Genomic DNA, 57,223 nt, shown 5'->3' on the forward strand with positions numbered 1-57,223 from the left:
GCGACCAGAACAGCAGCGCCGTCCCCGCGCCGCGCCCCGTCGTCGGCGATGAACGACACGTCGGGGTCGTCGTTGACGAACGCGGCGTCGGCCAAGGCCCAGCGCCGATCGGGCCACCCCGCCGCGACGGCGATCACCGGCTCGTACTCCACCCACTCGCTCGCATCAGGTGCGAGCCGCGCGGCTTGCGGATCGGGCATGGCCAGGACCACCGCGTCGTGGGTCAGTTCGTCGAGGGACTCGACTGCCGACTCCAGGCGCACCTCCGCGGGCAGCAGGTCGCGCACCAGCGAGCGCAGCCCGTCAGGGGTCGCGAAGCGCACCGGCCCGGTGGTGGCGTCGCCGCCATCCGGGGAGAGCACGTCGAAGGTGTCCGTCCACGGGCGCGTCAGCCCGCGGGCGGTCCACCCGTCGACGACGGCGGCGAAGTCCGGGTCTTTCACCGTGAAGTACGCGGCGCCCAGGTCCACGCGACGGCCGTGCAGCGTCGGTGACGCCATCCGTCCCCCGGGAGCCCGGCCCCGCTCGAAGATCTCGGCGGCGACGCCCCGCTCCGCAAGGGCCTGGGCGCAGGCCACCCCGGACAGACCCGCTCCGATGACTGCGACCCGTGGTGATGCCATGCCCGCGACAGTAGCCGGGCGCACCGGCGGGTCCGACCGGACGACGGTCGTGGTTGCCGGCGCTGCTCGAAAAACGACCGACGAGGCGGTGCCCGGCTAGTAAATTCCCGCCTCAGGAGGATTGTGATGGTGGGCTCCGGTACCGGCGTGTCGTTCGATCGGTGGAGTCGCGCTCTCGTCGGGGCGGCGCTGGGGGTCGGCATCGGGGACGGGTTCCTGCGGGTGGCCGGTGTCGGGCCCTCACTGCAGGACCGGCTGATCTGGGCCGCACCGTCACTGTGGACCGCACTGCTGCTACTCGGCTCCGGCGCCGCACTGGTCCTGCAGTCCACCCGCACACCGTCCGGGCGCTCGCGGATCGGGCGGGCCCTGGGCGTGTCGACGGGTGTCGGTGCCACGGTGTTGCTCGCCGCCTCGGTGTCCGCGGGGCCGTTCGAGCACGAGAACGGCCTGCCGAGCGTGCCCGAGTCGGTGGCGCTGCTGGCGTTGTCCGCGGCGGTCGCCTCCCGCAACCTCGACCGTCCGTGGGTGCGGGTGGCGTGGCCGGTCGGTGTGGCCACCGCGCTGGCTGCGCCTTTCGCCGCGGTGGTCATGTCGCTGTTCGAGGCGGCGGACATGCTGCACGGCGCGCCGGCGTTGGGCATCACGGTGACCTCTGCCGGCATGACCGCGCTGGTGGCCGGTGCGACCGTCCTGTCGCGGCCGGACCGCCAACCGTTGGCCTGGCTGCTCGCACACCGGGACCGCAGCCTGCTGACCTTGCTGGTCGTCACATTCGCACTCGTTCCGGTCTGGGTGGCCATCTGGCGGCTGATCCTGCTGGCGTCCGGGCTGACCGGAGAATCGGTCTGGATCCTGTCCACGACGATGGCGAGCCTGATTCTCGGATTGCCCTCCTTGGTCGTCTTCCGGCGTGTGCAGCGACTCGCCGCCGATCAGCTGACCCGGAGCGCCGCGCATGCCGAGGCGGAGCGGCAGCGCGCCGAAGCCGTGGAGCAGTACCGGATTTTGGCCGACAACACCGTCGATGTCGTTGTGCATCTTCGTGACGGCAGACCGGTATGGGTGTCGCCGTCGATCGAACCCGCCTTCGGGTTGCCCGCACAGCAGTGGCTGGGCAAGGACTTCCTCCCCCGTATCCCCCCGGACGATCACAAGGCCGTCTTCGACGCCCTGGCGCGAAATGCCCAGGGCGACGCGGCCGTCGCGCGGTTTCGCGTCGTGAATGCCGCCGGTGACCATGTGTGGGTGGAAGGGCACGGCAAGCCGTACATCGGCGGCGGAGGCGTCCCGGACGGGGTGATCGTGGCCGTCCGCAACATCGATGCACAGGTGGAGGTGGAGCAGGAACTCCAGAGGGCCCGCGACTCGGCGCTCGCGCTGGCCGAGGCGAAGTCCGATTACGTGTCCACGGTCAGCCACGAGATCCGGTCACCGCTGCATGCAATCAGCGGATTCTCCGAACTGCTGGAGAATCAGTTGTCGGCAGAGGGACTCAGCGAGGCGGCGGAGTGGTCACGACGGGTGCAGGCGGAAGCGGGACGCCTGACGCGTCTCATCGAGGACCTGCTGGACCTCTCCCGACTCGACGCCGGCCGGACACTGATCGCCGCCAAGGCATTCCGGCTTCGTCGCGTGGTGGACGAGGTGATCGCACTGTCGAAGCTCGACGCCGAGGCCAAAGGTCTGCGGCTGGACTACTCGGTGGACCCGACCATCTCGGATTGGCGGATCGGAGATGCCGACCGGCTGCATCAGGTGCTCAGCAACCTCGTGTCCAACGCCAGGAAGTTCACCCGCGAAGGCTACATCGACGTCAATGTCTCGCAGGTGGCCACGGGCGCTGCGGAGGGCTTGGTGCGGTTCGCCGTGACCGACACCGGGCCCGGCATTCCCGGCGAGGACATCGACCGGATCATGCAGCCCTTCGCGCAGGTGTGGAGATCCGACGCCGAGCAGGGAAGCGGTCTCGGCCTGGCGATTTCAGACAAGCTCGTGAAAGCGATGGGGGGAACCGGCCTGGAGGTGGCCAGTCTGGAGGGCCACGGGTCCACCTTCCATTTCACGGTGCCGCTGCCGGAATCGGCGCCGGCGGATCCGTCGTCGGGGCCTGATCTGACCCCCACCGAGTCCGCGGGGACGAAGACCATCCTGGTGGTGGACGACAATGTGACGAACCAGTTGCTGATCGAAGTGCAGCTGCACAAACTCGGGTACCGGTGCGAGATCGCCTCCAACGGATCGGAGGCGTTGGAACGCCTTGACACACAACGGTTCGATGCGGTCCTGATGGACTGCAACATGCCGGTCATGGACGGGTATGAGGCCACCCGCCGCATCAGGGCCGGCGAGCGCGGCACCGGAGATCACCTGCCGGTTCTGGCACTGACGGCCTCGGCCTCGGGTTCCAACCGAGATGCCTGCGAACGAGCGGGAATGGACAGCTTTTTGAGCAAGCCCCTACTGCTGTCCAGGCTCGCGGAGGAGCTGGGGCGGTTCATCGGCGCCGGCGACACACCGGACGGGACCACGCCGTCGGGCAACGACTGCCACCGCGTGCCGCCCATCCTGGATCACGCGCGCGTCGATCGGCTGCTCGAGGAGCTGGGCGCTGGTGCCATCGGGAAGGTGTTGTCCGCGTTCACCACCGAGATGCCCGGCCGGCTGGCCGAACTGCGCCGCACGGCTGCACAGGGAGACCCCGATGCGGTCCGGCGCAGCGCACATGCCCTCCGCTCGCCCAGCGCGATGCTCGGTGCTACTGCACTGGCCGAGCACCTGCGGGCTGTCGAGGAATCATCGGATCCGGCCTCCGGCGCGCTCGACGGACGGCTTGCAGACCTGGTGGCCGATTCGCTGGATCAACTGCATGCCAAGCTCGGCCTGCAGACGAAGGAAGGATGAGGCAGATGAAGGGTGTGCTCCTCAACGCGGTCGAAGAAGCGGTGTCGCGCCGGTGGGGTGGCGACATGTGGGATGACCTGCTCGACGCGTGTCATCTGCAGGGGGCCTACACGGCATTGGGCAACTACCCCGACGGAGAACTCACCGCGCTCGCCGATGCTGCCGCCGAGCGCTTGCAGTGCTCCTCCGACGATGTTCTGCGCCTCCTCGGACGACTCACCTTGCAGCCGCTGATGTCTCGGCACGCCGGCTTGTACGAGACGCCGACCTCGGTCCGTGAGTTCCTACCCAGAATCAACGATGTGATCCATCCCCAGGTTCTCAAGCTCTACCCGGGGGCATCGGTGCCGCGGTTCGTGCTTCGCGACAGCGGCGCCGAACTGGAGCTGGACTATTTATCGGTGCGCAGCATGTGCATGCTCGCCGAGGGTTTGATTCTCGGGGTCGCCGACCATTGTGAGGAGGCTGTGACGGTGGATCAGCCCAGTTGCAAGAAGCGGGGCGATCCCCGCTGCACCATCCGGATACGGGGCGCTCGGTGAATGAGCCCGTCGATCACAACGGTGTCGTCGAACGACTTCAGCGCCGCCTGGCCAGGGAGAAATCGGCCCGACTGCAAGCCGAGGCCATCGCCGAACGGGTTGCCTCGGACCGCTGGGAGCTGCGCAAACAGCTGGAGGACAAACTCGCGTTGCGGACCGCCGAGTTGCAGGCGGCACGTCGAGCCGCTTCTGAGCTGCTCACCGTGCGGCGGCGCGGCCGGGCTGCTCGGACCCACACCCTGCGGACGACCTTGACGGCGCTGTTCTATTTTGCGGAATCGCTCACCGAGTCGGAGCCTCTGCGTGCCGCGCAGATCGCAGAATTGAGGAGACTCCTGTCCGACATGCAGGCGGTCCTGGATTCTCAAGCGGGCGGTTCCGCGGCCCCGGCGGACGTCGGTCCTCCGTCCGAGGCGCTGCTACCCGACATCATCGCGGCACTCGAAACTGGCTGGCACCAGGTCGCCGCTCGCGGGGGCAAGCTGCTGTTGCTGGACATCGACGTCCCACCGGGTCCGGTGCCGTCCGCGGTGATGGACGAAGCCGACGACGTGGTGCTCGGCGCGATCCGCGAGCGGCTCGGCAGTCCAGAGCCGGTGATCGAACTGCGTCTGAGCGTCGGTCCCGGCGGCTTGACGGCCCGCTGAGGCGGTCAGCGGTGCGTCTCACACACCCCCGAGCCTGAACCCGACCCCACGGACCGTCTCGATGCGGCTGGGACGACCCGCTGTGTCGATCTTCTTGCGCAGGTTGCCGATGTGCACATCGACAACGTGATCATCGCCGAACCAGCCGGCACCCCAGAGTTCTTCTCTCAGCCGGTCTCTGGTGTGCACCATCCGCGGCCGCGCCGTGAGCGCATCGAGCAGGTCGAACTCCTTCTTGGTGAGGCTGACCTCACGACCGGACACTGTCACACGTCGGGCGGCAGGAGAGATGCGCAGGTCTCCGAACACCCGCTCGGCGGGTGCGGTGCTGTCGGCCTGCGTGCGCGCCCGCCGGCCCACGGCGGCGACACGCGCGCAGACCTCACTGGGGAAGAACGGCTTGACCACGTAGTCGTCGGCACCCATGGACAGCCCGACCACGCGGTCCACCTCCAGGTCTTTGGCGGTGAGCATGATGATGTGCGCTGCGGATTCCCCTCTGATCTTCCGGCAGACCTCCAGTCCGTCCACCTCGGGCAAGACCACGTCGAGCAGGACGACATCGGGTTGGAAACCCGAAGCGAGCTCCAGGCCGGTCCGTCCGTTGTCCGCGACCGCCACTTCATGACCATCGCGAAGCAGCGCAGGCCGTAGCGTCTCAACCACTTCCGGGGAGTCCTCGACGATCAGAATTCGCACTCTTCCAGTGTGCACCCACCCCTGACTCCGAGGACCGGAATCGACTACGAGAAGCAAGGGGCACACCGGCCTTGGCTGCGCCTGGTGGGGCACTTCAGGCCGGCTCCGGGGATCTGACGGTCTTTCGGGCAACCCGGCGTCGCATTCTGGCGGGCTCGCCGCAGATGGTCAGCATCGGTGTACGCCGAACCACGGACGTATCGACCGATCCGTCGGCGCGGGCATGGGCCAGCAGGAACCTGCTGAGGTCAGCCTGATCGATCATGCGTGCGGCATGAGAACCTGCCTCGGGCAACAAGACCCGGATCGGAAAGCCCAGCCGACGACCGTGCGTCAGGAAGTTGGTCACCGCGGCCAGGCCGGCCGCGGAAAGCTCTTGCACCCCAGTCAGATCCACGATGGCCTTGGTACACCCGTTGTCGAGCACACGCGCGAAGCTGGCTCGCAGCCCCTGCGCCTCGGTGGCGTCCAGAAAAGGTGCCGGGCGAACAATCGCGATACTCATGCCGCCACCTCGGACATCGGCAGCTCGTCGACGGTGACCACCGGGTCGATCGGATTCAACGCAGCGTAGCGGCCGGTCAGCTCGAGGATGACTCGGGCCGCGACGCTGCTTGCGGCAAGCACCAGGTCACCACCGAGGTCCAGACACCGCAATCTGGTCGCGATCAGAGCGTCGATCGCGCTCTGGTCCATGTGACGAACGGCGCCGGCATCGATCTCCACCACCCCGCCACGCGACGCGGCCTGCCGCGCCGCGGCCTCGAACCGGGGAGTCTCGTGGATGTCGAATCGGGTGGGCAGGACAATCCTGCACCTGCGCCCCGACTGGCACGCTACCGCGTCCTGCAACACTGCCGGCACTGTTGTCATCGCCTCTGGCCCTTCCCTGTTCGGCCGCGCTGGCCGATCATTTTTCGGTACCTGCCAAAGGTAGGAATTCACGTGCAAGATCAGGGGTGGCGATGAGTCAGGATTGGCTCAAGAGTGGACCCGCCCTGTGTCCAGGACAGTCGAACGCACAGCTACGCCGGTGTGCGCAGCGCGCTACACCGGCGTAGGAGTGTCAGGGGTTGTCGTTGGTTGCCGAGACGGCGCCGTCTACGCCGCGTGCACCTACCAGCCCGGCTCACCACCACGTCGCCGGGCGCAGGCCTCCTGCAGATGGGCCACATGCCAGTCGGTCACATCGGCCAGCGGCACACCGCATGCTGCCGCCCTGTTCGCCTCTCCCATGGCGGCCATGTGCGCGGGATTGCGAATCACCTCTTCCAGCGCCCGCGCCAGGTCTTCGGAGTCGGTGGCGTCAAACGTGACTGCGCGAAAACCCTCTTCCCGCATGCACTCCGCCAAGTCGCCGATGTCGGGCATCACCACAGGGCACCCGTAGGAACCAGCTTGGTGCAGCACACCTGAGGACCCGGTGGTACTGGTGTAGGGGAAAACGGCGACGTCTGCGGCGTTGAAGACCAGGGGAATGTCCTCCTCAGGCACATAACCGGTGAAGGTGACCCCCCGCAGATCCCGGTACTTGTCCTTGACACCAGCCAGATATCCGACTGCGTTGTGGCTGTCGGTACCGGCGACGACGACGTCGATCTCGACCCCGCGCCGGTGCAGGAGGGCAGAAGCATCGAGAAGGACATCCACCTTCTTGTAGGTGCCCCACTTCCCGAACGCCAGGATCGAAGGTATCGGTTTGTGCTTCCGCGCAACGATTCTCGGTTCCTCGAAGCTGCCGTGGGGGGCCAGGTAGACGTTGCGGGCGCCGTAACGCTCCCGTAGCACGTCGACGTACTGCGGCATCGTGACGCACACTTTGTCGGCAGCGAGAACCATCCTGGTCACCAGGCCGCCGAAGAACGTGAGCAACCTGGTCAGCGCGGGATTAGAGGAGAACCCCGCCTTCTCGAGGTCGACGGTGTCCACGAGGTTGTGCATCAAGACCACTGTCGGAATTCCGATGAGACGCAACACCAACGGCAGCAGCAGGCCGATCGCCGCCGCCACCTTACCGGCGCCGAAGCTGGTGAAATGGGCGTTCACCATCACCACGTCGGCCCGCGTCACCCGCGCCGTCCTGGCGATTCTCAGCGGGTTGAGCAGCGATCCGTAACGCCATGCCGGGGTGGCGCTCGCGTTATCCGGGAGATCCGCGACGCGGCCACCGGTGTCGTCGTGGAGGACGATCAGCTCGCGTACCTCGGCCTTGGCCGCGAGGTGGTGGGCGAGGTGGTACCCGTATTCGTTGAGCGTGGTGCGGCTCGGCGGGTAGGCGGTGACGAGCGCGATCTTCAGTCCTGGTGTCATCGTCTTCCTGGTCTGGTCCTGGGCAGAGCCCTGTTGATGGGTGGTGTGGTCTCACGAAGGGAGTCGGTGACCTCTACGCCGCTACCGCGGCGAGATGGCGCGGATACCGGCCGCACAGGTCCCGGTAGCGCAGAGCAGCCACATCGCACAGAAACCGGACCGACTCTCGACCCGGGCTGACCTTGGATCCGGGTGCTTCGATCCAGCGCACGGGAATCTCCTCGACCGCGATCATCCAGCGCTGGGCGAGCCAGAGAATCTCCAGATCGAACGAGAAACCGTCGATGCGCGAGGCATGGAACAATGCCTGAGCCGACTCCCGGGTGAAGAGTTTGAATCCACATTGTGTGTCTTTGATCCGGACACCGGTGGCCTTCCGCACGCCATGGCGCAGAGCGCCGCTGATGACACTGCGCAGCCGGCCGCGGCCACATTCGTGGGCACCCTCAGCCGCTCGAGATGCCACTGCGACGCCTACACCCTGCTCGACAGCGGCAAGCAACCGGTCGAATTCCTCGATGGGGGTGGACATGTCGGCGTCGGTGAACAGCACGTAGGCTCCCCTGGCTGCCATCACCCCGTCACGGACGGCGGCGCCTTTGCCACGGTTCATGCCAGGTTCCAGCACCGTGACATTGGCCAGGCGCAACGACCTGACCAGGTCGGGAGTGCCATCGACGCTGCCGTCGTCAGAGACGATCAACTCCCACGACAGTCCGGTCGAACACAGGTGTGCGGCGATGGCGCCGATGGTGGGCACGATGCGGGCGTGTTCGTCGTAGACCGGTATCACCACCGAGACATCCGGTCCGGTGACCAATTCCCTGTCCCGCCATGCTTCGAAGTCTGCGTAGGTCATCGCTGCGATCCTCTCGTTCGGATACGAACGTAGAGAGGGCGATTCAAGATGTACTGCGGCCGAAGTCAAGCCCTGGTCAAGATTGCCGGACAGCCCGGACGCGGCTGTTCGTCTGCACCCGGCCGCTCAACGCGCTGGCGCAGTCGGTGCGCATCTTGGGCATTTCTTGACGATCGGCAGCGGGTTCGCTTGACCGGCGGATCCGACGATGTAGTAAGTGTCAATCACCGAATCGCCCAGCGCAGTCCGCGCGGCTCACCGGCAGATCAGCGGTGCGCTGGTCCTCTCCGTGACGATGCTCGGGGTGGCCGGGGCCAATTATGTGCTCAATCTGGTGCTGGCACGCTCCCTGTCTGCTGCGGAGTTCGGCGACGCCAACCTGGCGGTGAACCTGGTCCTGATCGCGGCGGCAGCTGCGGCCACCTTCCAACTCCTGTCGGCCCGCAGCGGCCCGACCGACGAGCGGGCGGGAATCGACAGTCGTCGTCGATTGACGCGCTGCGCGTGGATCATCGGTGGTTGTGCCGGCGCCGGGATGGCACTGGGCTCCAGTGCCCTGGCCGATGCATTCAATACATCGACCCCCTGGGTATTCGTGGTGATCGGCGTGGGCCTGCCGGTCTATCTGGCGCAGGCTGTCGCGCGCGGAGCTCTTCAGGGCGATCTCCGGCTGGCGCACCTGGCGCTGAGCTACGCCGCCGAAGCGGCTGTCCGAGTCGGGATTGGCGTCGTGATGCTCGCACTCGGATACGGCGCGGTGGGTGCCGCAATCGCCATCTCGTTGTCCTTCGTCGCCTCAGCGTTGGTCGCCAGACACCGGGCAGCGGCGGCGGGCACCGGTCTTGCCGGATCGGGATCGAGAGCGGACACCGAAAGCCGGGTCACCGCTGCACTGTCGGTGGCCGCGACGGTTCTCCTGACGGCACAGGTCGTCATCGCCAACGGCGACGTGCTCTTGGCCAAGGTGCTGATGGCGCCGGAGGCCGCAGGCGACTACGCGGCGGCTGCCGTGATCGGACGCGGACTGTACTTTCTGTCTTGGGCGGTGGTGCACAGTACGTTTCCCGTCGTCGCCCGCGCCCACTCCCGGGAGCAGCGGCGCCGAGCCGTGCACCGCGCTCTGCTGATGGTCGGGGCCATCGGAGTGAGCGGTGTGGCGGCGATGGTGGGTGCGGGTGACCGGTTGGCCCCCGTCCTGCTCGGAGACGGTTACCACGATGCCGCCGCGGTGCTGGTCCCGTACGCGATCGCCACGGCGCTGTTCGCCGCGGCGAACCTGATCGCCAGTGTCGACCTGGCAGTTGGTCGCTGGCACGGGGCGGCTGCCCTGATGACGGGCGCCGTGGTGCAGACACTGCTTCTGGTGGCTTGCGGCACCACACCGATGTCGATGGCCGTGGCCCAAGTGGTCGCGATGTCTTTCACCGCTTTGCTGGTGGGCGCCGCCCACCTTTGGGACAATCGAACCGAACTGCGGAGTTTCCAGCCGGCGTCGGTGGCCGACGAACTCGGGGAGCACTGAGATGACCATGACCCACCTACCCGGAGTTTCCGGATCCTCCCGGCGCCCTTCGGCGCGGCCCGGCGGACGCACGATCTTGTTCCTCGGGACACACGGGCAGGCCAACGTCGGAGACGAGCTCCTGCTCGACACCTTCCTGGCCGAGCTGGGCCGAGAACACACGTATCTGGTCAACTCCTACGACCCGGATGCCACCATCGCCCAGCTTCGCGACCGCTTCGATGTGACGGCCTTCCACACCAGCAGGCAACGCCTGACGTTGCTCCGAAATCTGCTCCGCTGCAACGTCATCGTGTTCGGCGGCGGCAACATCCTCAAAGAACTCTATGGTTCGGTCGGCAGATGGAGATACTCCACTCTGGCCATGGTCCTCGCCCTGGTGCTGCTGGGACGGCTGGCGGGCAAGCCCGTTCTGATGGCCAACGTCGGCATCGGGCCGGTGGATTCGGTGCTCGGCCGCTTGTTCGTGCGCGTCATTCTGCGGCTTGTGTGGGTGATCTCCGTGCGCGACGAAGGATCCTTGCGTGCTGCGCTTTCCCTCGGCTGTTCCGAGCACAAGGTGCGGCTGGTTCCCGACGCCGTCTGGGTACGCAATCCCGGTTCTTTCCATGTCTCGCATGTTTCCCCGGTGACACGAGATCCTCACCGTCCCCTCAGGATCGCGCTGAATCTCAACAAAGACGTGGATGTCGCCGATGAGTGGGAGCTGTTTCTGGACCGGCTCGTGCAGGCGCTGAACCTGGTCGCACAAGCGCACCGTGTCGAGTTCCATGCGCTGCCGATGCAGTGCGCCTTCAAGAGCGGGACCGACCTCGACGTGCTGCAAGCAGTGCTGGCCCGTCTCCACGCGCCGGTCTGTATCCATGCGCCCGACGATCATCACGAAGTTGCTTCCATCATCTCCGACTGCGACCTGGTGGTCAGCGAGCGGCTGCACGCGATCGTCATGTCGGTTGTCCTCGGCCGCCCGGTCGTGGCTCTGCCCTACGACATCAAAGTGCGTCACCTGGTGACGCAGCTCGGCATCAAGGAACGTTCTTTCGATGTCTCTGCCGCGCTCGACCCCGAGCGCCTGGCGGCGGCGATTCTGGACACCGTGGCCGACAGCGGTCGCGAAACAGACCGGTTGGCAGCTGTTGCTGCTGCCAAACGTCACGACGCTGCTCGCGGGTTTTCCGCACTGCGGTCCTGGGTGGCCGCTCCCACCCGGAGATGGGAGTTGCCCGACGCGTGAGCAGCGCCGCACAGCCGTCCGAGAACTTCCCCGAAGCAGGGGCGCGGTACGCGACCGTTCGGCCGGACGGGAATGCCGGACGACACCGATCGAACTTCACCGCAGACAGATTCGCGTACCAGCGCATTGCACTGGTGGTGTGCCTGCTCTACTTCCTCGCCAGTTTTGTCGTCTTCCGCGAGGTGCTTTTCGCAATCCCCGACATCCTGTCCGGCAAGCGGGTGCTTGTCGGCGACGAACTGGTCCCGTTCTTCAATCCCAGCAGCCAATTGCTCGAGCAGGCCCAGGGCAAATTCAGTGAACTCACCAACGGTTACGAATTCCGGGTTCGATACGCATTTCTCACCACATGGCTGCGGCACTACATGGTGCTGCCGTTCGCGGTACTGCTGGTGCTGCCCGCGATTGTCAGTGCCGCATATCTGACCACCGCGTGGTTCATCCGGCGTGGCTTCCCGTCGCTGACCGCCACCAACGTCTACCTGGCCACCGCTGCGCCCACAGCGCTGATCTACATGATCATGATCTACGCGAAGGTGACGCACTTCTACACCCTCGTCCTGGGTCTGTGTCTCATGACCATCAGCGTCTTCCTGATGTTGGATGCGTTGTTGTTCAGGCCTGTCCGCTGGGGGCGCAGGATGATCGCCGCGTGTCTGGTGACGCTGTTCAATCCCGCTGTCCACTATCTGGTGCTGTTCGCGTTGTTTCTCGGTCTCGCCGTCATGACGCTGATCCTCGGGGAGGCAGTCAAATTCATCCGCTCCGCGGGTGCGACGACGGTGCGGAAGGCCGTGCAGGTTCCGTTACACGTCCGACGCGCGCAATTACGCAGGTTCCTCGGCGCCCCACGGCGCCGGGTCCGCGTCGCCGCGCTCATCCGGCGGATGAACACCACCACCACCGTGAAATGCGGGTGGGCGCTCACCGCACTCGTGGTGTTCGCTCTGATCCCGTACGGACTTTTCGTCAAATTCATCGCGTTGCGCGGGGTGGGCGAGCTCTCGGAAACCGTGCCCGGCGACTACTACTTCATCCGGGACGCGTCGGTGTCCCTGCTCCACATCTTGTCCTGGGACCTCGCCGGCATCATGGACAAGGTCAACTTCGGCGATTACCTCGCCAAGGTGCCCCGCGTATCCAACATCGTCTACACCGCGCTGCTTCTGGTCCCCATCGTGATCCCCGGGGTGCGAAGGACATTGTTGTCCGCAAGAGCACAGCGGCAGCTGTTCGGGGTGATCTACGTCAACGTGGCGTTCGCGGTCTGGGCCACGGTGGGCTACGCCGACCCCACCTGGTTTCCCACCTTCCATCGGTCCGTTGCCGCCTTGACGCGGTTGGTCGCCGATGTCAATCCGAGCGCTGGAGATGCCGCCATCGCGGTCGCATCGACGGTGGTTCAGGTCCTGCGCTTCCCGCACCGCTTCCAACTCATCCTGTTCATGCTGGCGCCGCTGCTGCTGGCGCTGACATTGGCGTGGGCGCTGGGGGTGCTGGACCGCAAGGTGCGGCCGTCGGCCACCGAATCCGCCGAGGTGCCTCGTGACCATACTGCCGGACGGCGCCTGATCGGTCGCCTCGGCCGACGCGGCGCCACGGTGCCGGTGGCACTGGCCACCATTGTCAGCCTGGGCCTGATGGCACCACTGTTGACCAACGCGACCTACCGGTCGGCCTACGGCAGCGGTGACTTCGGGGGATTCCTCGCGGCCTACCCGGTGCAGGACCTGCGGCTGCTCAAGGAGGAACTGGCCACACTCCCCCAGGGAAAGACCGTGGTCCTGCCGCCGACGGAGACCGCCAAACTTGTTGTGGGCCCGGATGGCAAGTCACACAAGTTCATCGACAAGTTCTACATCTACTACCTGGATCAGCCGAGCTTCTACTATGGCCTGACCGGGGACAAACAGAACAAGTTCGAGTTCTTCCTGCTGCTGCGGGCCTTGTACTACCAGCAGGATTGGTGGGTGAACATCGCCCGCGACATGGGTCTGACGTACATCGTCTTGAACAAGCAGGTTGAGAACAACCGCGGTGTGGGCGCGGAGTATCTGCCCGATATTGAAACCTATCTCCGGGACGGTATCGAAGCGGTACCGGAGCACGTGAGCCGACTCTACGAGAACGACGGCTTCGTGCTGTACAGGCTGGACGATCCTGCTCCCGAGAACAGACCGGTGTTGCTGTTCGACACGTCATGGAAAGGGTTCCTGGACACAGTGTTCAACCGCCTGGACCTGTCGCGCTGTTATGACTTCCGGTACATCTCGGACTACACGGGGACCGACGGGCGCAAGCCGGTCGAGCTCATCACCGATGACGCTCCGCAGGCCGCTTTGGACATCTGGTCGGTCGACAATCCGGGTAGCTTCTTCGCCCCGACCACCAACGGCAACGCGTTCAACTCCGACGTGGTGACCTCGGCATACTATCTGTCGCCGATGTTTCGACTGTATCTGTTCTTCTCCGACACCAAGTTCAATCGCGCGGAGATGATCACCCCCGGAATTTTCGGCACCTTGAACGGTTCCTTCGTCGCGTTGCCCGAGACCACCGAGATCAAGGTGCCGGTGAAAGTTCCCGAGACGGGCCGCTATCGGGTACTGCTGCGGTCTGCGGCCACCGCCAACCAGCTGCTGTTGCGGTCCACCTCCCTCGACCTGGAGACGGAGGTGGAACTCCGCTCACCACCCGGTGCCCTGGAGTTCTTCGCGAAGAAAGCGGTCTATGACGCCAATCGCGCACCCACACCCGTATCAGGCCTGTCGGTCCAGCAGTTGGAACGGCTCGTCCCGACCGAACTCGTCCCAGTGAACCTACGTTTCGTGTACCAGGATCTGGGAGTGGTCGATGCCCGAGCCGGTTCCCACACCATCGTGATCGACAAACGGGACGCCAACCCGATGCTCATGGAAGGTGTGCTCCTGATTCCGGAAAACGAGTATGACCGAATCGAATTGCCCGCCTCGGTACACGTTGTTCGGGATGTAGACGGATTGGGATGCTCGGAAAGAACCGAGGTCCGAAGCGGCATGTCGGAAGGCGCCGACGCCGTTGGGGGCGATGTGAACAACAACCTCACGCCGCAGCAGCTGCTCGAACTGCTCGGCGGCATGGACGACCTGAGGACTGCGAATCCGGGTGGAACCGGCATACCGTGGCTCCAGCTGGCAGCAACTGTCCTGCTCGTATTCGCCTGTTTAGCAGTGATTCAGCGACACATCCGGCGTGACCCCGACAGGGATCGATGACTTCAGACAGCGATCAGTTCACCTGCGCCTGTGTCGATCCGAGAACAGCGGGCAGGCACATCGAGGGAAGGTCGCACACAGCACCCTCCTGCAATAATTGGCGAGCTTCATCGAGACTCATCGGTCGGCGGTAGAGGAATCCCTGGCCCTTTCGAGCGCCCATCTCGAGCAGCGCAGCGCGCTCGGCGAGCGTTTCGATGCCTTCGACCACCAGGTCGAGATCAAGGGCATTGGTGAGCGCCACCACCGACTGCACCACTGCGGTGTGCTTGGCGTTGCCATCACCGAGAGCTGCAGCGAACGAACGATCCAATTTGAGCTGGTCCACCGGCAGCGTCTGCAGCTGGGTCAACGACGAGTACCCCGTGCCGAAGTCGTCAAGGGAGACCCGCACACCCGCGTCCCGCAGTTGATCCAAGGTGCCGTGCACGACCCGGAGATCGATGAGGGCGTGCTCCGTGAGTTCGACGATGAGGAATTCAGGGGGAACCTTTCGAGCACGCAACATCTTCAGCACCTCATCGGCGAAGCCGGCTTCGCGCACCTGGCGAGCCGAGACGTTGACAGAAATGGTGAGCCGGTCGGCCACGCCGGCTGCCCGCCATTCAGCAACAGCATCTATGCCTTCCTGCAGGACCCATCGACCGATCTCCACGATCACTCCGTTGTCCTCGGCAAGCGGGATGAAGGTGTCCGGGCTGAGATTGGGCAGTCCGGGTCGTCGCCACTGCAACAGCAACTCGAAGCCGGTTACGGCACCGCTGTCGAGCATGACAATGGGCTGGGCGGCCACTTTCAGCTGGTCACGCTCCAGCGCACGGCGTAGTGCCGCGTCCAGATCGAGTCGCTGGGCGACTTCGGCCTCCAGGTGAGAGTCGAAGACGTTGATGTGGCTGCCTTCGGTCAGCTTCGCCCGATACATGGCGACGTCGGCTTCGCGCATGAGCTCTGCACCGGAGACGGTGGATTCGTCCGCGAAGGTGATGCCTATGCTGGCACCGACAAACGCCTCCTTGCCGTCGATCTCGTAGGGTTCGCTCAGCGCGCTACGCACCCGTTCCGCCATCGCGATGGCCTGTGCGCGATCGGGTAGCTCGGAGCAGAGCACCACGAACTCGTCCCCACCCATCCGCGCCACCAAATCGATGTCGCGAACCGTCGAGGTGAGGCGACGCGCCGCCTCGATCAGGAGCTGGTCGCCCGCGGCATGGCCGATGGAATCGTTGACCATTTTGAAGCGGTCGAGGTCACAGAACAGCAGGGCCAGGCTCACTCCGCGCTCCTTGGCCGACATCAAGCTCGCAGCCAGCTCGTGCATCAGCAGGCTCCGGTTGGCCAGACCCGTGAGGGCGTCATGGCTCGCCTGGTGGGACAGCTGACGGGCAGAGGCGTCACGATTCAGGGCCAGCGGCACCAGGTCCCGGCACCGGCGAAGTGCGGTGCGAACCAGATCATCGAGCGCATCGGCCTCGCCGAACACTTCGAGCGTTCCCCGGGTTCCAGCGGTGTCCGCATCGAATGTGTCCTGCCACGCCAGGCCGACCGACGTGTCGACGTCACGCGGATGGGCGACGACGTGGGCGTCGTACGCAATCCGGACGCCGCAACCACCCGACACCTCGGAGGCAAGTGTTGCAATCTGTCGCAGGACAGCAGCAGGTTCGGTGCCCCTGGCGATATGTTCGAGCACCATCGCCTGCCCTCGCTCGAGCGCCGAGACACGCTCCAACTGCTCTCGGGTGGCGCGCAACTCACAATCTTCCGCGTCGAGGGCACGGCGCGCGACGCGGTACTGACGCACCACGTTGGCGGCAACCCAGACAAGGAGGACCGCGCCGACCGCAAGAGAGGCGATGAGCAGGATCAGCTGGGTGAACCTGCCGCGAAGCAACGCGGCATCGCTGTTTCGGGCATTGCTGTGCAGCTCGGCGGCGGTGCTGTCGACGAGTTGGCGTCCCGCCTCGGACAGCGCCTCGCTCCGGGGCAGAACCATCGTCGAGACGCGGTCTCGCTGATCAGGAGACAGCATGCCCGGCGGCATCTGCTGGACCGCCTCGTCCATGGCGGCCAGGGCCGTCTTGTACTCGGGAGTGGCACTGTCCCAGGCCGAGTCGCCCGTCTCGCTGACCACTGCCAAACGCTGACTCAGCAGAGCACGCGCCAATTGGACGCTCCGTCGGGAGGTGTCACCCAGCAGATAACGCTGCGATGCGTCCACGTAGGCGAGCGTTTCCCTGATGGTGTACAGCAGGTTGTTGGTGGCGGTTTCAGTGCGGGAGTACACCTCTGTGTGTTTCCGCTGAGCAGCCGAGTCGGCGAAGTTGCTGACGACCAGACCTGCCAGGAGCAGCGAGAGCACCACTGCCATCACAGTTTGCCCCCGTGTCGGTCGAAGACGCGGCGCGGGCGACGTGAGCTGGCCGGTTTTCAAGTCCCCTCAGAGCTCGAGCTGACGACAGAAATCGACGCCAGACTCCAGTTCCAGGCGTCGAGCACTCCCGAGAGCGGAGTGCCGTCGGGGAAGACCAACCGCACCGGACCGCCCTGGTCGTACGGAATCGGGGCGCCGTCGCGTTGTGTCGCCAGCAACGCGTCGGACGCGATCATGGGCTGGGCCGGAGAAGAATACTCGTAGTCGTTGAGCGCGACAGTGTTGATGGTGGCACTGGCCGGAATGCCGGCCTCGGCGAGCACCGTGGCAAGAGGTACGCCGCTGAACGTCTGGCGCTTTTTCACAAACGGCTCATCGACGGTGATGGTGGTGCGGCCGAGTGCATCGAGGTCCTCCATTGTCAACTCGAGGGGAACGGCTCCGCCGCTGACGATCAGGATGGGCTCCCCGGGCGCGGGCGGATCGATCTCCGGTGCGCCGTAAGGGCTGCTGGTGGTAGCAGGGGCGGCCGTCGGCGTCGTCGCCGATGAAGCGTCGTCCGTCGAGCTGCCACCGGCGCCGCAGCCGGTCAGGACCAGCGCCGCTGCCAGCGTCAGTGTGCCGATGCCATTCCCCCTCATAACGCCGAACTGTACGTCCGAACAGCACACGAGACAGCAAGAATGGCAAACGCGCACGCACGCTCGGCTGAAAAATTCATCTGCTGCGATGACACGACCGCCGGCGCCTGGGCAAACAGCTACTCCTGTCGGCACCGCGGGGCGCGCGGACGCGCACAGCAGGCCACCGCCACCGTGCTGCGCCAACATGCTGGGTCGCCCTGCCCATCCCGACGCCCGCCGGCAACGAATGGGGAATATGACCTCACCGCGTCGGTTGTCCGCGCCCCGAGCCGCAGTCACCGGTCTACTTGCGGTGGCCGCGGCGCTGGGTGTCGGGCACCTGGTGTCCGGACTCGTTCTCATCCCCTCCGCGTCGCCCTTCCTGGCGGTGGGCAATGCCGCGATCGACCGGACCCCGGAAGCGGTCAAGGATTTCGCGATCGAGAACTTCGGCACCAACGACAAACTCGCCCTGCTGGTGGGCATGGCCGTGGCGCTGGCGCTGCTCGGAGCACTGATCGGACTCCTGTCGCGCCGCAGCGTCGTGCCAGGCTTGGCGGCCATCGTCGTTCTCGGTGCAGTCGGAATTCTCGCCGTGCGCGAACAGTCAACCGGAACCCTGGGGCTGCTCGCACCGGTGACGTCACTGGTGGCCGGGGTGGCGGTGTTCTGGTGGCTACACCGGGCCGCACGATCACCCGAGGCGTCCGTGGAGCCGGGCACCACGATGGGGCGGCGCCGGTTCGTCCTGAACTCCGTCGTCGCCGCGCTCGGCGCCATCGCAGCCGGCGCAGGCGGCTTCGCCCTCGCCCAGCGCGTCGACATCGCGGCATCGCGGCGTGGCGTCGGCGATCTGGTACCCAGCACACCCGCGCCGACCATTCCTGCGGGAGCGGCGTTTCCGGAGCTGGGCACTCCGACGTTTCTGACCCCCAACCAGGATTTCTACCGCATCGACATCAACCTGACCGTGCCACAGCTGCGCGCCGAAGACGCGGTCCTGCGCATCACCGGCATGGTCGACAACCCGGTGGAGTTCACGTTCGACGAGCTGAGGTCCATGCCGCTGGTGGAGCGGACCATCACCATGACGTGTGTGTCCAATCAAGTTGGTGGACCCTATGTCTCGACGGCGAACTTCATCGGTGTGCCGCTGCTGGACCTACTGGATCGGGCCGGGATCCAGGACGGTGCCGAACAGGTGGTGGGACACTCGGTCGACGGCTTCACCCTGGGCACACCACTGGACCTGCTGCGCGATGCCGGCTCGGAAGCGCTGGTGGCGATCGGCATGAACCGGGAGGCGTTGCCGCCCGAGCACGGCTTCCCGATCCGCACCGTGGTCCCCGGCCTGTACGGATACGTGTCCGCGACGAAGTGGCTGACGGAGTTGGAGTTGACGACCTACGACACGAAACCGTATTGGGTGCAACGCGGTTGGGATGGCCAGCCCCCCGGTGTCGCGCCGATCAAGATATCGTCGCGTATCGACGCCCCGACGTCATTCCAACGCGTGTCCGGCGGGCAGATCACCATCGCCGGTACGGCCTGGGCGCAGGGTCGGGGAATCAGCAGGGTCGAGGTGCGCATCGACGACGATCCCTGGCAGAACGCGGAATTGGCCACCGAGGTCAACAAGTTCACCTGGCGGATGTTCCGGCTGACCACACCGGTGACACCGGGTCAGCACACCGTGTCGTGTCGCGCCTTCGACGGCACCGGAGTCATGCAGGCCGAGGAGCGGCTGCCCCTGATCAATCCCGGGCCGGTGCCCGACGGGGCGACGGGGTGGCATTCGATCCTCTTCACCATGGAGCCGTGACCGTCTCAGCTTCCGCCGATCAGTTCCACGGCGGTGGCGCGGCCGTTGTACAGGAACTCCAGTATCAATCCCGCCGCGGCGTTGATATCGCTGGTTCGGGCGCGCTCGGGTCCCAGCAGAGCGGTCACCGCAGCAGCCAGCACGTGCAGCGGGTTGCCCGCGGGGCCGGGCACGGCGCCCGAATGCACCAGCGACAGCGCGAATCCGGTGACCAGCGCGTGTAATGCGAAGCTCTGGTCATCGACATCCCAGCCGCTGTCGGCCAGCCCGTACCGGCGCCACACCGGGAGCACCGCACCCACCACGGCGCTGGGACCGAGTGCGTCATGCAGGGCCACCGGGCGCGGGTGGTCGGCGAGCAGACCGAGCAGGTCGTCGTCGTGACGCTGGAGCGCGGCCAGCAGGGGCTGGCTGCTGACGACCTCCAGCATCAGCGGACAGAAGCGGGAGGGCCGCGCCAGATCCGGATCGTCGGCGATCCGCCGGATCACCTCGTCGAGCAGCCGCAGGAAGCCGCGCCCCACCAGGCCGATGAGCAGATCCTCTTTGGTCGGCCAGTACAGGTAGACGGTGCCCTTGCTGACGTGGGCACGCTTGGCGACGTCCGCGACGGTGAAACCGCGGGCACCGCGAGACACCAGCAGTTCGTCGGCGGCCCTGAGCAGCCGCGCCGCCTTCACCGACTGATCCTCGGGCAGCGTGGTGTTCGACGTGCTCACAGAGCGACGATACCGCGTCCACCAGCGGTGATGCACACAATGACCGAATCGGTACTCTGGTCATTATTCGGGGGCCGCCCAGCCACAGGAGAGCACCGTGATCCAGACACTCACCGATCGCCGCAGCCGCGTCGCCACGTTGCAAAAAGCGATCTTCAGCGTCGCCGATGCCATCGCCCCCGTGGTGGATCTGTCCCGCATCTACGTCGACGGGCTCGACGGGCTGCCCCGGGACGGGCGCTTCCTCCTGGTCGGTAACCACACGGTTTCCGGCTGGGCGGAGGTGGTGTTGGTCCCCTATTTCGTGCACCGTGAGCTCGGGACACGGGTGCGGGGTCTGGCATCGCGACAGCTCGCCGATGTCCGTGGCGTCTCACGCGAGGTACTGGAGGCGGCGGGGGCAGTGGTGGGCGATCCGGACAACGGCGCCGCGTTGATGCGTGAGAACGAAACCGTGCTCGTTTTCCCGGGCGGGGGCCGCGACATGCTGAAGTTCAAGGGTGAGCAGTACAGGTTGATGTGGCAGGGGCGCAGTGGATTTGCGCGTCTGGCGATCGCGCACCGCTACCCGATCATCCCCGTCGGGCTGGTCGGCGGCGACGACGTGTACGTCAGCGTCGTCGAACGCGGTGGCACCTGGGAACGCATGACCCGCGGCCTGGGTCGACGACTGCACGGTGTCAACGGGGTCGGCCTTCCCCTCACCCGCGGTATCGGCCCTACCCCCATTCCGCGACCACAACGCATGTACCTGCGGTTCGGATCTCCGATCGATACGCAGCGGCCCACCGACATCGACTCTGCGGCCTGGGAAGCCACGGTCAAGGAACGCACACAGACCGGCGTGCAGACCATCCTCGGCGATCTGCAGACCGTGCGCTCGACGGATCCGTTCCGTCACCTCAACCCGTTGGCCTGGGGTCGCGCAGTGCGCGCTGCTTGAGTGACCGACTGCTACAGCGCGTCGCGGATGTCGTTCTTGAGCACCTCGGATTCGGTTCCGAACACCGCTTGCACACTGTTGCCCACTTCGATCACACCCGCGGCGCCGAGCGATTTGAGCCGGGCCTGATCCACCTTCGACTTGTCGGCGACCTCCATACGCAACCGGGTGATGCACGCGTCGACGTTCACCAGGTTCTCCCGGCCGCCGAACGCTTCGATGAGTTGCTCAGCCTTCGTCGGTGCCGACTGAGACACCCCGGTGAGCGTCTGGGTGGCCCCACCGCCCTGCACGGCCGTCGCGGCGTCCGCGCCGACCCCCAGATTGGCCCGCTGCTCGGCCTCGAACTCGTCTTCGGGTTCCCGCCCTGGGGTGCGCATGTTCCACTTCGTGATCGCGAACCGGAACAGCAGGTAGTAGAGGACCGCGAACACGACACCCATCACGATCAACAGCGGAATGTTCTTGGCGGCGGGCGCGGTGCCGTACAGCAGCAGGTCGATCAAGCCTGCGCTGAACGAGAAGCCGAGATGGATGTCGAGCACGTAGGCGATCGCCAGCGACAGCCCCGTCAGCACCGCGTGGATGATGTACAGCGGGAACGCGACGAACATGAATGCAAACTCCAGCGGTTCGGTCACCCCGGTGAGGAACGCGGTGAGCGCCGCGGCCGACAGGATGCCGACGGCGACCTTACGCTGTTTCTTGTTGGCGACGTGGATCATCGCCAATGCCGCTGCCGGCAGCCCGAACATCAGGATCGGATAAAAGCCCGACGTCAGGTGGCCGCCGGTCGGGTCACCCGCGGCGAACCGGGTGAGTTCGCCGGTGACGGTCTCGCCGTCGGGGGTCTGATAGTCGCCGTAGAGGAACCAGATATAGGAGTTCGGAATGTGGTGCAGCCCAAGCGGAATCAGCATCCGGTTGGCGAAACCGTAGATGAACGCACCCACCGCTCCCGAGCCGCCGATGAACTCACCGAGGCCGGTCAGACCGGCATCGAAGATCGGGTAGAAATAGCTCATCGCGAACGCCAGGAACAGACACGCCAGCGACACGACGATCGGCACAAAGCGTCTGCCGCCGAAGAAGCCGAGATAGGACGGAAGTTTGATGGTGTGGTACCGATCGAACAGCCACGCGGTGAGCAGGCCCACCACGATGCCGGCGAACACGCTGTAGTTGATCTCCGCCTGCTCCCCCGAGGCATTCACCTCGCCGGCGAGCACAATCGGCGACATCGTGGTGAACACGGCGTCGACCACCAGATACCCCACCACCGCCGCCAGGGCTGTCGACCCGTCGGCCTTGCGCGAGAAGCCAATCGCCACACCGACTGCGAAGAGCAGCGGCAAGTTAGCGAACAACGCGTCCCCCGCGGCGCTCATCGCTTTGAAGAACGCGCCTATGACGGGTGCGTCGATGCGCCCGAGCAGGTCAGGCTGGCCCAAGCGCAGCAGGATGCCCGCGGCGGGCAGCACCGCGATGGGCAGCATGAGACTTTTGCCCAAACGCTGCAACTGTGCGAATCCTGGTATCCGCATGCCCCTTTTGCTTTGCGTTTCTTGCGGTTTCACTGGGTCAGTGGTCACAACCAGCCTTCTTCCTTGCCGAGGTAATGCCATTGCACGCAAGACGACTAAGCCTATTCTGGGTGCGGTCGGCTGGCATCCGATCGGCCGAAAGGAGTCGACACGATGAGCAACACCGCTGTTCACGCCCCCGTCGCGGGCCGCGCCATCCCGCTCGCCGAGGTACCTGATCCGGTGTTCTCCACGGGCATGGTGGGTTACGGCGCCGCGGTGGACCCACCGCGGGAGGTGATCGACGCGGTGGCTCCGGTGAGCGGGAAACTGCTCCGACTGATGCCGCACGCCTTCGTGATCATGACCGCGGACAAGGTCGGGGTGCTGGTCCATCTCGGTATCGACACCGTGGCACTCGAGGGTGAGGGGTTCACCACCCATGTCAGCCAGGGCGACGAGGTCACCGCCGGGCAACGGATCGTCACCTACGACGTTCCCGCAATCGTGGCCAAGGGGCTCAATCCGGTTGTGCCGGTGGTTGTCATGGACGAGCGCAACGCCGACAACATCAAACCGGACGAGGCCGTGCTCGAGGGTGCGGTGATCGCCCCCGGGGCCGACCTGTTCACCGCGCACACGTGATGGGACTCTGATGGAAGTTGTTGTGCTGCAGGACCGGACCGAGATCGGCCGGGTTGCCGCCGACGCGGTGGCGGCGTTGCTGGATCGTAAACCCGATGCGGTGCTGGGACTGGCGACCGGTTCCTCCCCCCTGCCGATCTATGACGAGCTGGCGGCGCGCCACGCAGCGGGTGCACTGTCGTTCAAGCAGGCCCGGGGGTTCACCCTCGATGAATACGTCGGTCTGCCTGCCGATCACGCCGAGCGGTACCGCAACGTGATCGACACGTCGTTCGTCTCCCGCGTCGACTTCGCTGCCGGCGCAGTGCAGGGTCCGGACGGCCTGGCTGCCGACATCCCGGCGGCGTGCGCGGCCTACGAGGCCGCGATCCGCGAGGCCGGTGGTGTGGACCTGCAGATCCTCGGGATCGGCACCGACGGGCACATCGCGTTCAACGAGCCCGGTTCGTCGCTGGCCTCGCGGACCCGGATCAAGACGCTGACCCGGCAGACCCGCGTCGACAACGCCCGGTTCTTCGGCGACGACGTCGATGCGGTGCCGACGCACTGCCTGACCCAGGGACTGGGCACCATCCTCGAGGCCCGCCATCTCGTCCTGGTTGCCACCGGCCGCGGAAAGGCCGAGGCGGTGCACCATCTGGTGGAGGGCGCGGTGAGCGCCATGTGGCCGGCCACCGTGCTGCAGCACCATCCGCACGTCACCGTGCTCCTCGACGACGCCGCCGCGCGCCGGCTCCAGCTCGTGGACTACTACCGGGAGACCTATCGCAGCAAACCGGCCTGGCAGGGCATCTGACGTGCTGCTGACCGCAGACACCGTACTGACCGGTCGACAGTCGTTGCGGCCGGGTTGGATCGACATCGCCGACGCGGTGATCCTCGGCGTGGGAAGCGGCGCGCCTCCCGCTCCCCCCGCCCTGGCGTTGGGCGCGGTCACCGTGGCGCCGGGCCTGGTCGACACCCATGTTCACGGCGGTGCGGGCGCGGACTTCTTCACCGCCGATCCGGCAGGGACCGCCGAAGCGGTGGCACTGCATCGCAGCCACGGCACCACCACCTTGGTGGCTTCCTTGGTCACCGCGGGTCCCGCCGAACTGCTGCAGCAGGTGCGAGCGCTGGCGGGCGACGTCCGCCTCGGCGTCCTCGACGGGATCCACCTGGAGGGCCCGTGGCTGTCACCGCAGCGCAGCGGCGCCCACCAGACCGCGCTGATGCGTGACCCCGACCCCGCTGAGATCGACGCTCTGCTCGTCGCGGGCGAGGGCGCGATCCGGATGGTGACCATCGCGCCCGAACTCCCCGGCGCTCTGGCCGCCATCGAACAGTTCACCGCGGCCGGAGTGGTGGTCGCGATCGGGCACACGGAAGCCACCTACGCTCAGACGCGCGCGGCCATCGACGCCGGCGCCACGGTGGGTACGCACCTGTTCAACGCGATGCGTCCGATCGACCGCCGCGAGCCCGGCCCGGCGGTGGCGCTGCTGGAAGACCCTCGCGTCACCGTCGAGCTGATCGCCGACGGCGTGCACATCGACTTCGCGATCTACCGGATGGTCACCAAAAATGCTGGTGTTGATCGCGTTTCGCTGATCACCGATGCGATGGCCGCGACCGGTGTGGCGGATGGCCGCTACTACCTGGGGCCGTTGGCGGTGGACGTCACCGCGGGGGTGGCACGGGTGGCCGGCACCGACACCATCGCAGGGAGCACCGCGACGATGGACCAGGTACTGCGCAACGCCGTCGCGGCCAGTGGCGTCCCACTCGATGAGGCGCTGCCGATCGCGGTGGCGCAGAGTTCCTGCAATCCGGCGCAGGCGCTGGGTCTGCCCGCGGCAGCAGGCCTGGCCGTCGGGGCCCCTGCCGACCTCGTGGTGCTCGACGCCCACCTCAGTGTCACCGCCGTGCTCCGCAAGGGCGTCTGGGTGATCGCCCCGCAGTGAATTTGCTGGACCCGGAGCGGCGGTGGAGACTGCCCGCCGATCCGGCTGTTTATTGAGAGACACCATACTCGCCCCTGATGGAGCTCATTTTTGCTCTAGCATGATCCGGCACCACGTGCTCGGAAGGGGGGCCCCGTGTCGACCAGACAGCGCATGGGCCTCGTCCTCGGGGTACTGGTCGTCGGTGCTGCTGTGCTCAACGCACTGCAGTTGTGGCCGTCGACGGTCGCGGCCGATGTCGCCGTGGCACTGCAATTGATCACCGCCACCGGCGCCATGGTGTGCGGCCTGGTGGTCGCCCGCCGGGTCACCGGTGCGGCCCGCTGGTGGCGGCTGAGCTACAGCGCCGTCATGGCGGTGTGGGTGATCGGGCATCTGGTGGACCTGGCCGATGGCGACAGCAGCAACACCTCAGCGGTCTCGGCAATCGCCTACCTGTGCACCACCATCCTCGCCTTGGCTGCAGTGGTGCTGCTGTTGGTCTGCGATCAGCGGACCCCCGGCAGGGAAGGCCCCGTGCTGCAGCGGCCGTCGACCGTCAGCGTTTTGGATACCGCAGTGTCGGCGCTGTCGTTCCTGATTCTGGCGGTCATGAGTGGTGTCGGCGTCCGGGGAACGTCGTCGGGCAGCACGGTCGACGCGATCTTCGCCGGGCTCGAACTGGTGCTGGTGACGTTCGTGGTGTGCGTGGCGATGTTGCACAACCCCGCGCGCATCTACCGGGTGAACCTGATCCTGCTGGTGCTGGGGATCGTCGCGATCGCGGCATCTGACCGCCTTGTCACCTATCTCGATCTGTTCGGTGCGGACGGGCTGATCCTCTGGGGCGGCCTCGGTTTCATCGTCGGTCCGCTGTTGGTGGCCTTCGCGATGCTCGAACCGACGCCCCGGTCCACGACCCGGGTCAGTTCGGTGGACTGGGTGCAGTTGATCATGCCCTTCACGGGCTTTCTCGGGATCGTGGCGCTGCTCGCGTTCCACTTCTTCTCCGGTCAGAAGCCGCCGCCATTCGCGGTCGCGGCCGCCGGCTTGACGGCGCTGCTGCTCACGGTGCGTCAGGTCATTGCGATGCGCTCGATGACCCTGGTGACCGACCGGCTGTACGCGGTGCAGCGGGGCCTGGCCCATCAGGTGCTGCACGACCCTCTGACGGGCCTGCCGAACCGCATCCTGTTGACCCGCCGGCTCAACGAGGTGATCGGCGCGCGGGACTTTGTCTTGATCTTCGTCGACCTCGACGACTTCAAGATGGTCAACGACCAGTACGGGCATGCCGCCGGTGACGAGTTGTTGGTTGCGGTCGGTGAGCGGCTCAGACGCTGCGTCGCCGCGGAAGACACGTTGGCTCGGGTCGGCGGTGACGAGTTCGCGGTGCTGGTGGCGGACGGCTGCGACGACCCTGGGGTGGTCGCCGACCGGCTGCGGGTGGCGCTGCGGGATCCCTTTCCCGTGCATGGCAACTCGGTACGGGTGCGGGCCAGTATGGGGTTGGTACGGGCCGGGGTCGACGACGCACCGCAGACATCGGACGATCTGCTGCGCAAGGCGGATACGTCCATGTACGCCAGTAAGCGGCTGGGCAAGGACACCACCGTGGTGTACCAGCCGAGAGCGGGTGTGCACGCCGACTTCGTAGCGGCGATGCGAGCGGCTCCGGGCAGGGCGCCGGCCGGTTTCCGGCTGGTGTATCAGCCGGTGGTGGCCCTGCCTGCAGGCAACACGGTGGCCCTGGAGGCCTTGGCCCGGTGGACCGCACCCAACGGAGTGGAGATTGCGCCTGAAACTTTCGTGGCCGCCGCCGAAGCAGCCGGGTTGGGCGCCGAGTTCGACGCACTGGTACTCGATCTGACCTGCCGGCAGATCGCGTCGACAACACTGGACCTGAACATCCACGTGAACGTCGGCGCCGCGCGGCTGGGCAACGCGGACTTCGAGGACACCATCCGGCACACTCTCGCGCGGCACAACATCGCGCCGACGCGCCTGGTCCTGGAGATCACCGAAACCGTTCCCATCGTGGATCTCACCGCCGCCGCAGCACAGATCCGCAGGCTCAATGAGTTCGGGCTCAGCGTCGCGCTGGACGACTTCGGCGCGGGCTACAACTCACTGACCTATCTGCACACCCTGCCGGTGCAGATCGTCAAGCTCGACCGCGGCCTGGCCGAGGGTACAGGGCACGCGCGTGACCTTGCCCTCTACCGATCGATGGTCGCGGTGTGCACCAACCTGGGGTGCGCGGTGGTGGCCGAGGGAATCGAGACCCCTGGCCAGTCACAGATCGTGGCGGCCGCCGGCTGCCAGTACGCGCAGGGCTATCTGTACGGACGGCCCGAACCGCTCAGTGCACTTTCGTGATTCGGGTTTCTAGTGCGGATCAGCGTCAGGCGGGTTTGTGGAAGGTGTACACCCGGTACTGAATCAGGCCGACCTTGGTAAGCCATTTGATCCATCGGGTGCCCACGATCAGCGTCTTCTGGGCGTCCTCGGAGCCCCGTTCGCGGAAGAACTTGATCAGGAACGGGTAGGTGGGCGTGGTATTCCTGGCGATGTTGCGGTTCGCGACCAGCTCGAGACCACCGCGCTTGCCCATGGCCCGGTAGGAACGCAAGGGCACGTTGCCGAGCGTGCCGTAGGACTTCCCGATTCGCGACCGGATCGCCATCCAGAACGGTGTCTTTGCCAGAATGGCAAGAACCGGAACAAAATCCGACACCGCCACGTACCCGCCCGGCTTGAGCACCCGTGCCGCTTCGGCGAGAAACTGCTCGCGGGACGGGAAGTGGAAGATGCACTCCACGGCAAGGACGCGGTCAAAGGTGTTGTCCTCGAACGGCATGTGGCAGGCGTCGGCCTCCACCCAGTCGATCTCGTTGCCGTTGGTGGGGTAGGTCTGCGCGTCTGCGGCAGCGAGTTGGCGCGGGTCGATGTTCAGCCCGGTGAGGTGCATGTCGCGATGTCCGGCGTTGATCTGGCCGATGGTGCCGCCGAACCCACATCCGACGTCCAGCAGACGTTGACCGTCGGTGACGTTGCCGGCTTGCAGCAGAACAGCATTCATCTGCTCCATCGCCGCGAGGTAGTCGGCGCGGGTTCCGTCGGCGGACTTGGGGTCTTCCCAGAAACCCCAGTGCACCTGACGTTCCCACAGCTGACCGGTTTCGCCACCGTCCTGGCGTTCGTCGATGAGCAGATCGAAATACGGGAGTGCGGTCATTCTGTGTTCCTACTTTCTACGGGGTTTGATGGCGCCATCCGCGGCGTCGCTACACAGTGGGCATGAATTCGGCGAGCGTCAGGATCATGAGAACCACCATGGCCAGTCCGATGAGCCCGCCGATCGGAATCATCGCCACGCAGACCAGCACCCAAACGCACAGCCTGGGCCACTCGAAGGACTGGTTGCCGACCACGCCACCGCGGCGCTCCCGCAGCGCGTGGTAGACCGCCCAGATGCCGGCACCGAGGGCGGCGCACGCGATGATCCGCACGCCGACCGGTGTGGCGGTCAGTGCCACCGCGGCCATGGCGGCGGTCGTGATCATTCGCCCCCAGGTCACTGCTCGACCTGCCACTGCGGGACCGCGAGGGCGGCGGGTCCGGTCCGGTTCGCTGCGGTAGCGCGGCACTCGTCCGTCGATGCCCAGTGCTCGCCAGATCCAGCGTGACCAGACGGTGCGTAAGCCCAACTCCTCGGCGGTGCGCCGCACGTCGGCGGCCGAGTCCGCCATCATGCGGCGGGATTGGTCGCTGCGCCAGTAGGCGCTCTTGAACACCTGCCGCGGGATCCCGAACTGGCGGGCGAAGCTGCGCGGTTGTCCGATCATCTCCCCGATCAGCCACCGGAGAAGCAGGGGGAAGGCGATGGCGTAGGCCGCACGCCGAAGACGTCCCGCGCGCCGCATCCGCTCGGCCAGATGGTCGTCGGCGAACGAGATGTGGCGTGCTTCCTCGGCGAGGTGGATGTAGGTGATCTTGTGCAGCAGTGGGGGCACCCCCGCGAGACCGCGGTGCTGCACGGTCTGCTGGTGGTGCAGGGGTTGCTCGCCGCACAGCACGCCGATGAAGTGGATGACATTGAAGTAACCACCGAGAAAACCCAGAATGGGCGCGAAAATCCTGGAGGCCCTTCGCATTCCCGGGACATCCTCGCCGGTTCGGTTGACGAACTCCTGGAACATCTGGATGTGGTTGCATTCTTCGCCGAGTTCATGCACCAGGTAACGGAACACCGGGGACCCGTTGGGCAGTTTTCCGCTGTAATGCAGGACGCCACGGATCAGGACCATCTCGAATTGTGAGGTGACTTTCAGTGTGTTGGCGGTGATCCAGCGCCCCATGTCGATCTGCCGACTCGGCGACTGCCGGGCATACCACTCGGTGAAGGCCAACGGCGCAGTTTCCGGGTCCAACCGCCACCGCGGGTCGTCCCGGTCCAACTCGTTGTCGGGCGCGTCCCAGTCGATGTCGACGTACGGGTCGAACCCCCGTCGGGTCGTGGCACCCGAGAGGGACGCAACCCTCTCCAGGTACTGACCCTCCAGTGCGTCGTCCATGTCATTGAGTGCGGTCATATCCCTGTCCGTTGAGCCGGTTGCCTCTCGGCAGCACAAGACCGTGAACCTCTAGGTGACAGTTAGGCGATCCTCGTGGACACAGGCTTGCACGGCAGACCCAGCTAAACGACACGCGGCGCGCGCCGCTGCTCAGGAGTGTCCAAACCGTTATCGACGCGTCCGTCAGCGAAGCGGGCGACGGCTGGCAAAAACGGCTGCCCGCGTTGAGGTTTCGGACGCTACAGAACCGAGTGCGTACGGAACCGCGCGATCTCGTTTTCCGGCGCGTACGGCGCCGACCGTGCCATCACCGTCCGCGCAGGGAACCGTTCATCGTCGCTGTCCAGGATGCGGACGCCGGCGGCTGGGTCGGTGACGCAGAAGCCGTCGATCGAGAGCGCCAGACCGTCGAAGGCGGCCTCCGCGCCGGCGTAGCGCCCGGGGCCGCCATTGGCGCGCTCCAGCAGCTCCAGCGCCTGAGCCGCTCCAAGCGACAGCAGATTCTGACCCCCGAGGACCACCGGGCAATGCGCGGGCACCATGATCTCGACCAGCCGATCGGCCAGGTATCCCAGCACCAAACCGGAGTCCTTGCGCGTCTCCGTCACGCTCTCCGAGGGCGGTCCCTGCTCGACATAGGCGGCGATGAAGGCCTGCTTGTCCTCGTCGCTCAGTCCGTCGCCGAAGAGTGCCAGCGTCTCGTTCACCAGCTCGTCGGAGGCCCGGTCTGCCATCCGCGACTCCACCGCGCCGTACACGCCGGCGTACGCATCCACCTCGTGCGGGGACATGCCGAAGGTGAGCCGGCCCAGTCCGGTCCCTGGGTGCAGTGTCCAATCGTCAGTCATCGGCTCTCTCGTCTGGGTCGCAGGATCGCTCTGCGTACATTAGTGGTGGCCCGCCGCAGCACAGGAGACCCATGACGATCAACGTGATCAACCCCGATGGCCTACCGACCGTCGACCTCTACCATCAGGTAGCCGTGGCATCCGGTTCCCGGCTGGTCTTCCTCGCCGGTCAGGTGTCCGTGGACGCGGACGGCGCCGTGGTCGGCGCCGGCGATCTCGCGACGCAGGTCGAGCAGTGCTTCCGGAACGTCGCGACCGCGCTCGCGGCTGCGGGTGCCACGTTCGCCGACGTCGCCAAGCTGACGATCTACCTCGTCGACTGGACCCCGGACAAGATGGCCGCTCTGGCCGACGGCATCTCCCGCGCCTCGGCCGCTCTGGGCATCACCGCTGCCCCGCCGCTGACCGGCATCGGCGTCGCTGCCCTCGCCGGCCCGGAATTGCTGGTCGAGGTGGAGGCGACGGCCGTCGCGGGGTGAGGCGCGCCGGCCCCGATTCGTCAGGAGTGCTCAGGAGTTGAGCGCGTCGGCTTTCGCCCGAGAATAGGCAGCATCCAGGCAGGCGGCCGCGGCCTCTTCAATTGCACTCTCCGCAAACAGAATAGCGTCGACCGCGTAGTCCTCGGCGTACTCGGCGTCGCGTTCGGCGACCTTGGCGTCGTGTTCTTCCTTCTTCTCGTCGATGGTCGACCGAAGCTTGGCGAGGTGGGCCTTCCACTTTCCGCGGAGTTCATCCCACTGGCCGGACACAGTCTCCGAGGCACCGTCCAGCTTGTCCTTGAAACGGTCAGCAGTCGATTCGGCGTGTTGGCGCGCCGCGGCGGCGTCAGCCTTCAATTGCTCTTTCTCGTGCCCTGCGGACGCTTTGATCCGGTCCGCTGATTCCTTTGCCCTTTCCGAGATTTCGTCGAACTTCTCACTGAGACGATTGTTGGACATCAATTGCCCCTTTTCCATTCACCCGGTACCGGCCCACGGGCCGCGATGTGTTCCAGCGTGTCACGAAGGAGCCCGGGCCGATACCCCCAACGGCAGAGCAACATTCACTCTTTGTGCTCGCGGCGCTGTCGTCGTCAACGGGCCTTCGACGATCACGCGGCCGACAGACCGGCGGGCTGGAGTATGGCAATGTACTTCGGTGTGCTCGCTACACGCAGCGCCCGCACCCAGGAGCGTGCTGCGGGCTGCGCCTTTGACACTCACACCGCCTTTCCCGGCCCGGCAACAGCAGCCACAGCAAAGCTGTGAAGCCGAAATCCGATGCCCCGCCACATCACTGGTTCTCACCGCGGATTGAATCCATGCGTCTTCCGCGCATCGCGTGGGTGACGAACAGCGGGCGCATACTGCCACCATCGCGCTGCGGCAGACCTAGGCTGGAGGCAGCGGGGGCGACCGGCCGCCGGTGGAGCGACGGGTTGCACCAATGACCAGAAACCGTCTCGACAACAAGAGGGTCGTCATCACCGGCGCGGCCAGCGGCATCGGCCGGGCGGCCGCCGAACTGATGGTCGCCGAAGGTGCCCGCGTGCTCATCGCCGATCTCAGCGCCGACGCTGCACATGCCGCCGCTGCCGAGATCGGCGACAACGCGTTGGGCATCGAGGTGAACGTCCTCGACGACACGTCGGTCGCGGGGATGATCGATCGTGCCGTCGCCGAGTTCGGCGGCATCGACGTGCTGTGCAACCACGTGGGCGGCAGCGATCCGCGCAAGGATCTCGACCTGCTGCGCCTGGATCTCACCGAATGGGACCGGGCGATGACGCTCAATGCGCGCAGCACCGTCGTCGCCTCCCGCTTGGCGTTGCCGCACATGATCGACGGTGGCGGCGGCTCCATCATCAACACCGTGTCGGTCGCGGGTCTCACCGGTGACACGCTGCAGTGCGCCTACGGGGCGGCCAAGGCCGCGGTGATCCGGCTCACCCAGTACATCGCGGTCCAGTACGGCCGGAAGCATGTGCGCTGCAACAGCATTGCACCAGGGGCCATCATGACACCCGCACTGCGCGACAATGTGTCAGCGGAGGTGATCGCCGACATACGCAGCCACAACCCTCTCGACGTGATCGGCACCCCCGAGGATATCGGCTGGGCCATGGTGTACCTGGCCTCCGACGAGTCGCGGTACATGACCGGCCAGACTCTGGTGCTCGACGGCGGCCTGACTGCACAGAGCCCGATCGCGGCCAGCCGCGGCCGCTTGCTCGATGATTGAGCGTGCGCGGCGCTGGCTTGCCGGAGTGACGGTAGTGGTGCTGCTGACCGGCTGCACTGTTGCCACCGCCGATCCCGGCCCGCACGCCGGGCAGTTGCTCACCGCTCGGCCGTTGACGACCACAGCAGCGTTGCCCAGCGCCGACACCCGACTGATCACCTATGTCTCCGACGACGCACACGGCCAACCGATCGTCGTGTCGGGAACTGTGTCGGTACCGAAGTCGGCACCACCCGACGGTGGCTGGCCGGTCATCAGCTGGGCGCACGGCACCACCGGATACGCCGATACGTGTGCCCCCTCGGCAGACACTGCCGACGGCCTCGTCCACGACTATGTCGCCCTGGTCAACCCGATGCTCGACAGTTGGGTGTCGCGTGGCTATGCCGTAGTCCAAACCGATTACCAGGGGCTGGGAACCCCGGGTGGGCACCCCTATGTCGATGGGATCAGTGAAGCCAACGCGGTGATCGACATCGTGCGCGCGGCAACGGCTCTCGACAGCGGAATCGGAACCCGATGGGTGGCCATGGGCCACAGCCAGGGCGGGCAGGCTGCACTGTTCACCGCCCAGGACGCCGAGCGCCGCGACCCCGGCCTCAACCTGGTGGGCGCGGTGTCGATCGCTCCCGGCGGGGTAGGCCTGGACCAGGCTGTTGATCTCATCCGTGCCGGCAGTCCGGAGGTCGAAGCGACGCAACGGTTCCTACCCCTTTTGGTGTTGGGCGCCGCGGTGGTGGATCCGTCGATCGACCCGGATCAGATCTTCAGCAGTCAAGCGCGGCCGTTGTTGACCACAGCCCGGACCGAGTGCCTCGCTCAGCTCAACACGGTGCCGACCGTGCCCCCGGGGCAGGTTTTCGCCGCCGATGCCGCAGTGGATGCGCTGCGCGCCTACCTCAGAGGGCAAGACCCGATCAACCTCACCCGCCGGTGCCGGTCATGCTCGTGCAGGGAACCGCCGACGCCGCCGTCCCCCCAGCCGGTGTCGACGCGCTGGCGAAGGCGCTGTGCGGCAGGAAGGTTGCGCTCGACTACCGGGTGTACCCCGGACAGGACCATCGTGGCGTCATCGCCGCCGCGCTCACAGACACGCACGCGTTCGTCGATTCCGTGCTGACCGGAAAGCCGATCGATACCTGCGTCCGCTGATCCTCGCGGTCAACTACGTCGGGTGCTGAGCGGACGCTGCGGCCGCGCTGAGATGAGAGCGTTCGATGAGGTGCGCGGGCGGGTCGGGTAAGACCACCTCTCGGGAGATCTGGAGATCGGCGTCGATGTGCACCAGCTCCCCGGACGCCAGTAACCGCCACGGCTCGTCGTCCATGGGTTCGCTGGCGAGGACCACCGCCGCCGCGCCGTCCAGCCGCTGACTGTCCGCATTGATTCGCTTGCTGCGCAACATGAATCGTCCGGGATCCACCGTGGTCCGGTCCAGCAGGTACAGGTCGTGGGTGTCGGGGTAGCGCAGCGCCCACAGATCGGTGGCGGTCGCCAGCAGCACGTTGACCGCGTAGATCGGCACGTGAACGCCGAGCCACGTCAGCGCCGCGACCAGCCCTGCGCCGACATCGCCGTGATGGGTGCGGATGTACGCGGTGATCAACGCGAAGACCCGCTCGGAGTCGGTGTCGCCGCGTACCAGGTCCGTGGCCCCGAGCTCAGCGAGGCGGGCGTCGAGGAGGTCCAGTCCACCCACCACCCCGTTGTGCGCGAAGATCCTGCCGTCTTGCAGAAACGGGTGGGTGTTCACCTCCGTCGCGGCACCCGCGGTGGCGTACCGGACATGAGCAATGAACGTCGAACCCGTCATCTGCCGGGCTTCGGTGGCGAAGTCGCTGTCGCGCCAGGCGGCGATCGGCTGCTTGCGCACCACCGGGGCGCCGCCGGCGTCGAACACGCCCAGGCCGGTGCCGTCGGGGTTGCGTCTGCTCTGCGCGGCGAGGCTGTCCGGTGCGTCCAGCAGCCAGAATGTCGCGGGCACGGCTTTGCCGGCGTGCAGTCCGAACAGTCGGCACATCAGTTCACCACCTCCGTCGTGACGCCATGGTTCCTGTCTACTCCGAGGCGGGGCGTGATTCCGCTGTTTACCGACTCAGATCATTCCGGGGTCACCGTCGGCGCCCCGCCCGGTGGGCGGCCCGTCTCTCCCACCACCGCGACATGGCCGCGCCCGGTTGCTCACGTACGTCATGCCCCATCCGTCATCTGACGGATGGTAGAGCCCAACAACCGTCCGCGATTCGGTGATTCACCCGATGTTCACCCTCCCCCGACCCGCCTAGATTTAGCGCATTCCGGCAGGTCAAGCCAGGGAGGAACTGATGAAAAGCACTGTGTGCGCCGCTATCCGAGCCATGCCCTCATACGTGAAAATGCTGGTGTTCTGGATGCTGTTCGGCACGAGCATTCTTCTGGCGATGGCGCCGCCGCTCTATCTGGCCGGGAGCGGTATCAGCACACTCGTGCTCGGTATCCCGTTCAGCGTGGCCTACTGGCTGGTGGACGCGCTGCTGGCAACAGGGGCGGTGTGGCTGCTGTGGATCGTGGAGAACATCCGCGATGAAGTCGGCGAAGAGCCGTCCGAGGCGGGCCTGTGATGGCAGCGATGACCGGATCGATGGTGATCACTCTGGGCTTGCTGGCCCTGTTCTTCGCGCTCATCGTGGTGGTGCTCTATGCCACCAACCGCAACGCAAAATCGTTCTCCGACTATGCCGTTGGCGGGCGGTCGTTCGGCAGCTGGTACATCGCCATGTCCTACACCAACTCCTGGTGGCCGGGCGCCACCTACACCGCGTTCTTCGGGCTCAGCGTGTCCGCTGGTGTGCTGGGTTTCTACGCGCTGGCTTACTCACTGCTCGGTGTGACGGCGATGTATCTGATGGCCGAGCGGGCGTGGCTGTGGGGCAAGCGGTACGACCTCCGCACTCAGCCCGACATGATGGGCCTGCGATTCGATTCGCAGGCGGTCCGCGTGATCGCGAGCCTCATCGGCGTTGTGTGTCTCTTCCCGTGGATCGTGCTCGGGATGCAGGCGATGGGACTGATCTTCCGGTTCGCCAGCTTCGGCCAGTGGTCAGTGACCACATGCCTGGTGGTCGGTGTGGCGGTGATCGCAGTCCGTCAGATCTGGACCGTGCAGATGGGCATGCGCGGCCTGGTCATCACCGACTTGGTTCAGGGCATCGTGGCCTACGGGCTGGCTGCGTTGGTCTGCCTCGGAATACTCTTCGGCCCAGCAGACTCCGCTGGTTTCGGAGCTCTGAGCAACATCCCCCAAACCCTGCTGAGCGTCCCCGGTGACGGCGGCAGGTACGGTTCCTGGTACCTGTTCTCGCTCGTGCTCACCGGAGTCATCGGCTCCCTGTGCTGGCCGACCAGTTACCAGCGGATCTACACCGCCAAGGGTGTACGCAGCGTCAAGAAAGGGACGCTGCACACGATGTGGATCGCCGGCGGCTTCTACGCCCTCCTGACCCTGGTGGCGTTGTCCGCAGCATCGATGACAGACATCGTGGCGGCTCCCCAGGACGGTTGGTTCACCCTGCTGTATGACCGCGGCGGTGTGTGGCTGCTCGGGTTGGCCCTGGTGATCGTGCTGGCCGCGAGCATGGGCTGGATCGATGGCTGTGTGCAGGTCTGCGGCGCTCAGATCGCCAACGACATCGTGCATGTTTTGTCGCCGCGCACCGACTTTCAGCTCAAGGTGGTGGCCAAGGGGTCCATGGTCGTCTACATGCTCGCCGCCGCAGTTGCCGCTTATGTCGCCTTCGATTACCCCCGTTTGCAACTGCTCGCCCAGATGTCCTATCAGGGCATCGTGCAGCTGGCCGTGCCGATGTTTTTGGGACTGTTTTGGAGGCGGGGCACCAAGGCCGCCGCGCTGTCGTCGATGACGGTGGGCTTCCTTGTCGCGGCGGTGCTCACCTATCTCTACCCCGACGACATCGCCGGCCTGGGCAGTCTCACCAGCGGCGTGGTCGCCCTGGCCGTCAACCTCGTGGTGTATCTGGCCGTGAGTCTTGCTGCCCCGCAGTCCGACAGCGAGCGACGCCGCGTCGACGAGCTGTTCGCCGCCGGCAGATCTCACCGCACTCCCACCGCTGCTACCGCGGCGGAGCACTGACCAGTCAAAGGAGCAACTATGAGCAGCAGGACAATCGAGGACGCGCACGCGCGGGTGAGTGCTCAGGTGGACGCGCTGGCCGAAGACATGATCACCACCTTGTCCGAGGTCATCGCGATCCCCAGCGTCAATCCCAAATATCCGGGCCAGGTGTACGACGACGTGGTCGGCGCGGAAGGCCGGGTGTCGAGGCTGATGGCCGAGCTCTATGCCGAGGCCGGCGCCGAGGTCGAGTGCTGGGCGGTGGAACCGGGCCGCGACAACGCCGTCGGTTCCATCACCGGCCGCGGCGGCGGCCGCTCCCTGATCTTCAACGGCCACGTCGATGTGGTGCCGCCCGGCAACCCCGACCGCTGGACCGCGGACCCGTTCTCCGGCCGCATCGATGACGATCGGGTCTGGGGTCGCGGTGCCAGCGACATGAAGGCCGGTCTGGTGGCGCAGGCGTTTGCGGCCAAGGCGATTCGGATGGCCGGGGTGTCCCTGCGGGGCGACCTGATTGTGCAGGCGGTTGTGGGTGAAGAAGTGATGGACCACGAATGCGGCGTGAGCTCGACGTTCCAGCACGGCTATCGCGCCGAGGCGGCCGTGGTGGCCGAGCCGAGCGGCCCCACCACACTGGCCGTCATCCCCGTCACGCCGGGGCTGCTCTGGTTCTCGGTCACCGTGCGCGGTAAAGCCACCCACTCCTCGATGCGAGGCCAGACCATCCGGGCCGGCGGTGGTGGAGCGCAGGTCGGCGTGAACGCCATCGACAAGGGCATGCTGGTGTTCCAGGCGATGGCGCGACTGGAAGACGAGTGGGCCTTCACCAAGAAGCACCCCCTGTTCGCACCTGGTCATTTCACGATCCACCCCGGTGTGGTCCAAGGCGGCCCGCACGGTGTGCTGGTGCCGTTCGTGCTGTCGGAGTACATGACGATCGAGTACTGCATCTGGTATCCGCCGCAGGACGATCCCGAGACTGTCAAAGCTGAGGTCGAAGCACAGATCGAGGCCATCGCACGGACGGACGGATGGCTGCGGGAGAACCCGCCGGTGGTGGAGTGGAAGCTCAACTGGCCGGCCAACGATCCCGGGGAATCCGCGGCCGACATCGTCGCCGCGGTGTCAGCGGCCCACGAACGAGTCGCCGGGAACACCCCGTATCAGGGGCCGGCGCAGGTTGCCGGCTTCTGCGCGGTAGAGGACTGCAGCTTCTTCACCGCCGCAGGAATTCCCTCCATCAGTTACGGACCGGGTGATCTGCGGGTGGCCCACGCCGACGATGAGTACTGCCTCATCGATGAGGTCCGGACGGCGGCGCGCACCTATGCGGCGCTGGCGCTCGACTGGTGTGGGATCGTCGAGTGAAACACTCTGTCACACAAAGGAAGTCAGCATCATGATCACCCTCACCGGAAAGCGCGCCCTGGTCACCGGGGCCTCGTCGGGAATCGGTCGTGCCATCGCCACCACCCTCGCCGAAGCCGGCGCCCACGTCTGCGTCGCAGATCTCACCGACCAGGCCCGCGAGGGCGGCGAAAGCACCGCGGCCATGATCGAGGCTGCGGGCGGATCGGCGGAGTTCACGACGATGGATGTCACCGACTCCGCGCACGTGGCCGCGGTGATCGGCGACCTCGACCAGCGCTTGGGCGGTCTGGACATCCTGGTGAACAACGCGGGGGTGCTGCGCCAAGGCAGTGTCACCGAGACCGACGATGAGAGCTGGCGTGCCCAGTTCTCCGTGAACGTGGACGGCACCTTTCACTGCACCCGGGAGATGCTGCGGGCCATGCTGGCCCGTGGCCGTCGCGGCAAGATCGTCAACATCAGCTCGATCAGCGGGTTCCGCGGCAATCCGGGTTTCGCGGCGTACTGCGCGAGCAAGGGCGCCATCGTGAACTTCACCCGCCAGGTCGGACTGGATTACGCCGCGCACGGCATCAACGTCAACGCCGTCGCCCCCGGGTTCGTCACCACCCAGATGACGGCGTTGTACGACCAGGCAACCCATGACGCCCTTGCGGCGCAGACTCCCCGCGGACGATGGGCCACGGCGCAAGACGTAGCCAATGCGGCGCTGTTCCTCAGTTCGTCGCTGGCCGATCACATCTGCGGGGAGAACATCCTGGTCGACGGCGGCTGGGCCATCGGAACGCCGGTGACCGTCGACGCCTGACGAGTCAGGTGGCGGGCCGCGCGTCGGCCGGCGGCACGATTCCCTCGGCCACGGCCTTACTGGCGGCGGCCACTCGGGTGGCGCAGCCCAGCTTGGCCAGGATGTGCTCGACGTGGGTGGCCACCGTCCGTGGGCTCAGGGTCAGTGCACCGCCGATCTCCGGGTTGGCCAGGCCCCGGGCCAGCAGGGTCAGCACCTCTACCTCGCGCGGTGAAAGCCGGTACGGGGCAGCGGATTCCCTGATCGTGACCAGACAGCCGGCCGCCAACAGGGTGGTGCGGACCTCATGGCAGTTGCCTTGCGGGGACACCCAGGTGAAGCGGCCGGGCATCCGCGTTCGACCGGCAAGCTCGTGCACCAGCGGTGAGCCGTCGCCCAGCCACCGATCGCGGGGGACATCGGGCAGTGCCACCAGGTGTCCGTCGCTGGTCAGCAGCACCGCCTCGTCGGCGTCCTGCACGGCGTCGGTCCAGCTCTGGGCCTCGACGGGGCGCATGGCGTCCATCAGCGGGGCGATCACCCGTTTCAGGGTGATCAGCAACTCGACAGCGGTATCGCTGATCGGCAGCGGAGAGTCGGAGCTGACGTGCAAGGCGCCGGTGTAGCGCCCGTCCCTGGTGAACAGGCAGCTGGTCGCGCCTTCGCGGAAACCGCCCGGGATGAAGATCTCGTGCGCGCTGAACATCCCCTGGTAGTTGGGAATGTCGCACCAGCGCAGCGGGGTGGGATTACGGAAACGCATGGTGAGGAACGCGGGATCCGTGGTGGCAAAGCCGGTGTTCAGGTAGTCCAGGACCGGCGTCGGATACCCCCGCTCGGCCACGGTGACGTGTCGGCCATCGCTCGGGTCCAGGGTCGACAACGCGGCCGCTTCGAGGGGGATGTGTTCGGCCAGCCGGTCGAGAACCGCGGCAGCGCGCGCCGGGACGGGTGCTGGGTCGGCGCAGATGCTCGCGATGTCTGCCACCAGGTCGAGTGGCGATGGACGCACATTCATCCGGCCCCCAGGGGATCACTCGCGATAACCGGTCAAGGGTATCGCTTGTGCTTGGATGTGGCACGGAGTCGGGGTCGCTTTCATCCGCCGCGGATCGGAGGCTGCACGAGATGACCATGTTCGCACGCGCGTTTGATGCCGCATGTGCGGGCTGAGTCCAAGAACTCCCGTGCCCCCAGTCGGACTCGAACCGACACTGTGCGGATTTTAAGAACGAGTTCACGGCAATCCGCCACCAGGCGAAATGGGCCGTCCCGATCGGCAACCCTGTTCCTGCGGAGACGATCTGGGCCGGTATCGGGTCGGCGCAGGACGCCGTTGAACCGACGTCGATTCGGCCTGGATCGCCCCTGGTCGCCGGGGTAACGGCGGGGCAGGGACTATTTGCTAATATTCTCGTCGCCTACCGACGATCATCGAGGTGCGTCCTAAGGAACGTCACGACTGGAGCCAGCTCCTCTTCGTCTTGACTGGTCGCGTATACCCGGCACGCCTCAGTCCCAACGTAAGCCTCATCCAACATCAAGAGGTTTGCAATCGCTCCGAGATAGTCATGGTGGTCTGTGACGGAACTTAGAGCCTCAGGCACGGAAATGGAGTACGGCTCGTTTGCAAAATGCGCCTGCACCGCAGGGTCATTGAAGACGACTTTCTCCGGCGGATCGTCACCCGGCAGAAGCTGAACAAAACTCCCAGCAGGCTCCATATCACCATCCCGCAGCCCAACCGCTCTCAAGCCGGCCGACCGCAACAGATCGACCGCCACCGGAATGTCCTGAGAAGCCCCCACTGGTAACACTTTTGAGCCAGCGAGGAGGTGATTGTCGCAACGTCGCATGATCTCGATCGTCATGTGGCGAGCAAACGAATCTTCTACACAGACGACGGCTTTGCGCTTATCTGCCGTGCCGTGCAAGTACGAGTCGATCTGGTAAGTGCTCAAACCGGGAGCCGCAGTGATTGAACCGTCTGGGCGCCGTTGCAGGTAGACGACAGAGTCGCGTCCCAGTTCCGACAGAATCGCAGAGCTGTGCGTGGTTATCACAATCTGGTGCCCGCGCCGAAAAGCCACCTCGACCAGATACCGTGCGAGTCGACGCTGAGCATCGCCGTGCAGCGACGTTTCCGGCTCCTCCAATACAAACAGGCTCTGGGCCGGAGCGGACTCCATCGTGTTAACCATGTAGACAACACGCCCCTCACCGAAGCCCATGTGATTTTCTGAGTAGCGTCGGCCGTTCCTCGTTGCCATTGCCAACTCCGCCCGTCGGGCACTGTGCTTAACCTCGGTGAAGTTGAGATCGTCATAGGGGAGCGCGAGAATCGTAGCGACATTCGCTGCGGCATCCGCGGAAAGCGGACGCGTTTCTCCGAGTTCGAGCGCACTCCCACGGTAGAAAGACAGGTCACGCCGCTCAACCTTCGGGATGAACTGAGTAAAGCCAATGTAGTAGCAGGACCGTTCAGGCTGCCGCTTGTATCCCGACCATTCCTTAGCCTGTCGGCTCACTGTGACGCGCTGCGGGTCTGCGCCCTTCTCGACGCAGTAGGTGTAGATGACTTGCGCATCCGATGTAAAGGGCTCTGGGTCTGCAGCCGATACCGGGAAGAAGTCCTTGACGTAATACCGCGAGAGTGCGGCTGTCACCGCCTTCCGATAGCCGCAGGTTAGGAGTTGCGCGATGGTGCTCTTCCCGGTGCCATTCATGCCGGAAAAGGCGGTCACGGGTGATTCGAAAGTCAGCGAGAGGTCCGCGACTCCCCTGAAACCGCGAATATCGAGCGACTGCACGATGGGGCCAAAGTTCGGATAGCGGTGATTCGGCCGAAATTTCGCAGCGAGCCGCCGAACATTGTCATCATGACTCACTCGCCCACACCTTTCAGCAGCACCGAGCCATTCATTTGCCGCGGTCGTGCACGCTACCAGGAGAGCGAGGATCAACTGAACAATTTCACAACGTTGTTCGGTAGCGCGTCGGACGGCTTCGTTTTCGTTTTGGCGGGCGGTTCGGGCAGCGTGTTGAGCGCACCGCCCTCGTCTTCAGGGATGTAGTCGCCGTAGACGTCCAGCGTCAGGGTGTATGTGCTGTGCCCGAGCCACTTTGACACCTGCATGAAATGTGTTCCGGCACTGAGCTGCAACACCGCGAACGTGTGACGTAGGTCGTGCAACCGCACGCCGCACGGGGCCGGAATCTGTTCACCGCGTGGGCCGGTGGCGGCAGGGCGGCTCGCTGGAAGCCCAATAGCCTCTAAGGCGGGCTTCAGGATCGTGTTGTAGAACGTGCCCATTGCCAGCGGCTGAGACCAGTCCAGTGGGACTGCGTAGCGGTGTCCTTCGGCCCGGTACCCGCCACCGTTCTTGCGGCTTGGCCAAAGCGGGGCGCTCGGCTCGTCGGGCCGGCCATGCGCGGGAACGATCCCAGTGCCCGCGACGTACGTGCGCATCCTCTCCGCGAGCCACGGCGGCAGCGGCACCGACCGCCGAGAACGCTTCGACTTCGGGTTGCCGGTGATCCACACACCGCCTCGGCGTTCCTTAGTGCGGCGCACCTGCACCGAACACCTCACTGCCGGCTCCCCTGCGCCGCCGGGACATGTGGGGCCGCTGCTGAAGACGAGATCCTGCACCTCCAACCCCGCCACCTCAGACGCGCGTAGACCCGTGTATGCCATGAACTCCACCATCAATCCGTAGATCGCGTACGCCGGAAGCGCGGACCGATGTAGTCGGCCGGAGTGACACCGGAGACTGCCGCGCTCAGCGCTCCCACCTGTACAGCGGTGAGCGGGTGATGTTCAAATCCGGACCTATCGCCGGTGGCGCGGCTAGCGGAGTAGTCCACGCGGTCGCACGGGTTAGAGATGATCGCGCCGTGGCGGAGTGCGTACTTCATGACCCGGTTGAAAGTGACCCACGCGTGCTTGACGGTCGCCGGGGCGAGGGTATCGCCGTCACCTTGTTTGGAGCGCTGCCTAACCAGCCCCGCCAGGTAGTCCTCGGCATCGCGCGGGGTGATCGATGCAATAGCCCTGGCGCCGAACCGCTCCAACACATACCGCTGCAGCAGGGCCTCGTTGTCTTCGAGGGTGGACTTCTTCAGCTTCCCGCTCGCACCTTCACCGCCTGCGCATCCAGCCATCCCCGTGCGTAGTGCCCGAACGGCAATTCGCCTGCCTTGCGCTGTTCGGCGAGAGTGCTGGTGCCGGTCGTGTGCTTTGCGGCGTTCAGCTCCGCTACCCGCGCCTCCGCAGCCTCACGCGTCGGGTGCGACTCCTGGCGAGCGCGCATCTTCTTCGGTCCATCGGGATAGGCCGGGATCGGCAGCCGAACCTGTCGCGGGCTGGCTCCCGCTACACCACCTCGTATCGCTTGACCGGTTTGCCCTTGCGGCGGGTGGAGGTCTCATGCGCGCGTATGTAGGCCATCAGAAACCGTCCTCTGCAATTGCGGCGCGCTGCTCGGGGGTGAGCTGGCTGGGGTGCTGCTTGGCAAGCGACTCCATGTATCGGCGTAGTTGTCTATTGCGAGGTTCCAGCACCGGCTCTGCGTGAAGGTCACGCGTCGCCGCCGCGAAGATCCGGTACTCCCGCGCGACCGCTGCCTTGTCGCTGGCATCGCGTTCCCGGTCCAGTTGTGCGCAGAGGCGGTTTGCCTCGCGGTTGCGGGGATTGGTCGTATACCTGCGGTCCGCACCCTTGTCGTAGTCGGCACTCATCGCGCGCTCACCTCCTCGGGAACCGCTGCAGCGGTCGCAGACTGGTAGATCCTGCGGGCGGTGGACGGCTGCCAGGTGGACCGCCCAGTCGGCGAGAGGATGCCTTCGGTCTCCAACTGTTTGGCAATAGCCCCGAAGCTCATGCCGGTGTAGTGGCTGGCACGTGCGACTACCCATAAGCATCGCCATCCAGCCGATGACACGTCTACTTCCGCCCCTGTCTACGGGGCCTGGCCGGGGACATCCCCTGTCGCCTAGAGCCCAGTGCGGTACTCGTATGCGAGAGGCGACAGATCAGCCTCGTCGATAGACCAAGGCATCCACAGTTGGAGTTCACCACCAGATGCGGTGGGCTCTTCTGCCTCGCGGTCGAGGCGAATGCTGTGCACGACGGCAAGGGCGTTGGCTGGATGTTGTCCTCGATGCAGTGAGACCTCGTTCCGGGTCAGGATCACCGATGCACCACTCGTAGTGGTGCCCTTTACCTCAACCATCACGATGGCGTCGCCCTTGGTCGCCCAAACGTCATAAGATTCGGTGGCCCCGACATCCTCGGTGGAGTATCCGAGTTCAATCTCGAAGTGCTCACGCACAACCTGGACTGCCCGTACTTCGATGGCCTTGTTCTGGGCAGCGGTCAACAGCCGCCCAAAGCGCTTTCTGCGTGGATTGGCTAGTTCCTCAATCGCGCCCTGTACATCAGCGATTGGGTCCTCGCGGGAACCCGTAAACGGTGCGGTATCCATGAATCCCAACCGCTCCAACAGCGGCAGATAGGCGCGTTCGCTGCCAATCTTTGTGGCAACAACGTCTATCAACGCTTCAACGAAGCTCGACCTGTCGAGCGACTTGATGTACCGCGCAAACTCCTCCGATAGTCCAGCCGACAAGTTCAAGGACTTGACTTGAGCATCCGTGACCTTCTCCGGTGGATTCGGCGTCTCTAAGTCCCAGAGCCAGTCCCCCACCGCTGTTCGCGGTGCCGAAGCGAGAGCGATCCAGGGCATCACCAGATCGGGAGCCGTTGTTGCGACGGCGAAGGGCGCGAGAAGTTGTGCCAACTCCTCGCGAGCATCTTTGAAGGGGACCATCCGCGGCCCTCCGCCTAACACCCGACTGATCGCCCAGAGAAGAACAACGTACTGATACGGCGCGGGTCTGCCGTGGGTGCGATCGACGCGCAGCTTCGTCATCACGTAGAGAAAGCCGTAGTCGACGTGGAAGCCTAGGCGGCGGAGCACAGGTTCGGCTCCCCGGTAGCCGCCCGTGAAGTCAGCGCTCGTTAGGTAGTCACCCGTCACCAGTCCGTGCGCAATACCGACCACCGGTTTCGAGTCGAAGAACTTGCCCTTGTAGACGAGGCGGTAGCTCCGCGCCTCACCGAAGTGAAGCTCTTCTAGCAGCCGTGGCCCCTCGGCCGGATCACCGAGGAGCGCGATCGCACCGAGTACATGTTCCGAACGGATATCCGCGAACGCCATACGGCCATCGTAGGAACCTGGGCCGACACCCTTTCGCCCCAAGCACCCGAGTTAGCTAGGCGAACGCCTGTTCCGCTCGGACGCCGGGGCAACGCCGGGGTGAACGTGGGCATTTAGCCCAGGTAGGTAGTGAAAATATCGATCTATCAGGTCTTTCTCGGTGCCCCCAGTCGGACTCGAACCGACACTTGGCGGATTTTAAGTAAGCGCAGTCAACAGTGGTCGAGTTTGACCCGTTGTGCCGCAACAGCTTTCGCTAACAGCGGTGGCGAGCTGGCCCCGAGATGGAACACTTTGGGAACACTTTTCGCCTCTCATTTCATGACAACTTGGCTAGGCAGGGCCGGCTGGGACTGATTCGCATCTAGCGCCTTAAACAGCTTCTGCTGCTTCCGCGTGCCGAGCGGCTTCTTCTCGATGGTCGTGATGCCGTCCACGATGCAGTTCGTATCGTTATAGACCCGCTTAAGCTGTGCGAGCAGTCGCGCGCGCCCATCAGCGTCTCCATCCACGAAGATGTGATCGGACCCTGGCGGCTGGAGCACGTTATTCCACTCGACTACCGCTGCCTGCACGGTGGCGATGTATGCGGCGATCTGCTCGGGCGTCGGGGCGATGTAGTCGTTCACATGAGGTCGGAGCATCTCCATCAAGTTTTCCAGCTGCTCTTTCCCGCCCTGCGAGGGCATCTGATTCGCTTCTAGCTGCTGAACCGCGACGCGGAAGTGGTGCTGGTTCACCAAACGCAGCGTCTTCTTGAGATTGGTCTGTAGCTGTGTCTGGCGTTCATGAACCGGCTTGTAGCGGAGAAGCCAGTAGTTACGGATACCGAGAGCCAGACCACCGAGGCCGGAAGCAGTTGCGATGACGGTGAAAATCCACATACACGCAGGCTATCCGAGCGGGCCGACACAAGTTTTAGATGACAGGCGGGGGAACCTTCGGAGTCTTCCTCTGGTAATTGTCCCAGGGCGTCGAAGTGAAGCCCTTCTCTCGCATGTCATCACGCGCCTGTTCAACGAAGTCATCAGTTTGTCGCTGAAATACATCGATAAATTCGTAGAACGCCTTCTTGGCATCGTCTGGCGTGTACTCGGCTTTGCCAATAGCCTTGCGGATTACGTTGGTGAAGTTGTTGAGCTCATCGCTGGCGGTCCTCTGCGCCGCCACGACCGCGAAGGGCTCGGTCGTCATACGCGCCACCGCTATGACTGCACTAACGACCCTTGTTGCAGCATCCAGTACCTCTGGAGAGGCGGTGAGCTTCAACTTGTTGTGCGGCCCTGCAATCCGGTTCTGCGCCTCGGCGACCCTCTGCCCATGAGCGATCTTTTTGTCGGCGGCAGGGTCGTCGTTGCCCTGCAAGTTGTTTACGAAGTCGCGAATCGCATTGAACGCGCCCTCCATGTCAATGGTCGAAATGAGGATTTCGGTAGTGACCTGGGTGAACTCCTCGGCTGCCGCGATCAGGCTCTCGTCCTGGCGACGCTTCTCAGCCCGCTGTTCCTTCTGCTCCTCGGTGAGGTCTTCGCGCCACTCTTGTCGGTCACGCATGTCATGGTCGTGCGCGAACTTCCGCTTGTCCGCAGCCTTTGTGGTGAAGTACGTGCCGATGCTGCCGAGTGAACCGAGCAGAACGCCACCTGCCCAGAACTCAGGTGTGGTGACGTACTCAAGCCATCCGCTCATGCGGGCAGCATAGTGGCAGGGTCCGACACTTCGGCGTGGCAACATATTCTCAAAATCAACAAAACGTGCTTAATTGGGAACAGCACTTTTACATTCACGGCCAAGTTAAGGAGAACCAACCTATAGATGTAAAACAATCAAATGACGTGGCGGCGCCCAGCCGTCACGAGACGCCTATCGAAGACGTCCAGGACCTGATTAACTTCTTAACCAAGCAAGTCTCTAGGTACGACTCATATCGACGCAACGAAGTATTCGTACAGATCAAGGACGCACCTGGCGTGGTAGCTTACGCTCAGGTGGTGGATGACAACTTCATCCTCGACATCGAGCCCCGCAATCAGATCGGGTATCACGAAGAATAAACTAAACCACTTGGCCGTGGTTGTAAGCGTGCACAAAAGGGGGCGCATCCTAATCTCGCCGCTTCTTAGCCGGATGCCAGATCATCCACCACGCCCTTTTTGTGGCACTCGTCCAGTTGGACAGTAGTTGTCGCGGGCTGCGGCGTTGGTGCCAGTGGCGCTCCCATAGCCCTTTGTAATACTTGACTTGCTTTAGCTTGTTCCGCCGGATGCCCTGTCCGCCAATATCTATGACGATTGCCCATTCGTAAGAATTCACATCAATGAATATGACCCACAGCTGATAGATAATGCCCATGCGGTCGTTGTCGAACTCCTGCCGAAGCGTTTCTCCCGGCTCGACAGTCGCACGACCACCGCTGAAGGACAGGGGCTTGATGTCTTGCGCGTTTTCCCAGTCCTGCTTGATCTCAGCTAGCGAGGAAAGAAAGACCGTATGCGCACCCGGAAAAAGCGTGCGACGAAACGACTTTCGTACGAGTTCTGCACGCAAACCACGGATCGCGGCCGCTGAGTTATTGGTGACTTCCAACTCCATCACCCATCGACCGCGATCCTCGTCTCCTAGCCGGATGTGCGACTCGCTCGCCTTCGCGGCGACCAGCATTGCCTGCTTCCGCTTGTCCTGCCGGTGCTGAAACATGTAGTAGGCAACAGCAACGATCGCAGCACCACTAGTTCCGACCGCACCTACCCACTCGGCAGCATTCCCCCATGCGGATGCGAGGAACGGGTACTGCCAGAGATCACCCCAGTTCACGGGACGATTGTGCATGACGGCGAATCGCGACGACCCGTAGACGTGCCGGTCTAGTGTGGACTCCGCGCCCTCCAAGAAGCTCAACTCAATCTACGACCGCGACGGCAACTTTGACAACGAGCCTTACGTCATTGAACTGCGACGTGTCTGGCATTCCGCTGAAGGCTGAGGTCGCATGGAGGCAGCGGACTACGGGTCTACACAGACTTCCTTAACGGACCAGCCTCAACCCCGGTTGCAGCACGTTCCCCCCTCACACGCAGCGGATCCAGGTTGAACGACTGTTCACGCAGACTTGGAACATAAATGGAACAACATCGGACCGCCTAACAGGGGTCAGAGACCCCTAACCAGCACCGATACGGTGCCCCCACCGGGACTCGAACCCGGAACACACGGATTTTAAGTCCGCTGCCTCTGCCAATTGGGCTATGGGGGCCGCCGCTCGACCACTGAGGTTAACGCCTTGCCCCACCACGTGGCGCACCGCACGGCCTTCCCGAGAATCTCCCAAGAATCCGTAGAGACGCCATGGGCAGGCTGACTGCATCGAGCACCATCAGCGGTGTTCAAAAACCGGAGAGGCCACACCGTGATCAATATCCTGCGTACCGCACTCGTCGCGGCCACCGTCGGCGCGGCTGCACTGGGTCTGGCGGGTGGCGCCGCCGCCGCACCGCTGAACGACCCGCTGGGTCTGTGCGCCACCCACAACACCGAGGGCGAGTGCCTTTACGGTGCCGCCGGACCGTCGCGCAGCATCGACGTGACCTTCCCGGCCGGCGGACCGCAGGAACAGCAGATCGTGGACTACGCGACCAAGACTGTCAACGACTTCACCGACATGGCCGGCGAACTCGGCACGCTGGACAACCCACTGCCGCTGGAGGATCTCTCCATCGCCGGAACCCGGTACACCTCCGGCACACCCCCGACCGGCACCCAGAGTGTCGTCCTCGAGGTCAACCAGATGATCCGGGGCGCAGCACATCCCATGGACTGGTATCAGAGCTTCACCTACAACGATGCCACCCAGCAGCCCGTCACCTTCAATACCTTGTTCCGCCCGGGCACCACCCCGCTTCCGGTCATCGTGCCCATCGTCGAACAGCAGCTCAGCGAACAATCCGGCGCGCCGATCACGCTGGACCCGGCCATCGGGCTCGACCCGGCCAACTATCAGAGCTTCGCCGTCACCGACGACGCCGTGCTCTTCTTCTTCGGCAAGAATCAGATCCACGCGGCCTACGGCGCAACCAGCGTCAGCGTCCCGCGCAGCGCGATCGCGGACCTGCTGACGCCCGGAATCTGATCCAGCCCAGCCGTATTCAGGAACCCGAGTAGCCGTCACCGCCAGAGGGACCGTCCTGGCCGTTCTCGCCGTCGCTGCCGTTCTCACCGGCCTGCCCGGCCGAGCCCGACGCCAGCCCGCCCCGGCCGCCGGCTCCCCCGGTGCCGCCCAGACCACCGTCGCCACCGCCACCACCCGGCCCGCCGGTACCGCCGGACCCGGGCTCGCCGTTGCTGCCACTGCCCTCACCGCCGGGGCTGCCATAACCACCGTTGCCGCCGCTGCCCCCATTACCGCCGCCGGCGCCCTGACCGCCCTGACCGCCGGTCCCCCCGCTGCCGCCATTGCCGCCGTTGCCGGAGAACAGGCCGCCACTGCCGCCGCGACCACCGTTGCCACCAGCCAGACCGTCGCCGCCACCGGCACCGGCGCCGCCCTCACCGCCGTTGCCCCCGCTGCCGCCCTGGGCATCTCCGTCGGTGGAGGACGCATTGCCGCCATCGGCGCCATTGCCGCCGTCGGCGCCGGTCCCGCCGGGACCACCGCTGCCGCCGGATCCGGCGGTGACCGATCCGTCGCCGCTGAGGTCGCCGCCGCGTCCACCGTTACCGCCGTTGTGGCCAGGCCCGCCGGCGCCGCCGTTGCCACCGGCTGACCCGTTGGCACCCGGCTCGCCGTTGGTGGCAGGCGGGCCCGTGGGAGACGGATTGACACCGGGATTGCCCTCGACGCCATTGCCCCCGTTGCCGCCGTGCCCACCGTTGCCGGACAGCAGCCCACCGTGTCCGCCGTTGCCGCCCGCGCCACCGTAGATGCCGTTACCGCCATTGCCACCGTTGCCGACCAGTCCGGCCGAACCGCCGTTGCCGGCGGCCTGGCCGGGCAACCCCTCGCCGCCGTTGCCACCGTTGCCGAACAGCAGACCGCCGCGGCCGCCGTTCTGTCCGGGCAGGCCGTCACCGCCGTTTCCGATCAGCAGGCCGGCGTTCTGGCCGGGCCCACCGTCGGAGACGAAAACGGCAATGACGTCAGCGACCACGTCGTTCAGGTCGGCGCCCGACCCGATGAACGCGCTCGGCGCACGGTCGCCGGATTCGGTGGCGTACAGCCACCACGGTGTTGATGAATTCTGCTGCTGGACAGTCGAATCGGTATCAGCTGCGGCAACGGGCGACGCGGCGAGCAGCCCCGCCCCCGCGCACGCGACACCGGCCAACAGAGCAGAACGCGGAATGACGTTCATCGACGGACCCCCTCAGATCCCGTCGGACGTTACGCCGCAAACAGCCGCGCGCGGCGCGAATCGGCAAGGTGGACGCCATATGTTCGAGATGTGGGGCTTACCGCGTCGAAACATCACGCTCGGCAATATCGACTATAACGACAAGTTGTTTTTGCCAGAGAACGCCAGCACCTACGCTGAAATCATCACGATGCCTTCGGGCAATTCCCATGCAACCAGCTCAGGTGTGTTTTCGCTTGCGCCTGCCTTCCTCTAGGAGATCTTCAGGTGTCCGCCCAAGAAGTTTCTGCACCACCCGGGAAGAACCAGCTCAAGTCCCTTCGCGCGGCCATAGCCGGCAATGTCCTGGAGTGGTTCGACTGGACCCTCTACGCCATCTTCTCGACCTACATCGCTGCGCATTTCTTCGACAATTCCGAGCCCACATCGGCACTGTTGTCCACATTGGCGGTATTTGCCGCCGGCTTCCTGGCACGCCCGCTCGGCGGGTTGGCATTCGGTCGGTTGGCCGATATCAGAGGCCGCAAGTTCGTTCTGGTCGCAACGATCAGCACCATGTCGATGGCCTGCTTGATGATCGCGTTCATCCCCAGTTTCGAGAGCATCGGCGTGTGGGCCTCGGTCCTGCTGCTGGTCGCCCGACTGCTCCAAGGCTTCGCCCACGGCGGCGAATCGGGCGTCGCGTACACCTACGTGTCGGAGATTGCACCGGCGCCGAAGCGCGGCTTGTGGTCCAGCTCGGTATTTTTCGCAGTGACGCTCGGTGTCATGCTGGCCACACTGCTCGGTGCGTTGTTCAATGCCGTGCTCGGTCAGCAAGCAGTCGCCGACGGGGCCTGGCGCTGGGCGTTCGTCGTCGGCGCCGCGTTCGGCCTGTTCGTCCTTGTTCTGCGCCGATCAGCCACCGAGACAGAGGAATTCGTGTCCTCGGAGTCAACACCGGATCAGTCCGGCGCCGCGGTACGATGGACCGCCGGCAGGAAGTTCAAAGCCGGGGCCCTGGTGGTTCTGCTCTCCTGCGGGCACAACTGCGCCTACTACGTCTGGGCCATCTTCGCCTCCTCGCTGGCCATCTCCGATCGGGGCATGGACGCCACCGACGCGTTCACCGCGAGTCTGCTGGCCCAGGCTGTTGCCCTCGGCGCACTGGTGCTGTGCGGGCGGCTGTCGGACAAGTACGGTCGACGCCCGATGATCATTGCCTTCGGCCTGTTCGCCATGGTCTCGTTCTATCCGCTGTCGCTGCTGATCACCGACCAACCCTGGACGTTGTTCGTGGCCCAGGCCGCCGGCATGAGCATCTGGGCCATGGGCGCCGCGATGTACCCGGCCTTCATCTCCGAACTCTTCCCCACCCACATCCGCGCCACCAGCGTCGCTTTCGCAACATCGGTCTCGGTGGCGTTGTTCGGCGGGACGGCGCCGTATCTGCTCACCTGGTCCGCTGACATCGGTAGCGGGTGGATCTTCTGGGCCTGGACGGCCCTGCTCGCCGGCCTCGCCGTGATCGGTGGCACCCTCGTCAAGGAGACGCGCGGAACCGACCTCGGCAGTGTCCAGTGGCCGTACCGGGAACGCACACCGCAGGGACAGCCGACGAAGGTGAGCACACCATGACCCCGTGGGGAAACGTCGCCTATCCGCGACAGCTGCCGGCCCGCAAGCCCGACGGGCACCAGCCCCGCGCACCACGGTGGACCCTGGCGTACACCGAACCGGTAACAATGCTGACCAGTGAGTACCTCGGGATCCAGGTCGAGTCGTGGGAGTCCGTCGGGGTGCAAGCCTTCCTGGAGCGGATCCGCGCCTCGCACAACATCCCGCATCCCGGAGCGCCCGAGGCCTGGGAATTGTTGGCCTGCACCGACGACGCGGGACTGCTCAACATCATCCACCTCGCCTACTGGCGCAACCCGCTGCATCACGAAACGTGGTATTCAAGTGCACCTTTGGGGCGGTGGTATGACGGTCTGGACGCCGCCACCATCGCGTTCGGCGCGTGGCGGGAGGTGATTCAGGTTCCGTTGGATCACGCCGAGACCATCTATTCAGACCCCCGTGGGTCCTTCGGGTTGGCCGCCTGCCCCGGCACCGAGGTCGAGTCCATGACCGTCAACGGATACTTCGGGGCGGCCCGTGACCGGCTGCCGGTCTCGGCCATCGACCCGCTGCAGGTGGCACAGACCACGCGGCCACCGAACACCTTCCGCGAGACCCGCGGCCGTCGTCTGCGTGCGGAAACTCACCACAACATGGCGGTGATCCGGTCCGGGCAGTTCTGGGCCGCGGCAGGAACCGAACAGCGCACCGACTACGAGGAGAGCCTGCAACCCAAGCTGTCGGAAGGCATGCAGTACCTGTCACGTCACAAGGAAGCCACCGGCACGCTGGCGCTGCGTGAGCTCACCAGCCTGAATCGCGACACCCTGACACCCAGACGGGAAACCAGTACCTACGCCCACTTCCAGAGTCTGGCCGATGTCGAGGCCTGGGCCGAGGACCACCCCACCCATCATGCGATCTACGAGCATGCGATCGACAAGAACCGCGAGTATGGATCGGATCGCGAGGTCACCACCTGGCACGAAGTGTTCATCATGCCCAGCAGTGCCCGGTTCGAGTACGTGAACTGCGATCCCATGACAGGGCTGCTGCCATCGGCCCGGACCGTCCTCGCAGTGGAATAGGGGCGCGCCCGTGGTCACCGACGGTCCCGTACATCTGCGCAGCCATGATCTGAACCTTCTGGTGGTCTACGCGGTACTGATGGAAGAGCTGAACGTCACCCGTACAGCGGTGCGGCTGAACATGAGTCAGGCGGCGGTGAGCGCCAGCCTGCAGCGGCTACGCAAGATGTTCGACGATCAGCTCTTTGTCCGCGCCAGCGGAGGCATGGCTCCCACCGCCAAGGCGCGGCAGATCCACGCGGCAGTCGCCGCCGGTCTGGGGAATCTGCGCGAGGCCATCGACGGCGTGGCCTCTTTCGATCCGTCCACCGAGCGCGCGGTGTTCCGCTTCGGTATGTCCGATGACCTCGAGGCGGTCTTCATGCCGCGAATCATCCAGACGCTCAGCGAAATGAGCCCCGCGTCCTCAGCGCACTGCATTCAGACCCGTCGGGTCGAGGTGGAGGGTCTGGTCAGCTCAGGGCAGGTGGACATCGGCATCGCGGCGTCCTCGGCGTGGGGTTCGGAGATTCGCACCCGGGACCTGTTCACCTCGTCCTACGCCTGTGTGTACAACCCGAGGTTGCTCGGCCGGCAGGGACCGCTGTCCTACGCCGACTACGTGGCACTCCCCCACCTGATGATCTCGGCCGACGGAACCCGCGGCATTGTCGACGATGTGCTGCACGCGGAGGGACACACACGCCAGATCATCGCATCCACAGGACATTTCGCGATGGTTCCGATTCTCCTGAGCCGGGTGGCGGCGGTGGCCACCATGCCCGAATTCGCTGCCCGCGTGTTCGCCGAGTCGATGGAGCTCAGCGTGAGCACACCACCGATCCAGCTCCCGCAGTTCACCGTGAAGACGCTGTGGCACCAATCTCAGGACCGCTCGCCGGCGCTGACCTGGATGGTCGGCGTGATCGAGGACATCGCAACAGAGTTGAAGGAGTTCCAATGGTTCGAGTAGCAGTGGCGCAACTGGGTTCGGTGGCGTTCGACAGTGCAGCCACCACTAACAAGGCCGTCGCCGCCATTCGCGAAGCCGGCCGTGGGGGCGCTCGCGTCGTAGTCTTTCCCGAAGCGTTCCTGGGCACCTACCCCAAGGGACTCAACTTCGGCAGTCCGGTGGGCCGACGCACCGAGGAAGGCCGCGACGAGTATCTGAGGACATGGCGCAGCGCCGTCGAACTCGACGGCCCGGAGCTCGCGGCGATTGCCGATGCTGCCCAACAGGAATCGGTGTTCGTCGTCATCGGGGTGATCGAGCGCGCCGGACGCACGTGCTACTGCACCGTCGTCATGATCGACGAGCACGGCGTCACCGTCGGGTATCACCGCAAGCTGATGCCCACCGGAGCGGAGCGGCTCATCTGGGGTTTCGGTGACGGATCGACCCTGCCCGTGGTGGATTCGCCCGCGGGGAAGCTGGGCAGCGTCATCTGCTGGGAGAACTACATGCCGCTGATGCGCACGGCGATGTACAGCCAGGGCATCGAGATCTACTGCGCGCCCACCGCCGACGACCGCGACACCTGGATGAGCACCATGCGGCACATCGCGCTGGAGGGACGGTGCTTCGTCATCACCGCCTGCCAGGTGATGCGTCGACGCGACTATCCCCAGGACTATCAGACCGAGTTCGGTACCTCACCGGAGGACGTCCTCATGCGCGGGGGAAGCGCGGTCATCTCCCCGCGCGGTGAGGTGCTGGTGGGCCCGGTGTACGACGAGGAGCACGTCATCTACGCGGACCTGAACACCGATGACCTGGTGCGGCAAGCCCTCGACTTCGACGCCGTGGGGCATTACGCCCGCGCGGACGTCTTCCGTCTGCACGTCGACACCGAGGCCAAAGTGCCTGTCGCACTGCACCCCAAGGCGGTTCAGTCCCGGGTCGCAGCCCCCGATTCGACATCCACGTCGACGTCGTCGGTACCGTTGGCCGTGCGGATGTCGAAAGAGTAGCGCTGCCGGGCACGGTCTGGTCGGCCACCGCCAGCGCACGGTCGAGATCTACGGGGAACGTCGTGGCCGCCAGGTCAGCATCAGGGCCCGGGTCGGAGGCTGCACTGACGGAGGCGGATGACTCGTAACAGGACCGATTTCCATTCCATCCCAACAGGGCGCACCATCAGCGCGATGCGGGATGGCAGCACACCGCGCCGCACAGCGACAAGTAAGCCAACCTGCCCGCACGGTGTTCCGTGCGGGCAGGCGGCGGTCGGTGGAATGCGGCGGCTATGCGGTGAGAGCGGCCCCGGCCTTCTTCTGCAGTATTTCCAGTGCCTGCAGCAAATAGGTACGGAAGACAGCGTGGTTCTCGCTCATCGGGAAGTGACCGATGCTCTTCATCTCGATGAATTCGCCGCCCTTGATCTGCCCCGCGGTGCGGGCGCTGTCCTCGGGGGTGGTGAGGTAGTCGTAGTCGCCGGTGAGCATGACGACGGGGCAGCGGTCTCCGTCGATCTCGCCCAGCTTGTCGCGTAGATCGTGGTCGACCGAGTAGAAGTGCAGGTCGCCCTTGAACGCTTCCGAGCCTTGGCTGTAGTAGAACCAGGTCTTCCAGCGATCAGCATCGGGCGACTGCGGGGCCATCAGATCCCAGACGCCGCTGGCACAGACCTGGGCTGCATTGGCGTGGGGGTGCTGCCACCAATCCAGGTAAAAGCCGGGCGAGTAGTCGGCACCCTCGACCGGGATGACGCCGGCGAAGCGTTCGGGATGGCGTAGAGCCAGTTGCAGTGCGATGTTGCCGCCGAAAGAGGAACCCATGAAGATCGGGTTCTCCAACTCCAGCGCATCGACGAGCGCCACGATGAAGTTCGCGAAGTGATCGGCAGAGAGTTGATATTCCTCGGTCCACCACTGGGCGTTCTCCGGCGGGTCGGACTTGCCGTGCCGGGGCAGGTCATAGGCGATCACGCGGTAGTCCTGGGTGATCTCGTCGTCTTCGAGAAGGCCTCGCCACTGATGGTTGTGGCATCCCGCGGTGTGCTGGCAGACCAGCGGTTGGCCCTTTCCGTTCTCGAGGTAAAAGACCTTGTACAGAAGCCCGTCGACGTCAACGTCGACGTAGTGCCCGGTAACGGGGGAAATCTTGCTCATTGTTGTGTCCTTGACGCTGGTGGTGGTTGTCGGCGAAGTGATCGAAGGCGGCGGATCAGACGGGAACGCCGACGGTACGAAGCAGTTCGAATTGGCGGGTGAAGCACCGCAGGTTCTGCATCAGCACCAGAATGTCCCCCTCGAGCTTCAGGTCCCGCTGGAAGCTCGCCGACCAGATGCCGTGATACATCGGCGCCGGCACCGGTACGCCGAAGTTCTGCCAGGTGTCCGCACTAGCGCGGAGCGCGAATTGATACGCCACGTCGAGGGGGCCGGGATCGATCGCGACGTTGACGACCTGGCCGCGGCTGACCTCGACGACAAAGGTCCGGTCGGTCATGTCGAGCAGGTAGGAGCACGTGAAGTACTTGCCGTGCGCCTGAATCTCCGGGTCGCCGTTGCTCGCCTGGGCGAACGCGTCGGCCCACTCGGCGGCAGTCGTTGCCGAGGTTGTGACAGTCATGATGATTCCTTCGCGGGAGGTGGAAACCGAGACAGGATTTCTGCTCGTCATGCTGGCGAGACCGACGTGGAACAAATCGTTCCGAGCGAATCACCGTGCATGCTTTCCATCACACTCGCCACCAGGAGTGACGTCCAATACCTATCGGCAACCGATCGATAGGCAAGAACTAATGGTGGTAGCAGACGTGGACAACTAACGTTGAGTTGTGCTCCCCTCAATGGACCTGCGACTTTTGACGTACTTTGTCGCGGTCGCCGAGGAGTTGCACTTCGGTCGTGCCGCCGCCCGTCTGCACATCGCGCAGCCGTCTCTGAGCATCCAGATCCGCAAGC

Annotated in this window: 53 protein-coding genes, 1 tRNA gene and 1 pseudogene (2 of these 55 only partly in view); 27 read left to right on the forward strand and 28 right to left on the reverse strand. The window is 65.2% G+C overall.

All coding sequences use genetic code 11. The annotated features are described in order from the left end of the window. Positions 1-623 carry the 5' portion of an NAD(P)/FAD-dependent oxidoreductase gene (locus G6N58_RS03025; protein ID WP_115279778.1) on the reverse strand. Its footprint begins 304 nt before the window's first position, so 623 of the gene's 927 nt are visible here — the first part of the coding sequence; the start codon lies at positions 621-623; its stop codon lies beyond the left edge, outside the window. A gap of 126 nt (positions 624-749) precedes the next feature. On the opposite strand from G6N58_RS03025, the gene G6N58_RS03030 reads away from it, so the two are divergent. The 3 genes from G6N58_RS03030 to G6N58_RS03040 are packed head-to-tail and all read left to right on the forward strand — an operon-like array spanning position 750 to position 4,716. After that, positions 750-3,527, forward strand: coding sequence for an ATP-binding protein (locus G6N58_RS03030; RefSeq protein WP_163907863.1), 2,778 nt, complete (start codon positions 750-752; stop codon positions 3,525-3,527). A gap of 5 nt (positions 3,528-3,532) precedes the next feature. Continuing rightward, a complete protein-coding gene (locus tag G6N58_RS03035) occupies positions 3,533-4,069 on the forward strand; it encodes a heme NO-binding domain-containing protein (RefSeq protein WP_163907865.1) in 537 nt (178 codons plus the stop codon). Further along, on the forward strand, positions 4,066-4,716 hold the full coding sequence (locus G6N58_RS03040; protein ID WP_115279775.1) for a hypothetical protein: 651 nt from the start codon (positions 4,066-4,068) through the stop codon (positions 4,714-4,716). The genes G6N58_RS03035 and G6N58_RS03040 overlap by 4 nt, the downstream gene beginning before the upstream one ends. 18 nt (positions 4,717-4,734) lie before the next feature. On the opposite strand, the gene G6N58_RS03045 is transcribed toward G6N58_RS03040, so the two are convergent. The 5 genes from G6N58_RS03045 to G6N58_RS03065 all read right to left on the reverse strand — a co-directional run bounded on the left by G6N58_RS03045 (position 4,735) and on the right by G6N58_RS03065 (position 8,584). Continuing rightward, positions 4,735-5,415: a response regulator transcription factor gene (locus G6N58_RS03045; RefSeq protein ID WP_232067708.1), complete on the reverse strand. Its 681-nt coding sequence runs from the start codon at positions 5,413-5,415 to the stop codon at positions 4,735-4,737. Between the two features lie 94 nt (positions 5,416-5,509). Then, positions 5,510-5,920, reverse strand: a complete 411-nt coding sequence (locus G6N58_RS03050; protein WP_115279773.1) for an STAS domain-containing protein — start codon at positions 5,918-5,920, stop codon at positions 5,510-5,512. After that, complete coding sequence (locus G6N58_RS03055) at positions 5,917-6,288, reverse strand: STAS domain-containing protein (protein WP_115279772.1); 372 nt, start codon at positions 6,286-6,288, stop codon at positions 5,917-5,919. The genes G6N58_RS03050 and G6N58_RS03055 overlap by 4 nt, the downstream gene beginning before the upstream one ends. Positions 6,289-6,531: 243 nt before the next feature. Beyond that, a complete protein-coding gene (locus G6N58_RS03060; protein WP_115279771.1) occupies positions 6,532-7,725 on the reverse strand; it encodes a glycosyltransferase in 1,194 nt (397 codons plus the stop codon). Positions 7,726-7,798: 73 nt separating this feature from the next. Continuing rightward, positions 7,799-8,584 carry a dolichyl-phosphate beta-glucosyltransferase gene (locus G6N58_RS03065; protein WP_115279770.1) on the reverse strand — a complete coding sequence of 262 codons (786 nt, stop codon included), beginning with the start codon at positions 8,582-8,584 and terminating at the stop codon, positions 7,799-7,801. A gap of 217 nt (positions 8,585-8,801) precedes the next feature. Between G6N58_RS03065 and G6N58_RS03070 the strand changes: the two genes are divergently transcribed. From G6N58_RS03070 to G6N58_RS03080, 3 genes are read left to right on the forward strand one after another with little or no spacing between them, the layout of a single operon-like run. Beyond that, positions 8,802-10,106, forward strand: a complete 1,305-nt coding sequence (locus G6N58_RS03070; RefSeq protein ID WP_115279769.1) for an MATE family efflux transporter — start codon at positions 8,802-8,804, stop codon at positions 10,104-10,106. Between the two features lie 7 nt (positions 10,107-10,113). Beyond that, complete coding sequence (locus G6N58_RS03075) at positions 10,114-11,340, forward strand: polysaccharide pyruvyl transferase family protein (protein ID WP_232068074.1); 1,227 nt, start codon at positions 10,114-10,116, stop codon at positions 11,338-11,340. Beyond that, on the forward strand, positions 11,337-14,594 hold the full coding sequence (locus tag G6N58_RS03080) for an MFS transporter (RefSeq protein ID WP_115279767.1): 3,258 nt from the start codon (positions 11,337-11,339) through the stop codon (positions 14,592-14,594). Before G6N58_RS03075 ends, G6N58_RS03080 begins: the two co-directional genes overlap by 4 nt. Positions 14,595-14,607: 13 nt before the next feature. Here the strand turns inward: G6N58_RS03080 and G6N58_RS03085 are convergent, their stop codons facing one another. Both G6N58_RS03085 and G6N58_RS03090 read right to left on the reverse strand, forming a co-directional pair. After that, entirely contained in the window at positions 14,608-16,962 is a 2,355-nt protein-coding gene (locus G6N58_RS03085; protein WP_115279766.1) for a putative bifunctional diguanylate cyclase/phosphodiesterase, read from the reverse strand. 59 nt (positions 16,963-17,021) lie between these two features. After that, positions 17,022-17,606 carry a putative pterin-binding protein gene (locus G6N58_RS03090; protein ID WP_163907867.1) on the reverse strand — a complete coding sequence of 195 codons (585 nt, stop codon included), beginning with the start codon at positions 17,604-17,606 and terminating at the stop codon, positions 17,022-17,024. Between the two features lie 238 nt (positions 17,607-17,844). Here G6N58_RS03090 and G6N58_RS03095 point away from each other — a divergent pair, with 238 nt between their 5' ends. Continuing rightward, a complete protein-coding gene (locus G6N58_RS03095) occupies positions 17,845-19,410 on the forward strand; it encodes a molybdopterin-dependent oxidoreductase (RefSeq protein ID WP_115279764.1) in 1,566 nt (521 codons plus the stop codon). Between the two features lie 5 nt (positions 19,411-19,415). On the opposite strand, the gene G6N58_RS03100 is transcribed toward G6N58_RS03095, so the two are convergent. Beyond that, positions 19,416-20,129 carry a TetR/AcrR family transcriptional regulator gene (locus tag G6N58_RS03100; RefSeq protein ID WP_232067709.1) on the reverse strand — a complete coding sequence of 238 codons (714 nt, stop codon included), beginning with the start codon at positions 20,127-20,129 and terminating at the stop codon, positions 19,416-19,418. A gap of 97 nt (positions 20,130-20,226) precedes the next feature. Here G6N58_RS03100 and G6N58_RS03105 point away from each other — a divergent pair, with 97 nt between their 5' ends. Continuing rightward, on the forward strand, positions 20,227-21,072 hold the full coding sequence (locus tag G6N58_RS03105) for a lysophospholipid acyltransferase family protein (RefSeq protein WP_115279763.1): 846 nt from the start codon (positions 20,227-20,229) through the stop codon (positions 21,070-21,072). An 11-nt stretch (positions 21,073-21,083) separates the two neighbouring features. Here the strand turns inward: G6N58_RS03105 and G6N58_RS03110 are convergent, their stop codons facing one another. After that, entirely contained in the window at positions 21,084-22,616 is a 1,533-nt protein-coding gene (locus G6N58_RS03110) for a PTS transporter subunit EIIC (protein WP_220100418.1), read from the reverse strand. 153 nt (positions 22,617-22,769) lie between these two features. Here G6N58_RS03110 and G6N58_RS03115 point away from each other — a divergent pair, with 153 nt between their 5' ends. The 4 genes from G6N58_RS03115 to G6N58_RS03130 all read left to right on the forward strand — a co-directional run bounded on the left by G6N58_RS03115 (position 22,770) and on the right by G6N58_RS03130 (position 27,541). Then, positions 22,770-23,240 carry a PTS sugar transporter subunit IIA gene (locus G6N58_RS03115; protein ID WP_115279761.1) on the forward strand — a complete coding sequence of 157 codons (471 nt, stop codon included), beginning with the start codon at positions 22,770-22,772 and terminating at the stop codon, positions 23,238-23,240. Between the two features lie 10 nt (positions 23,241-23,250). Then, positions 23,251-24,036, forward strand: coding sequence for a glucosamine-6-phosphate deaminase (gene nagB / locus G6N58_RS03120; protein WP_115279760.1), 786 nt, complete (start codon positions 23,251-23,253; stop codon positions 24,034-24,036). Position 24,037: 1 nt separating this feature from the next. After that, positions 24,038-25,183 (forward strand): N-acetylglucosamine-6-phosphate deacetylase, encoded by a 1,146-nt coding sequence (gene nagA / locus G6N58_RS03125; protein ID WP_115279759.1) that lies wholly within the window; start codon positions 24,038-24,040, stop codon positions 25,181-25,183. A gap of 135 nt (positions 25,184-25,318) precedes the next feature. After that, positions 25,319-27,541, forward strand: coding sequence for a putative bifunctional diguanylate cyclase/phosphodiesterase (locus tag G6N58_RS03130; RefSeq protein ID WP_232067710.1), 2,223 nt, complete (start codon positions 25,319-25,321; stop codon positions 27,539-27,541). A 25-nt stretch (positions 27,542-27,566) separates the two neighbouring features. Here the strand turns inward: G6N58_RS03130 and G6N58_RS03135 are convergent, their stop codons facing one another. The 3 genes from G6N58_RS03135 to G6N58_RS03145 all read right to left on the reverse strand — a co-directional run bounded on the left by G6N58_RS03135 (position 27,567) and on the right by G6N58_RS03145 (position 30,587). After that, positions 27,567-28,400 (reverse strand): class I SAM-dependent methyltransferase, encoded by an 834-nt coding sequence (locus tag G6N58_RS03135; RefSeq protein WP_115279757.1) that lies wholly within the window; start codon positions 28,398-28,400, stop codon positions 27,567-27,569. A gap of 49 nt (positions 28,401-28,449) precedes the next feature. After that, entirely contained in the window at positions 28,450-29,757 is a 1,308-nt protein-coding gene (locus G6N58_RS03140; RefSeq protein ID WP_115279756.1) for an AurF N-oxygenase family protein, read from the reverse strand. Between the two features lie 221 nt (positions 29,758-29,978). Further along, complete coding sequence (locus tag G6N58_RS03145; RefSeq protein ID WP_115279755.1) at positions 29,979-30,587, reverse strand: hypothetical protein; 609 nt, start codon at positions 30,585-30,587, stop codon at positions 29,979-29,981. A 71-nt stretch (positions 30,588-30,658) separates the two neighbouring features. Between G6N58_RS03145 and G6N58_RS03150 the strand changes: the two genes are divergently transcribed. Then, positions 30,659-31,066 carry a RidA family protein gene (locus tag G6N58_RS03150; RefSeq protein ID WP_115279754.1) on the forward strand — a complete coding sequence of 136 codons (408 nt, stop codon included), beginning with the start codon at positions 30,659-30,661 and terminating at the stop codon, positions 31,064-31,066. 30 nt (positions 31,067-31,096) lie between these two features. Here the strand turns inward: G6N58_RS03150 and G6N58_RS03155 are convergent, their stop codons facing one another. Then, a complete protein-coding gene (locus tag G6N58_RS03155) occupies positions 31,097-31,525 on the reverse strand; it encodes a YtxH domain-containing protein (protein WP_115279753.1) in 429 nt (142 codons plus the stop codon). 487 nt (positions 31,526-32,012) lie between these two features. On the opposite strand from G6N58_RS03155, the gene G6N58_RS03160 reads away from it, so the two are divergent. Then, complete coding sequence (locus G6N58_RS03160; RefSeq protein ID WP_115279752.1) at positions 32,013-32,807, forward strand: SDR family NAD(P)-dependent oxidoreductase; 795 nt, start codon at positions 32,013-32,015, stop codon at positions 32,805-32,807. Beyond that, positions 32,800-33,959: pseudogene (locus G6N58_RS31295) on the forward strand (alpha/beta hydrolase family protein). The gene G6N58_RS03160 and the pseudogene G6N58_RS31295 overlap by 8 nt, the downstream one beginning before the upstream one ends. A gap of 13 nt (positions 33,960-33,972) precedes the next feature. Here G6N58_RS31295 and G6N58_RS03170 read toward each other — a convergent pair. Beyond that, a complete protein-coding gene (locus G6N58_RS03170) occupies positions 33,973-34,827 on the reverse strand; it encodes a class II glutamine amidotransferase (protein WP_115279750.1) in 855 nt (284 codons plus the stop codon). Between the two features lie 304 nt (positions 34,828-35,131). On the opposite strand from G6N58_RS03170, the gene G6N58_RS03175 reads away from it, so the two are divergent. From G6N58_RS03175 to G6N58_RS03190, 4 genes are read left to right on the forward strand one after another with little or no spacing between them, the layout of a single operon-like run. Continuing rightward, positions 35,132-35,407, forward strand: coding sequence for a hypothetical protein (locus tag G6N58_RS03175; protein WP_147289374.1), 276 nt, complete (start codon positions 35,132-35,134; stop codon positions 35,405-35,407). 8 nt (positions 35,408-35,415) lie between these two features. Beyond that, positions 35,416-36,936: a sodium:solute symporter family protein gene (locus G6N58_RS03180; protein ID WP_232067712.1), complete on the forward strand. Its 1,521-nt coding sequence runs from the start codon at positions 35,416-35,418 to the stop codon at positions 36,934-36,936. An 18-nt stretch (positions 36,937-36,954) separates the two neighbouring features. Further along, a complete protein-coding gene (locus tag G6N58_RS03185) occupies positions 36,955-38,289 on the forward strand; it encodes a M20 family metallopeptidase (protein WP_115279748.1) in 1,335 nt (444 codons plus the stop codon). Between the two features lie 31 nt (positions 38,290-38,320). Further along, positions 38,321-39,100: an SDR family NAD(P)-dependent oxidoreductase gene (locus G6N58_RS03190; protein ID WP_115279747.1), complete on the forward strand. Its 780-nt coding sequence runs from the start codon at positions 38,321-38,323 to the stop codon at positions 39,098-39,100. A gap of 4 nt (positions 39,101-39,104) precedes the next feature. Here G6N58_RS03190 and G6N58_RS03195 read toward each other — a convergent pair whose 3' ends face one another. The 8 genes from G6N58_RS03195 to G6N58_RS03230 form a co-directional block, all read right to left on the reverse strand. Further along, positions 39,105-40,067, reverse strand: a complete 963-nt coding sequence (locus tag G6N58_RS03195; protein WP_163907869.1) for a helix-turn-helix transcriptional regulator — start codon at positions 40,065-40,067, stop codon at positions 39,105-39,107. A 433-nt stretch (positions 40,068-40,500) separates the two neighbouring features. Next, the gene (locus G6N58_RS03200) at positions 40,501-41,967 is read right to left on the reverse strand and encodes an ATP-dependent nuclease (RefSeq protein ID WP_115279745.1); all 1,467 of its coding nucleotides are present in this window, start codon (positions 41,965-41,967) and stop codon (positions 40,501-40,503) included. Positions 41,968-42,038: 71 nt separating this feature from the next. Next, positions 42,039-42,737 carry a site-specific integrase gene (locus G6N58_RS30700; protein ID WP_232067713.1) on the reverse strand — a complete coding sequence of 233 codons (699 nt, stop codon included), beginning with the start codon at positions 42,735-42,737 and terminating at the stop codon, positions 42,039-42,041. Positions 42,738-42,787: 50 nt separating this feature from the next. After that, entirely contained in the window at positions 42,788-43,243 is a 456-nt protein-coding gene (locus tag G6N58_RS30705) for a hypothetical protein (RefSeq protein ID WP_115279743.1), read from the reverse strand. 285 nt (positions 43,244-43,528) lie between these two features. Continuing rightward, positions 43,529-43,819 carry a hypothetical protein gene (locus G6N58_RS03210; RefSeq protein WP_115279742.1) on the reverse strand — a complete coding sequence of 97 codons (291 nt, stop codon included), beginning with the start codon at positions 43,817-43,819 and terminating at the stop codon, positions 43,529-43,531. Between the two features lie 254 nt (positions 43,820-44,073). Continuing rightward, positions 44,074-45,300 carry a ScoMcrA-related endonuclease gene (locus G6N58_RS03220; RefSeq protein ID WP_115279740.1) on the reverse strand — a complete coding sequence of 409 codons (1,227 nt, stop codon included), beginning with the start codon at positions 45,298-45,300 and terminating at the stop codon, positions 44,074-44,076. 314 nt (positions 45,301-45,614) lie between these two features. Continuing rightward, positions 45,615-46,184 (reverse strand): hypothetical protein, encoded by a 570-nt coding sequence (locus tag G6N58_RS03225; protein ID WP_115279739.1) that lies wholly within the window; start codon positions 46,182-46,184, stop codon positions 45,615-45,617. A gap of 34 nt (positions 46,185-46,218) precedes the next feature. Beyond that, entirely contained in the window at positions 46,219-46,989 is a 771-nt protein-coding gene (locus G6N58_RS03230) for a hypothetical protein (RefSeq protein WP_115279738.1), read from the reverse strand. Between the two features lie 146 nt (positions 46,990-47,135). Between G6N58_RS03230 and G6N58_RS03235 the strand changes: the two genes are divergently transcribed. Next, positions 47,136-47,354, forward strand: coding sequence for a hypothetical protein (locus tag G6N58_RS03235; RefSeq protein ID WP_147289373.1), 219 nt, complete (start codon positions 47,136-47,138; stop codon positions 47,352-47,354). Positions 47,355-47,403: 49 nt separating this feature from the next. Here G6N58_RS03235 and G6N58_RS03240 read toward each other — a convergent pair whose 3' ends face one another. After that, on the reverse strand, positions 47,404-48,114 hold the full coding sequence (locus G6N58_RS03240) for a hypothetical protein (protein ID WP_147289372.1): 711 nt from the start codon (positions 48,112-48,114) through the stop codon (positions 47,404-47,406). Positions 48,115-48,479: 365 nt separating this feature from the next. Next, positions 48,480-48,553 (reverse strand) — tRNA-Leu (locus G6N58_RS03245). A 153-nt stretch (positions 48,554-48,706) separates the two neighbouring features. Here G6N58_RS03245 and G6N58_RS03250 point away from each other — a divergent pair. Continuing rightward, a complete protein-coding gene (locus G6N58_RS03250) occupies positions 48,707-49,426 on the forward strand; it encodes an esterase (RefSeq protein WP_179968208.1) in 720 nt (239 codons plus the stop codon). 16 nt (positions 49,427-49,442) lie between these two features. Here the strand turns inward: G6N58_RS03250 and G6N58_RS30530 are convergent, their stop codons facing one another. Then, positions 49,443-50,648 (reverse strand): PGRS repeat-containing protein, encoded by a 1,206-nt coding sequence (locus tag G6N58_RS30530; RefSeq protein ID WP_174904651.1) that lies wholly within the window; start codon positions 50,646-50,648, stop codon positions 49,443-49,445. On the opposite strand from G6N58_RS30530, the gene G6N58_RS03260 reads away from it, so the two are divergent. From G6N58_RS03260 to G6N58_RS03280, 5 genes are read left to right on the forward strand one after another with little or no spacing between them, the layout of a single operon-like run. After that, positions 50,638-50,904 carry a hypothetical protein gene (locus G6N58_RS03260; protein WP_147289371.1) on the forward strand — a complete coding sequence of 89 codons (267 nt, stop codon included), beginning with the start codon at positions 50,638-50,640 and terminating at the stop codon, positions 50,902-50,904. The genes G6N58_RS30530 and G6N58_RS03260 overlap by 11 nt on opposite strands. Before the next feature lie 11 nt (positions 50,905-50,915). Then, positions 50,916-52,265 (forward strand): MFS transporter, encoded by a 1,350-nt coding sequence (locus tag G6N58_RS03265; RefSeq protein WP_115279735.1) that lies wholly within the window; start codon positions 50,916-50,918, stop codon positions 52,263-52,265. Then, entirely contained in the window at positions 52,262-53,335 is a 1,074-nt protein-coding gene (locus G6N58_RS03270) for a phenylacetaldoxime dehydratase family protein (RefSeq protein ID WP_115279734.1), read from the forward strand. The genes G6N58_RS03265 and G6N58_RS03270 overlap by 4 nt, the downstream gene beginning before the upstream one ends. Before the next feature lie 10 nt (positions 53,336-53,345). Further along, entirely contained in the window at positions 53,346-54,287 is a 942-nt protein-coding gene (locus tag G6N58_RS03275; protein WP_115279733.1) for a LysR family transcriptional regulator, read from the forward strand. Further along, complete coding sequence (locus tag G6N58_RS03280; RefSeq protein WP_115279732.1) at positions 54,275-55,285, forward strand: carbon-nitrogen hydrolase family protein; 1,011 nt, start codon at positions 54,275-54,277, stop codon at positions 55,283-55,285. Before G6N58_RS03275 ends, G6N58_RS03280 begins: the two co-directional genes overlap by 13 nt. A 273-nt stretch (positions 55,286-55,558) precedes the next feature. Here G6N58_RS03280 and G6N58_RS03285 read toward each other — a convergent pair whose 3' ends face one another. Both G6N58_RS03285 and G6N58_RS03290 read right to left on the reverse strand, forming a co-directional pair. Next, complete coding sequence (locus G6N58_RS03285; RefSeq protein ID WP_115279731.1) at positions 55,559-56,425, reverse strand: alpha/beta fold hydrolase; 867 nt, start codon at positions 56,423-56,425, stop codon at positions 55,559-55,561. Positions 56,426-56,480: 55 nt separating this feature from the next. Continuing rightward, a complete protein-coding gene (locus G6N58_RS03290) occupies positions 56,481-56,888 on the reverse strand; it encodes a hypothetical protein (RefSeq protein ID WP_115281846.1) in 408 nt (135 codons plus the stop codon). 220 nt (positions 56,889-57,108) lie between these two features. Between G6N58_RS03290 and G6N58_RS03295 the strand changes: the two genes are divergently transcribed. Next, a protein-coding gene (locus G6N58_RS03295) for a LysR family transcriptional regulator (RefSeq protein WP_115279730.1) crosses the window boundary here: on the forward strand, positions 57,109-57,223 show its 5' end (the start). It continues 875 nt past the right edge of the window; 115 of the gene's 990 nt are visible here — the first part of the coding sequence; it begins with the start codon at positions 57,109-57,111; its stop codon lies off the right edge, out of view.

The organism is Mycolicibacterium tokaiense, from assembly GCF_010725885.1.
GTDB classification, from domain to species: domain Bacteria; phylum Actinomycetota; class Actinomycetes; order Mycobacteriales; family Mycobacteriaceae; genus Mycobacterium; species Mycobacterium tokaiense.

What these genes read in the sequence shown, in the direction of transcription:
- G6N58_RS03140 (WP_115279756.1), bottom strand. Translation starts at nt 29,757, where the DNA reads ATGACCGCACTCAATGACATGGACGACGCACTGGAGGGTCAGTACCTG.
- G6N58_RS03030 (WP_163907863.1), top strand. Translation starts at nt 750, where the DNA reads ATGGTGGGCTCCGGTACCGGCGTGTCGTTCGATCGGTGGAGTCGCGCT.
- G6N58_RS03220 (WP_115279740.1), bottom strand. Translation starts at nt 45,300, where the DNA reads ATGGCGTTCGCGGATATCCGTTCGGAACATGTACTCGGTGCGATCGCG.
- G6N58_RS03075 (WP_232068074.1), top strand. Translation starts at nt 10,114, where the DNA reads ATGACCCACCTACCCGGAGTTTCCGGATCCTCCCGGCGCCCTTCGGCG.
- G6N58_RS03110 (WP_220100418.1), bottom strand. Translation starts at nt 22,616, where the DNA reads ATGCGGATACCAGGATTCGCACAGTTGCAGCGTTTGGGCAAAAGTCTC.
- G6N58_RS03230 (WP_115279738.1), bottom strand. Translation starts at nt 46,989, where the DNA reads ATGAGCGGATGGCTTGAGTACGTCACCACACCTGAGTTCTGGGCAGGT.
- G6N58_RS03285 (WP_115279731.1), bottom strand. Translation starts at nt 56,425, where the DNA reads ATGAGCAAGATTTCCCCCGTTACCGGGCACTACGTCGACGTTGACGTC.
- G6N58_RS03090 (WP_163907867.1), bottom strand. Translation starts at nt 17,606, where the DNA reads ATGAGGGGGAATGGCATCGGCACACTGACGCTGGCAGCGGCGCTGGTC.
- G6N58_RS03160 (WP_115279752.1), top strand. Translation starts at nt 32,013, where the DNA reads ATGACCAGAAACCGTCTCGACAACAAGAGGGTCGTCATCACCGGCGCG.
- G6N58_RS03060 (WP_115279771.1), bottom strand. Translation starts at nt 7,725, where the DNA reads ATGACACCAGGACTGAAGATCGCGCTCGTCACCGCCTACCCGCCGAGC.
- G6N58_RS03180 (WP_232067712.1), top strand. Translation starts at nt 35,416, where the DNA reads ATGACCGGATCGATGGTGATCACTCTGGGCTTGCTGGCCCTGTTCTTC.
- G6N58_RS03225 (WP_115279739.1), bottom strand. Translation starts at nt 46,184, where the DNA reads ATGTGGATTTTCACCGTCATCGCAACTGCTTCCGGCCTCGGTGGTCTG.
- G6N58_RS03115 (WP_115279761.1), top strand. Translation starts at nt 22,770, where the DNA reads ATGAGCAACACCGCTGTTCACGCCCCCGTCGCGGGCCGCGCCATCCCG.
- G6N58_RS03290 (WP_115281846.1), bottom strand. Translation starts at nt 56,888, where the DNA reads ATGACTGTCACAACCTCGGCAACGACTGCCGCCGAGTGGGCCGACGCG.
- G6N58_RS30530 (WP_174904651.1), bottom strand. Translation starts at nt 50,648, where the DNA reads ATGAACGTCATTCCGCGTTCTGCTCTGTTGGCCGGTGTCGCGTGCGCG.
- G6N58_RS03065 (WP_115279770.1), bottom strand. Translation starts at nt 8,584, where the DNA reads ATGACCTACGCAGACTTCGAAGCATGGCGGGACAGGGAATTGGTCACC.
- G6N58_RS03135 (WP_115279757.1), bottom strand. Translation starts at nt 28,400, where the DNA reads ATGACCGCACTCCCGTATTTCGATCTGCTCATCGACGAACGCCAGGAC.
- G6N58_RS03270 (WP_115279734.1), top strand. Translation starts at nt 52,262, where the DNA reads ATGACCCCGTGGGGAAACGTCGCCTATCCGCGACAGCTGCCGGCCCGC.
- G6N58_RS03210 (WP_115279742.1), bottom strand. Translation starts at nt 43,819, where the DNA reads ATGAGTGCCGACTACGACAAGGGTGCGGACCGCAGGTATACGACCAAT.
- G6N58_RS30705 (WP_115279743.1), bottom strand. Translation starts at nt 43,243, where the DNA reads ATGGCTGGATGCGCAGGCGGTGAAGGTGCGAGCGGGAAGCTGAAGAAG.
- G6N58_RS03150 (WP_115279754.1), top strand. Translation starts at nt 30,659, where the DNA reads ATGACGATCAACGTGATCAACCCCGATGGCCTACCGACCGTCGACCTC.
- G6N58_RS03155 (WP_115279753.1), bottom strand. Translation starts at nt 31,525, where the DNA reads ATGTCCAACAATCGTCTCAGTGAGAAGTTCGACGAAATCTCGGAAAGG.
- G6N58_RS03085 (WP_115279766.1), bottom strand. Translation starts at nt 16,962, where the DNA reads ATGGCAGTGGTGCTCTCGCTGCTCCTGGCAGGTCTGGTCGTCAGCAAC.
- G6N58_RS03170 (WP_115279750.1), bottom strand. Translation starts at nt 34,827, where the DNA reads ATGTGCCGACTGTTCGGACTGCACGCCGGCAAAGCCGTGCCCGCGACA.
- G6N58_RS03055 (WP_115279772.1), bottom strand. Translation starts at nt 6,288, where the DNA reads ATGACAACAGTGCCGGCAGTGTTGCAGGACGCGGTAGCGTGCCAGTCG.
- G6N58_RS03280 (WP_115279732.1), top strand. Translation starts at nt 54,275, where the DNA reads ATGGTTCGAGTAGCAGTGGCGCAACTGGGTTCGGTGGCGTTCGACAGT.
- G6N58_RS03050 (WP_115279773.1), bottom strand. Translation starts at nt 5,920, where the DNA reads ATGAGTATCGCGATTGTTCGCCCGGCACCTTTTCTGGACGCCACCGAG.
- nagB (WP_115279760.1), top strand. Translation starts at nt 23,251, where the DNA reads ATGGAAGTTGTTGTGCTGCAGGACCGGACCGAGATCGGCCGGGTTGCC.
- G6N58_RS03035 (WP_163907865.1), top strand. Translation starts at nt 3,533, where the DNA reads ATGAAGGGTGTGCTCCTCAACGCGGTCGAAGAAGCGGTGTCGCGCCGG.
- G6N58_RS03185 (WP_115279748.1), top strand. Translation starts at nt 36,955, where the DNA reads ATGAGCAGCAGGACAATCGAGGACGCGCACGCGCGGGTGAGTGCTCAG.
- G6N58_RS03190 (WP_115279747.1), top strand. Translation starts at nt 38,321, where the DNA reads ATGATCACCCTCACCGGAAAGCGCGCCCTGGTCACCGGGGCCTCGTCG.
- G6N58_RS03175 (WP_147289374.1), top strand. Translation starts at nt 35,132, where the DNA reads ATGAAAAGCACTGTGTGCGCCGCTATCCGAGCCATGCCCTCATACGTG.
- G6N58_RS03145 (WP_115279755.1), bottom strand. Translation starts at nt 30,587, where the DNA reads ATGACTGACGATTGGACACTGCACCCAGGGACCGGACTGGGCCGGCTC.
- G6N58_RS03095 (WP_115279764.1), top strand. Translation starts at nt 17,845, where the DNA reads ATGACCTCACCGCGTCGGTTGTCCGCGCCCCGAGCCGCAGTCACCGGT.
- G6N58_RS03260 (WP_147289371.1), top strand. Translation starts at nt 50,638, where the DNA reads ATGACGTTCATCGACGGACCCCCTCAGATCCCGTCGGACGTTACGCCG.